A 55,493-nucleotide genomic window follows, 5' to 3' on the forward strand; every position below is an offset into this window, starting at 1 on the left:
GTCGCTGGTCAGCTATATCGCTCCCGGCAATGCTGCATCCGTTGCCGTTGCCAAACGGCTGGGCGCGCGTCTCGATCCCGCAGCACCCCGAACGGATCCTGCCGATCTCGTTTACCGTCACCTCGCGTCCTGAAACGCGGAACATGGTCCTGGGCGCACCGCGATTGGTTGCAGACGTCTCAGTTCTTACATGTTGATCAGTTAGGGAATTGGGCTCTGCAAGAGATGGGGATATCGGATGACGGGCGAGAAGCGGGAACACTGGGACGAGGTCTACCGCACGAAACCTTCCGACAGCGTCAGCTGGTATCAGCCGAGGCCTGGGCCTTCCTTGCGGGCGCTTGACGAGCTGCAACTGCCGGCCACGGCCTCGCTGATCGATGTGGGTGGCGGCGCATCGAGCCTTGTCGACCGTCTTGTCGAGCGCGGGTGGTCCGACCTCACCGTCCTCGACATCGCCGCGCCGGCACTCGAGGTCGCCAAGGCGCGGCTGCGGGATGAAGCCGCCCGCATCGCCTGGGTGGTTGCCGACGTCACTTCATGGCAACCCGACCGCCACTACGATGTGTGGCACGACCGCGCCGTTTTTCACTTCCTCACCGAGCCCGAGCAGCGGCTGGCCTATCGCCGCGCGCTCGAAACCGGCACGGCGCCGGGCAGCGCCGTGATCATCGCGACCTTCGCGCCGGACGGGCCGGAACGGTGCAGCGGCTTGCCGGTCCAGCGTTACGACGCGGTGGCGCTTGCGACTGAATTCTCGTCCACCTTCGCGCTTCAGCGTGACTGGCGGGAGGAACACACGACACCCGGCGGTGGCCGGCAGTCGTTCCAGTGGTGCGTTTTTCGCAGGCACTGACGTCTCGTCTACTGCTGCTTCGTTTCCCGAGAGAGGCAGTCGAGGATGAAATCCGCCCGGTCGGCGACCGCGATTTTCGGCAGCATGACGACGTCGTAGCCGAGCGTCGGATAGACGGCGGCAAGTCGATCATATTCGGCGACCGCCTCGTCGAAGCCGTGGCGCCGCTCGGGGTCGGTCGTATAGATTTCGGGCCATGGCGGTGTGAGAAAAATCCTCAGGTGATAGCGGTGGGTGGCGCTCAATTTTTCCAGGACCGGTTCTCCGGTGAGGTGCTGCAGCGCTGTCGCCGCATCGATCAGCCCACGATCGAAAAACGTCCAGCCCAGCTGCTCACGCGCCGCCGCGTGGTCGGCGATCGCCATCTCGATTGCGCGGCGGGCAAATGCCGCCATGTCGACCCAGGGCAGGGCTGCGCCGTCGCCCTCGAGTTCCTGTTTGACGATCCGTCGGCCGGGCTCTTCGACGACGGCATGACCGCGGACGGCAAGTTCCGCAAGCAGCGTCGATTTTCCGCCGCCGGAACATCCCGAAATCAAGACCGACCTGTTCATGATCAAGCTCCCGTCTCAGGCGGTCCGTCGGGCGCGCGCCAGGCCGTGGTCCACCAGTCGGTCGATGATTTCGGCGTAGGTGACGCCGCTTGCCGCCATCGCCTTGGAATACATGCTGATATCGGTAAAGCCGGGGATGGTGTTGATTTCATTGACGAGGAACTGCATGTCATCCTTCAGGAAGAAGTCGATGCGGGCCATGCCGTCGCAACCGACGGCCCGGAAGGCTCTTGCGGCCACGTCGCGCATGGCGGCCTCGACCTCCTGCGGCAGTTCGGCCGGCACTTTCAGCGCGGCACCTTTCTCGTCGATATATTTGGCATCGTAACTGTAGAAACCGTGGCTTTCCGCCGGCACGATCTCGCCCGGCCGAGAGACGAAGAGTTCTCCTGCCGCATCTTCCAGCACACTGAATTCGATCTCCCGGCCACGCACGAATTCTTCGGCGAGCAGCGTGCGATCGTGGCGGAAGGCCTCAGTAAGGGCGGGCGCGAATTCCTGGCTGGCATGGACCTTGGCGACGCCGACCGACGATCCCTGCCGCGCCGGCTTGATGAAGAGCGGCAGGCCGAGTTCACCTTCGAGGGCTGCCAGCGAAGGGGCCGCACCCTGATGGATCGTCACCGCACGCGCTACCGGCAGGCCCGCCGCCCTCAGCAGGCGCTTGGCGATGTCCTTGTCGAGCGCTGCGGCGGAGCCGAGGATGCCGCAGCCGGCAAGCGGCACGCGAGCCACCTCCGCCACGCCTTGCACTGAGCCGTCTTCGCCATGGGGGCCGTGCAGCACGGGAAAGAGGATGTCGATCCTTGCCAACTCATGCGGCGTGCCATGGGCCGGGATCGCCAGCATCCGGCCCCGTCCGCCCGGCACAAGGCAGATTTCGGTGCCCGATGAAGGCGTCGCCAATATGCCGTCTTCGAAATTGCTCAGCAGCCATTGTCCCGTGCGGGTGATGAAGATGGGGACGGCATCGTATTTTTCGGGCTTGAGCGCGCCCATGACATTGGTTGCCGAGAGCACGGAAACCTCATGCTCGGCCGAGCGGCCGCCGAAGAGCACGGCAATGCGTAGCCTGTGTGGGGAAGGGGTCATGAAAGTCTCCAAAACGATCTGGTGTTGAAAAGGGTCAGGCGTCGACCGATATGCCGCGATTGGCGAAGAAGCGGTCGAAGACGGCAAGCGGCAGCGTCACATCGGCCTGGCTCGCCGCGTCGTGGCCGGACGGGTTGTGAAAGCGGATTGTCTCGTCGCTGGCTGCCGTCACCAGCACCAGGTGTCCGCCCTTCGACGGCGGCTCGCGCTCAGGCCAGCGGATGCCCGAATGCACCGAGGCGATGAAGAACCGCCGCCTCGACAGAAGCTCGGGAATGGCCGACGTCTCGACGCCGGTCATCGTCTCCGCGCGAAGCGCGAATCGGTCGGCGGCGAAGCGAACGAAGGGTGCGTAGATCAACCCCTTGATCGAGGCGTCGATCTCGTTGACGACATAACCGCCATAGGCGGTGCAGGCGTGGGCAAGCTCGAGGGTGGGGTGGATCTCGCCGCGCGCGGCAAGAATCATCTTCAGGCAGGCCATGCCGCAGACATTCACCGCCCAGCGCGCATATTCCTCGATCGTCGCGGCCCCAGAATGGCGCCAGAGGGGATCGCTGAGCAGAGCCTGCGATCCCTCGGCAAGCACCGGCAACGTCATGCCGGGTGTTTCCCATTGGCTGAAATAAGGCACGCCGCTCTGCTGCATCCTGTGGATATCCCCCGTGACTCGTCTTATGAGATGGCCGGCAATCTTGGCTTTTTCGAGCCAATGCCCCGCTTGCGAATCCAAGGCTAAGGTGCAGTTTTCTTCAGGTCTACTTAATTAAAATAAGCATATAGGTTAGAAATTATGGCCGATTGATCAACCGGAGAAACGGGCTTGGATTTCTTCCGATTGCGCACGCTTCGCGAGCTCTCGCGCCGCGAGACGATGGCTGCGGTCGCCGACGCGCTCGGCATTTCCTCATCGGCCGTTTCCCAGCAGATCGCCCAACTGGAGGACGAAATCGGCATTGCGCTCGTCGAGCGGCGCGGGCGAGGGGTGACGCTGACACCGGCCGGACAGCGGCTCGTTGTGCATGCCGACCGGATATTCGGCATTGTCGAGGAAGCCAAGACCGATATTGCCGAGTTGCAGAATATCGTCGCCGGCGACCTGAGGATCGCCACCCAGCCGTCCGCGGCTTCCTCCTTCATTCCCGCCGCAATGTGCCAGCTCTCCATCGACCATCCGCATCTCGACATCGTCATGACGACGATGGGACCTGCCGAAGGCGTGGCAGCGCTCCGGGCCTGGCAGGCCGATATCGTCATTGCCGACGACATATCGTTCGATCCGCATACGCTGGAGGGCACGGCCGACACGCTGTTCCTCTGCCGCGACCAGCTCTTCGTGCTTCTGCCCGCTGGCCACAGGCTGGAGTGCGAGCCCGTCATCGAACTCGCACAGCTGAGGGATGAACATTGGGCTCTCGACGTCGCCTCCAGCGCCTATTGCAGGGCCATCCGCCAGGCCTGCCGCGACATCGGTTACGAGCCCGTCATCAACGGTTTCAGCGATAGTTTCGAAGTCGTGTTCGCGCTGGTCGAAGCCGGATGCTCGATTTCGGTGATGCCCGGACTGGCGCTTCGAGATTTTGGCGAAGGCCTGACCGTCAAGCCGCTGGTGCCATCCACCTACCGGGGCATCTATGCCATTACCCGGCGCGGTGAGGTGCGTAACCCGAAGATCGCGGCGGTGCTCGATCAACTGGTAAAGAGCGCGCCGGGGGATTTGAACAGATCCTGATTTTCGCGCGAATGCACTCTTGGCAGGAGCGATCATATCGGGCACTCTTGGTTTATGATTATGGCAACTCAAGCAGCAGGCGTTCGCGCACGCGACGCACGACTTACCACCACGGCCTCCTGATCGGAGCCGGTTGATACTGTCGTTTGCTTTCTCCTTATTTGCCTTGAGCCACCGTCCATGGACACCAGATCGCTTCCAAAGCCACATCGCGCTTTTTTCGTCCGGAGCGTCGCGCAGACGTCGTGCGCCGCAACTTCGCGCGCGCTTCGACTTAGCCGCGGCTGCCGGACGTCACCGGAGCACCGGCAGCCGTAGCTGCTCCTGAACCAAAGAGTACCTCTCATTTTTAGGACACGTCGCCGGCATAGCCGGCCGGCGCCAGGAGTGATGCATGCCTTATGATCCCAAGACGATCGAACCGAAGTGGCAGGCTTATTGGGCCGATCACCGTATTTTTCGAGCGGAGATCGATCCGGCCAGACCGAAATTCTACGCACTCGACATGTTCCCATATCCTTCGGGTGCGGGCCTGCATGTCGGCCATCCCCTCGGCTATACGGCCACGGATATAACGTGCCGCTACAAACGCATGCGCGGCTTCAACGTCCTGCATCCGATGGGATGGGACAGTTTCGGCCTGCCGGCGGAGCGCCACGCGATGCGGACTGGTGTGCATCCCGATATCACGACAAAGCGCAATATCGAGACGTTTCGCGGGCAGGTGCAGAGGCTGGGTTTTTCTTATGACTGGAGTCGCGAGTTTGCCACGACCGACCCCGCCTATGTGCGCTGGACGCAGTGGATCTTCCTGAAGCTGTTCGAGAAGGGCCTCGCCTATCAGGCGGAGGTCGCGGTCAACTGGTGCCCGGCCCAGAACTCAGTGCTTGCCGACGAGGAGGTCAAGGACGGGCGTTATGTCGAGACCGGCGATCCCGTCATTCGCCGCAGGATGCGCCAGTGGATGCTGCGCATCACGGCCTATGCCGATCGGCTGCTGCAGGGACTGGACGGCCTCGACTGGCCCGAAAACCTGAAAACCATGCAACGCAACTGGATCGGACGCTCCGAGGGCGCCGAAATCCGGTTTCCGCTCAAGCACGGCAAAGAGGTCATCACCGTCTTCACGACGCGCCCCGAGACCCTGTTCGGAGCAAGCTATATCGTCCTCGCGCCGGAGCATCCTGCCGTTGCCGCCATCATCGAGCCGGAAATGCGCGAGGCAGTGGCCGCCTATATAGCCGAGGCCGAAGGATTGGAAGAGACGGTGCGGGCCGATGCCGGGCGCGAGAAGACGGGCGTCTTCACCGGCGCTTATGCGACCAACCCTGTCAACGGAGCCCGGCTGCCGGTTTGGGTGGCCGATTACGTGCTGGCTGGCTACGGCACCGGCGCCCTGATGGCGGTGCCGGCTCATGACGCGCGCGACTACGCTTTTGCCCATGCGCACGAGCTGCCGATCATTCGCGTGATCGACAGCGAGGACGATATCGAAAAGGCGGCTTATGAGGGCGAGGGGGCGATGGCCAACTCCGGCTTCCTGGATGGCCTGGGCTCGCCGGAGGCGAGATCCGCCATCATCGCCTGGCTGCAGGCGAACGGCGCGGGCTGGCCGAAGGTCATACACCGCCTGCGCGACTGGCTGTTTTCCCGCCAGCGCTACTGGGGTGAGCCGATCCCGGTGTTGCATCTGGCGGATGGTTCGGTGATGCCGCTGCCCGAGGAATGCCTGCCGCTGCTGCCGCCTGAACTGGACGACTACGCTCCGACGCCGGATGGCGAACCGCCGCTTGCCCGTGCGCAGGCCTGGGTCGAAACGACCGTGCCGGGCACCGACATTCCGGCACGGAGGGAGACCAACACGATGCCGCAATGGGCGGGCTCCTGCTGGTATTATCTCAGATTCCTCGATCCGGAGAACACCAGCAAACCCGTCGGGCGCGAGGCCGAGCGCTATTGGATGCCGGTCGATCTCTATGTCGGCGGCGCCGAGCACGCGGTCCTGCATCTGCTCTATGCCCGCTTCTGGCATAAGGTGCTCTACGACATCGGCGTCGTTTCGACGGAAGAGCCGTTCCAGCGGCTGTTCAACCAAGGCATGATCCTTGCTCATTCCTACGGCGATGCGGCTGGCCGGTATTACGCGCCGTCGTCGGTCGTCGAAGAGGAGGGCAGATGGTTCGCTGGGTCGGTCGAAGTGCAGCGCGCCGTCGAGAAGATGTCGAAGTCGCGGCTGAACGTTGTCAATCCCGACGATGTTGTCGATCAGTTCGGGGCCGACGCCTTGCGCCTGTACGAGATGTTCATGGGACCTCTGGACGCGGCAAAACCCTGGCAGACCGCTGGCGTGATCGGCGTGCGTCGGTTTCTGGAGCGTGCCTGGCGCATTGTCTGCGACGAGAGCGATGGCCTCTCTCCAGTGGTGCTGGAGGCGGCCCCCAGCCCGCAGCTTCTGCGCTTGCGCCACCAGACGGTGAAGACCGTGACGGCGGATATCGAAGCAATTCGGTTCAATACCGCGGTTTCCCGGCTGATGGAACTGGCCAACGCACTGACGGCGGAAGCAGTGCGTCCGCGCGAAGTGGTGGAGACATTCGTGCTGTTGCTCGCACCCTTTGCGCCTCACATCGCGGAGGAGTTATGGAGCAAGCTTGGTCACGGGGAAACACTGACATGGGTTTCCTGGCCCACTTTCGATCCTGCAATGATCGAGATGGAGACCCGCGAATATGTCGTGCAGATCAACGGCAAGGTTCGCCACCGCTTCGAAGCCGCCGCCGATCTCGGCGAGGCGCTGCTTGCAGCGGCGCGATCCGAACCTTCCGTTATGGCCTTGCTCGACGGCAAAACGGTGGTCAAGGAAGTTCTGGTTCCGGGGCGACTGGTGAATTTCGTCGTCGAAGACCTGTGATGATCCAAAGCGGATCGTCGGATTTGAACCCGACGGTCCGTTCCTTCAACCGACTGCCTACCTGCCACTCTCCGGCCAGGTCGGCTGACTAATGCTCTGCAGCAGTTCCGGTTCGACGCCGTCGATGCGGGCGATGACGGCTTTGGCCATTTCGCGGCCGGCGTGGCGGACGTCCTCCTGGGCGGTGATGATCTCGGGGCGGATCCAGTTGAGGATCGGCACCGATTGTTTGGAGACCATGTCGAGATCGCGGCCGAGCGCCTTGCCGGCGGCTTCGATGCCGGCATTGACGGCGATTGCAGCACTGCCGGCCGAACAGACGATGCCATCCGGTGCGTTGGCCGAGCGCATCATCACCTCGACGACGTCGCGGATGTCGGCGAGCGGGGCGTCGGTGTTGATGCGCAGCGGCACTTCCTCGGCGCCATAATCATGCAGGCCGGTCTGGAAGCCGATGCGGATATGGGCGTAGTAAGTGAGTTTGCTCGGCGGCTGCAGCAGCGCGATGCGGCGCCGGCCGCGCTTGACCAGCTTTTCCACCGCCTTATGGGCGAAGGCCTCGTTGTCGAAATCGTGGAAGGGATGCGTCAGACCCGCATCGGTGCGCCCATGCGTGGCAAAGGGCATGCCGCGCTCGCTCAGCAGCCTTACGCGCGGATCGTCTGGCTCGATGCGTGAGATGATGACGCCGTCGGCCGAGCCGGTATCAAGGATATAGCGCACCGGCAGCATCGGGTCCTTGCTGTGCGAATGCGGCGTGATGACGATATGATAGGGCGTGCCGGATAGCACCTCGGAGATGCCGAAGACCATCTGGCTCGAGAAGCCCATGATCTCCTCGTCGATGCTGAGGACGAGGGCGATGACGTTGGTCTTGCCGGTACGGAGGCGCACACCCGCCCTGTTCGGCTGGTAGCCGAGCTGGCGGGCGACCATGCGCACGCGCTCCTTGGTTTCGGCCCCGATATCCGGCGCATCCTTCAGCGCACGCGACACCGTCGTCACGCCAAGGCCCGTCATGAAGGCGATCGTCTTCAACGTCGGGCGCTCGCGCGCTGCCGGCGTCGATGCCGCGTTCCCGAAATTTCCCTTGTTTTCCATCCCTTTAGGCCGTCCTGCGCGAATTGGTGTCGCTTATAGAGGCTTTTTCCAGCGTCGTAAGCCCGCCGCATGCCAAAATCGCACCTCCCTGAAGAATGCAATCTGTAACGATACAGTAGAAATGTCGAGTGCTTTTTGTTGTGTGCATTGCAACATTGTACGTATAGGTTGAATCGGCAATCCGTGCTCTGTTTTATTGCGATTGCGAAGAGACTGAATTGGAAGGCTAAATTTATTGTGTAAAATTATTACGCAAATTCAAATTGATAAAGTGGAAACGCATGTGCGGGAACGCCCGGCCTGGTATCGTTTCAAGGGGATGCAGTGCTCCTGATGTAAACAGGCAGAAGTAGCAATTCCGGTTATCACGGAAAAATTTGCCTGCGGGCAGTTGCGTGGAGAAATCGATTGATCTAAGTTTTTCCGGCAACGTTTCAGTGAGGGAGGAGAACTCATGAAAATCCGTATAATGGCGGCCGTGCTTGCCGCTTCGGTCGCGCTTCCGTTCAGCGCCGCCAACGCCACCGATCTCGAAGTCACGCACTGGTGGACATCGGGCGGCGAATCCGCTGCCGTCGCCGAGTTGGCAAAGGCATTCGACGCCACCGGCAACCACTGGGTCGACGGTGCTATCGCCGGTTCCGGCGGCACTGCCCGTCCGATCATGATCAGCCGCATCACCGGCGGTGATCCGATGGGAGCAACCCAGTTCAACCATGGCCGCCAGGCCGAGGAACTTGTCCAGGCCGGCCTGATGCGCGATCTGACCGATGTGGCGACCGCCGAGAAGTGGAAGGACATTATTCGTCCGTCGAGCCTGCTCGATTCCTGCACCATCGACGGCAAGATCTACTGCGCTCCCGTCAACATCCACTCCTGGCAGTGGCTGTGGCTTTCGAACGCCGCCTTCAAGAAGGCCGGCGTCGAGGTTCCGAAGAATTGGGACGAGTTCGTCGCTGCTGCTCCGGCTCTCGAAAAGGCCGGCATCATTCCGCTCGCCGTCGGCGGTCAGCCGTGGCAGGCAACTGGCGCCTTCGACGTGCTGATGGTTGCGGTCGCCGGCAAGGATACCTTCAACAAGGTCTTCAAGGACAAGGATGCGGAAGTTGCCGCCGGTCCCGAAATCGCCAAGGTCTTCAAGGCGGCCGACGACGCTCGGCGCATGGCCAAAGGCAGCAACGTCCAGGATTGGAACCAGGCCACCAACCTTGTCATCACAGGCAAGGCCGGCGGCCAGATCATGGGCGACTGGGCGCAGGGTGAGTTCGCGCTCGCCGGTCAAAAGGCCGGTACCGACTATACCTGCCTGCCGGGCCTCGGCGTGAACGAGATCATCTCGACTGGCGGCGACGCCTTCTACTTCCCGCTGCTGAAGGACGAAGAAAAGTCCAAGGCGCAGGCCGTGCTTGCCAAGACCCTGCTCGATCCCAAGACCCAGGTTGCCTTTAATCTGAAGAAGGGTTCGCTGCCGGTTCGCGGCGACGTCGATCTCGCCGCCGCCAATGATTGCATGAAGAAGGGTCTCGACATCCTGGCCAAGGGCAACGTGATCCAAGGCACCGACCAGCTGCTTTCGGCCGACAGCCAGAAGCAGAAGGAAGACCTCTTCTCCGAATTCTTCGCCAATCCGTCGATGACGCCGGAAGACGCTCAGAAGCGTTTCGCCGGGATCATCGCTTCTGCTGACTGATCAGCAGATTCGCTGCCCTTGCGGTCCGGCACCCATGGTGCCGGACCGTTCCGGACGGCAGGTGATGGTCCGGCGGGCGGCGGCGTATCTCTGGTATCTTCAGCAGGTTTCGGAGATGGAGACGACAGGCGGCGCCTTGCCGATCTGTCACTGGTCGCAGTTGCGATTTGAGGAGAAGTATTCATGACGGGTCAAGCGCGAGCAGGCCGGCCAAATAAGTTACTGCGCAATCTGAATGCCAAGATTGCGTCCATTCCGATGATCCTGACGGCGCTGGTGATCTTTGTCGGTGGGACGTTGTGGACGGTTTTTTATTCCTTCACCAATTCCAAGCTCCTTCCGCGGTTGAGCTTTGTCGGCTTCGATCAGTACGAGCGCCTGTGGGCTGCGCCGCGCTGGGTGACGGCGATCGAGAATCTGGCTGTCTACGGCATTCTCTCGCTGATCTTCAGCCTGGTCATCGGTTTCATGCTTGCCGCGCTGATGGACCAGAAGATCCGTTTCGAAAACACTTTCCGCACCATCTTTCTCTATCCCTTCGCGCTGTCCTTCATCGTGACGGGCCTCGTCTGGCAATGGGTTCTGAACCCCGATTTCGGCATCCAGGCTGTGGTGCGCTCGATGGGGTGGACAAGTTTCACTTTCAATCCGCTCTATACGCCTGAAATCGTCATCTACGGCATTCTGATCGCGGCGCTGTGGCAGGGGACGGGTCTCGTCATGTGCCTGATGCTTGCCGGCCTGCGTGGGATCGACGAGGACATCTGGAAAGCGGCGCGTGTGGACGGCATTCCGATGTGGAGGACCTATCTCTTCATCGTCATCCCGATGATGCGGCCGGTCTTCATCACGACGATCGTCATCATCGCCTCCGGCATCGTCAAGGTCTACGACCTCGTGGTCGCGCAGACATCGGGCGGACCGGGCATCTCCTCGGAAGTGCCGGCGAAATATGTCTACGATTACATGTTCCAGGCGCAGAACCTGGGGCAGGGCTTTGCTGCCTCGACCATGATGCTCGTCACAGTCGCGATCATTATCGTTCCGTGGGCCTATCTGGAATTCGGCGGAGGGCGCAAGCGTGGCTGATGTAGGAACTCTCAACACCACGTCTGCCGGCATCGACGCCGTCGCGCCGAAACTCGGCGAAGGCCCCAGCGGCCCCCGGCCGCGCCCTGCGGTGTCGGCGCGCAACATCATGCTCTATGGCACATTGACGATCGCAGCGCTCTACTATCTGCTGCCGCTCTATGTGATGGTCGTGACGTCGCTGAAGGGCATGCCGGAAATCCGTCTCGGCAACATCTTTTCGCCGCCAATGGAGATCACCTTCGAACCCTGGGTGAAAGCCTGGGCGCAGGCCTGCACCGGGCTCAACTGCGATGGCCTGTCGCGCGGCTTCTGGAATTCAGTTCGCATCACGGTGCCGTCGGTGATCATCTCGATCGCGATCGCCTCGGTGAACGGCTACGCGCTGGCAAACTGGCGCTTCAGAGGATCCGAGCTTTTTTTCTCGATCCTCATCGTCGGCGCATTCATTCCCTATCAGGTGATGATCTATCCGATCGTCATCATCCTGCGCGAAATCGGCATCTACGGCACGCTGACCGGCCTCATTGTCGTGCATTCGATCTTCGGCATGCCGATCCTGACGCTGCTTTTCCGCAACTATTTCGTGTCGCTGCCGGAGGAACTGTTCAAAGCGGCGCGTGTCGACGGGGCGGGCTTCTGGCAGATCTTCCTGCGGATCATGCTGCCGATGTCGCTGCCGATCTTCGTGGTCGCGATGATCCTGCAGGTGACCGGCATCTGGAACGACTTCCTGTTCGGCGTGGTCTTCACCCGGCCGGATACCTACCCGATGACCGTGCAGCTCAACAACATCGTCAATTCCGTCCAGGGCGTGAAGGAATACAACGTCAACATGGCGGCAACGATCCTCACCGGTCTCGTGCCGCTCATCGTCTACTTCGTGTCGGGGCGGCTTTTCGTCCGCGGCATCGCCGCCGGCGCAGTGAAGGGTTGATCTCATGAATATGAATGCAAGCGTCTCCATCAAGGATCTGTCCCTGAATTTCGGCGCGGTGAGCGTGCTGAAGGATCTCAATCTCGACATCAACGACGGCGAATTCCTGGTGCTGCTCGGCTCGTCCGGCTGCGGCAAGTCGACCTTGCTGAATTGCATCGCCGGCCTGCTCGACGCCTCGGAAGGGCAGATCTTCATCAAGGGCAAGAACGTTACCTGGGAAGAGCCGAAGGACCGCGGCATCGGCATGGTGTTCCAGTCTTATGCGCTCTATCCACAGATGACCGTCGAGAAGAACCTGTCATTCGGTCTTCGCGTCGCCAAGGTGCCGCAGGCCGAGATCGACAAGCGGGTGGCACGTGCTTCCGAAATCCTGCAGATTCAGCCGCTGCTGAAGCGCAAGCCGGCTGAGCTATCCGGCGGCCAGCGCCAGCGCGTGGCGATCGGCCGGGCACTGGTGCGCGACGTCGACGTCTTCCTGTTCGACGAGCCGCTGTCCAATCTCGACGCCAAGCTCCGCTCGGAGCTGCGCGTCGAGATCAAGCGCCTGCACCAGTCGCTGAAGAACACGATGATCTACGTGACCCACGACCAGATCGAGGCGCTGACGCTTGCCGACCGCATCGCCATCATGAAGAGCGGCATCATCCAGCAGCTCGACGATCCGACGACGATCTATAACAGGCCGCGCAATCTGTTCGTTGCCGGCTTCATCGGCTCGCCGTCGATGAATTTCCTGCACGGTGAGCTGGTCAAATCAGGCGAGGGCATTGCCTTTTTAGCCAACGGCGTCATTTTCTCGCTCGCTGACTACGACGCTGGCGAGACGCTGCAGCCCGGCCGCAAAGTGGTTCTCGGCGTTCGTCCTGAACACATCAAGGTTAACGAGAATACCGGCGGCGAAGAACATGACGCCACCGTCGATATCGAGGAGCCGATGGGCGCGGACAATCTGCTGTGGCTGAAACATGCCGGTCACACGATGTCTGTACGTGTCAACGGCGCACGCCGCTTCAACGTCGGAGCCAAGGTGAAGCTCAGCTTCGACATGACGGTTGCCTCGGTCTTCGATGCCGAAAGCGAGCTGCGTCTCTAGAGAACTCTGCGGGCGGGGCCGAAATGGCGCCGCCCTACCTCCAATCGGCCATCAGGCCAGCCAAATTCGGCCGTGGTCCGGCTTGTCCGGCGCCTCCCAGGAGCGGCCCGATCAGGATACTACTATGACATCCTTGCCGAAGAACGGTTTCAACATCGACCTTTCCGGTTCGTGGCAGCTCGCCTCTGTCGACGGCGAGATCCGTACTGCGATCATGCTGCCGGGCGACGTGCACACCGCGCTCCACCGTGCAGGGCTGATCCCCGATCCCTATTTCGGCCGCAATGAGGAAAAGGTGCAGTGGGTGGCCGAGCGCGAATGGGCCGTCGAGCGCAGCTTCACGCTTCCGGAGGTCGAAGGCGACTGGTATCTCGATATCGATTATCTCGACACGGTCGCCAGCGTCCACGTCAACGGCTTCCTGGCGCTCGAAGCCGACAACAGCTTCCGCCGCTACCGGCCTGACGTCTCCAGCATGCTGAAATCAGGCGACAACAGCATCCGCATCGTCTTTGCCTCCAACATTGCCGTCGGCGCTGCGCGACAGAAGCAGCAGCCCTTTTACATTCCCTACAGCACGGGCAATTCGCCGATCCCCGACGGCAACATGCTGCGCAAGCCGCAATGCCATTTCGGCTGGGACTGGAACATTGCCATTGCGCCGCTCGGCCTCTACGGGACGATCGCGCTGAAAAAGCTCGAAACGGCGCGCATCGAACACGTCGTCACCCGCCAGACCCACAATAATGACGGTTCGGTCGATCTCAAAGTGACGGCGACGCTGTTTTCCAAGGGGCCAGACATTGCCCAGGTCTATTTCGAGCTCGACGGCGAGCGCGTGCGCCTCGATGTCGGCGTCAACGGCGAGACCCATGTCAACCACCTCTTCCATATCGACAACCCGCGCCTCTGGTGGCCCTCCGGCAGCGGCGAGCAGGCGCTCTACAGGCTATCCGTCGAATTGCCGACGGATGAGGTTATCAAGCAGATCGGTCTTCGCACCATCGAGCTGATCACCACGCCGGATGCGTCAGGCAGCCGCTTCGCTTTCAAGGTCAACAGCCGCGAGGTCTTCTGCCGCGGCGCCAACTGGATCCCGGCCGACGCGCTGTTTTCGCTGTCTTCGCCTGAGAAGACCGAGGACCTGCTGCAATCGGCCAAAGCCGCCAATATGAATATGATCCGCGTCTGGGGCGGCGGCTTCTACGAGCAGGATCATTTCTATGATCTCTGCGACCGACTGGGCCTCATGGTCTGGCAGGACTTCATGTTCGCCTGCAACCTCTACCCCTCGACCGAGGACTTCCTCGACAATGTAACGATCGAGGTCGATTACCAGGTGCGCCGGCTCTCCTCGCATCCGTCGATCGTGCTCTGGTGCGGCGACAACGAGCTGGTGGGTGCGCTCACCTGGTTTGAGGAATCGAGGAAGGACCGCGACCGCTATCTCGTCTCCTATGATCGCCTCAACCGCACCATCGAGCAGGCGGTGAAGAAGGCGCTGCCCGGCGCGCTCTGGTGGCCGTCGAGCCCGGCGTCCGGCTATCTCGATTTCGGCGATGCCTGGCATGCGGACGGGTCCGGCGACATGCACTACTGGTCGGTCTGGCACGAGAACAAGTCGTTCGACAATTACCGCTCGGTGCGTCCGCGCTTCTGCTCGGAATTCGGCTTCCAGTCCTATACGTCGCTGCCTGTGATCAGGACCTATGCCGAGGAGAAGGACATGAACGTCGCTTCCCCCGTCATGGAGCTGCACCAGAAGAATGCCGGCGGCAACGAGCGCATCGCCGGCACGATGTTCCGCTATTTCCGCTTCCCCAAGGATTTTCCGAACTTCGTCTATCTCTCCCAGATCCAGCAGGGGCTGGCGATCAAGACGGCGGTGGAATACTGGCGGTCGCTCAAACCCCATTGCATGGGCACGATCTACTGGCAGCTCAACGACACCTGGCCAGTGGCCTCCTGGTCGAGCCTCGACTATGGCGGCCGCTGGAAAGCGATGCACTACCTCGTCAAGCGCTTCTTCCAGCCGGTCGCGGTCGCTGCCATTCCTTCCGATGACGGAAAGACGATCCGCTTCTCGCTTGTTAACGACACGCTTGCCAATGTCAGCGTCGATCTTTCGATCTCGCTGCTGACGACGAAGGGCGAACGCCGGCATCTGAAGGACGTGCAGGCCGTGTGTTCGCCGGATGCGGCCGTCACTGCCACGAGCATCGACGTCTCCGATATTCCAGAGGGAACGCTGCTTGCCTGGCACTTCACCGCGTCGAACGGTACGGGCGGCGAGGGGCATTACGTCAACGGCACCTACAAGGCGCTGGAGCTGGAGCCCGCGGGGCTTGCTGTCACCCACGAATATGTCGAGGAGAATGGCGCCGTCGACATCAACGTCACCGCTAGGGGACTTGCGCTTTTCGTGATGATCGAGACCGAGACGGACGGCAAATATTCCGACAACGCCTTCGATCTTGCGGCCGGCGAGAGCCGCCGGATCACCTTTACCCCGGCACGGCCGCTTGATCGTGGCGCGCTTCCGGAGTTCCGGTTCTACGACTTGTATTCCTGCCAGTCGGCAGATTGATCTTGCAAGAATGGGCACGAGGCCCAAGGAGAACATGATGACGAAACTTAGCTACCAGCTCTATAGCGCCCGCAACTTCCAGCCCTATTCGGCGATCTTCGAAAAGCTCGGCAAGGCTGGCTATGCCGAAGTCGAGGGCTTCGGCGGCATCTATGCCGATCTCGATGATGCCGGGCTGAAGAGCCTTCGCGCCGATCTCGACAAGAACGGCCTGGTCATGGCGACCGGCCATTTCAGCCCCGATTTCCTGGAGAAGGAAGTCGAGAAGTCGCTGAACATTGCCAAGACCCTGGGCATGGATTCGATCTATGCGCCGCATCTGGCGGCCGAGGAACGCCCGTCCGACGCCGCCGGTTGGGTCGCCTTTGGCAAGCGCCTGCAGGAGATCAGCAAGCCGTATAAGGCTGCCGGCTACGAATTCGGCTGGCACAATCACGATTTCGAATTCTTCAAGCTGCAGGACGGCTCGCGGCCGATCGAGCACATCTTCGAAGGCGCGCCCGACATTTCCTGGGAGGCCGATATCGCCTGGGTTATCCGTGGCGGCGCCGATCCCTTCGCCTGGGTCGAGAAGCTCGGACCGCGGATCACCGCCGTGCATGTCAAGGACATCGCGCCGGCGGGCGAAGCGGCGGATGAGAGCGGCTGGGCCGATGTCGGCCACGGCAAGGTCGAGTGGGCCAGGCTGATGACGGCGCTGCGCGCCACCAAGGCCAAGCACTACGTCGTCGAACACGATAACCCGAATGACATCGACCGCAACATCAGCCGCTCGATCGCATCCTTCCAGACCTACTGAGGCTTCATCATGACCAGGGAACTTGGCGTCGGCATCATCGGATGCGGCAATATCTCCACCACTTACTTCTCACTGGCACCGCTCTTCAAGGGGCTGAAGGTGCTGGCCTGCGCCGATATCAACGCGCAGGCGGCCGAGGCGCGCGCCAAGGAATATGGCGTCAAAGCGCAGACGATCGATGAGCTTCTCGTCAATGACGAGATCGACGTCGTCGTCAACCTGACGATCCCGGATGCGCATTTCCGGGTATCGAAGGCGATCCTCGAGGCCGGAAAACACGTGTATTCCGAAAAGCCGCTGGTGCTTTCGCTCGAGGAGGGTGAGGAGCTTCGTCGCATCGCCAAGGAAAAGAACCTTGCCGTCGGCTGTGCGCCCGACACTTTCCTCGGCGGCGCCCATCAGCTTGCCCGCAAGTTCATCGATGACGGCGGCATCGGCCGGGTGACCTCGGGCGCCTGTTACGTGATGAGCCCCGGTATGGAGATGTGGCATCCGAACCCGGACTTTTTCTTTCTGCCGGGCGGTGGCCCGATCCTCGATCTCGGCCCTTATTACATCGCCAACCTGATCAACCTGATCGGCCCGGTCAAACGTGTCGGCGGCATGACCTCGATGGCGTCGCCGACCCGCACCATCACCAGCCAGCCGCGCAACGGTGAGATCATCCCGGTCAAGACGCCGACGACGATCCAGGCGCTGCTCGAATTCGTCAACGGCGCCACGGTGACGCTGACGGCGAGCTGGGACGTCTGGTCGCACCGCCATGCCAATATGGAACTCTACGGCACCGACGGTTCGCTCTACGTGCCGGATCCGAACTTCTTCGGCGGCACCGTCGAGGCAAGCGGCCGCGACAAGGACATCAAGCCGCTCGACGCCTGGGAGCATCCATTCGGCAAGATCAATCAGGAAAGCCCGAACGGATCGCGCGCCAACTACCGCACCGCCGGCCTTGCCGACATGGCGATGTCACTGATCGAAGGCCGCGATGCGCGTTGCTCGCTCGACCGCACGCTGCACGGCGTCGACGTCATGACCTCGATCCTGAAATCTGGCGAAGAGGGCCGTTTCATCGACCTGACCACGACCTGCACGCAACCGGCCGCCCTCGGCATCGAGGAGGCGCAGGCGCTCTTGAAGTAGGCCTGCGAAACCTTATTGTCGGCGCGGGCGATAAGCCCGCGCCTTTTTGCTTCGATCATTTGTTACGCGCAATTCCCAGGGAAAATGCTGCACGCTTTTCCCGGAATTGCTTTTAAGGATTGGGATCATGAGCTGGCAACCAGCCGCAGACCGTTATTCGAAAATGAAATATAACCGCACGGGCCGTTCTGGCCTGAAGCTGCCGGCCGTCTCGCTCGGCCTTTGGCACAATTTCGGCGGCGACACGCCGCATGATCGCAAAATCGATATGTGCCGCACGGCCTTCGACCTCGGCATCAGCCATTTCGACCTCGCCAACAATTACGGCCCGCCTCCTGGCAGCGCCGAGACCGCCTTCGGCGAAATCATGCGCACCGAATTCGTCGGGCTTCGCGACGAACTGATCATCTCATCCAAGGCCGGCTACGACATGTGGCCCGGCCCTTATGGCGAATGGGGCAGCCGCAAATACCTGATCGCCTCCTGCGACCAGAGCCTGAAGCGCATGGGCCTCGATTATGTCGACATCTTCTATTCGCACCGCTTCGACCCGGAAACGCCATTGGAAGAGACCTGCGGCGCGCTCGACCATATCGTCCGTTCCGGCCGGGCACTCTATGTCGGCATCTCCTCCTATAATTCGCAGCGCTCGAGCGAAGCTGCAAAGATCCTCAAGGATCTCGGCACGCCGTGCCTGATTCACCAGCCGAGCTATTCGATGCTCAACCGCTGGGTAGAGGACGACAGGCTGCTCGATACGCTGGATGAGGTCGGCATGGGCTCGATCGTCTTCTCGCCACTCGCCCAGGGCATGCTGACGACGAAATATCTCGGCGGCATTCCCGAAGACAGCCGCGCGGCGCAGAACCACTTTCTCAAGCGCGACTACATCCGCCCCTCGATCATCGACAATATCCGCAAGCTCAACGAGATCGCCGAAAGGCGCGGCCAGACGCTGGCGCAGATGGCGATCGCCTGGGTACTGCGCGGCGGCCGCGTGACCTCGGCGCTGATCGGCGCAAGCCGCTCGTCGCAGATCGTCGATTGCGTCAAGGCGCTCGACAATCTCGAATTCAGTGTAGAGGAGCTTGCTGAGATCGACGTTTATGCCCGCGAGGCCGACATCAATCTCTGGGCCAAGTCCGCCGAACGCGAATAGTCATCTCAGGCCCGGAGGCAAGTTTTCCGGGCCTTTTACTGTTATAATCTGATGTACGTACAGCAAAAAAAGCACCGCCGTTCGGAGGAGACCCTGTCATGATCCGCAATCCCATCCTGCCCGGGTTCAATCCCGATCCGTCGATCTGCCGCGTCGGCGCTGATTATTACATTGCCACCTCGACCTTCGAATGGTTTCCCGGCGTGCAGATCCACCATTCGCGCGACCTGGTGAACTGGACGCTGGTGCGCCGGCCGCTGGAGCGCAGATCACAGCTCGACATGCGCGGCAATCCCGATAGCTGCGGCATCTGGGCGCCTTGCCTGTCCTATGCCGACGGGCAGTTCTGGCTGGTCTATACCGACGTCAAGCGCTACGACGGCAATTTCAAGGATGCGCCGAACTACATCGTCACGGCACCTACGATCGAGGCCGAATGGTCCGAGCCGGTCTATGTCAATTCCTCCGGCTTCGATCCCTCGCTCTTCCACGACGATGACGGCCGCAAGTGGTTCGTCAACATGCAGTGGAACCACCGTACCGAAAGCTATGGCGGCTCGCCGAAATCGCCGGCCTTCGACGGCATCCTGCTGCAGGAATGGGATCCGGCGGCAAAGGCGCTGAAGGGGCCGATCAACAATATTTTCGCCGGCAGCCCGCTCGGCCTCGTCGAGGGTCCGCATCTCTTCAAGCGCAACGGCTGGTATTACCTGACCACCGCAGAGGGCGGTACCGGCTACGACCATGCCGTCACCATGGCGCGGTCGCGAAAGATCGACGGACCCTATGAGATGCATCCGAACATGCATCTCATCACCTCCAAGGATCACCCGGGCGCGGTGCTGCAGCGGGCAGGGCACGGTCAATATGTCGAGACGCCCGAGGGCGAGGCCTATCACACCCATCTCTGCGGCCGGCCGCTACCGCCGAAACGGCGCTGCACGCTGGGGCGCGAGACATCCTTACAGAAATGCGTCTGGCGCGACGATGACTGGCTCTATCTTGAAAACGGCACCTCAGTGCCCGATGTCGATGTGCCGGGCCTCTTTGGCGCGGTGCCCGTGGAAAAGCCGATGCGCAGCGAATACAACTTCGACGGCGGCACATTGCCTGCCGATTTCCAGTGGCTACGCACGCCCGAGCCCGCGCGCATCTTCAACCTGACGGATCGTGTCGGCCATTTGCGCCTGATTGCGCGTGAGAGTATTGGCTCCTGGTTTGAACAGTCGCTGGTCGCCCGCCGTCAGGAACACCACAGTTTCCGCGCCGAAACCGTGATCGACTTCTCGCCCGACACCTATCAGCAGGTTGCGGGGCTGACGCATTACTACAACCGCCACAAATTCCACGCCGTCGCGGTGACGCTGCACGAAACACTCGGCCGCTGCGTGACGATCCTCTCCTGCAACGGCGACTACCCGAACGGACGCTTGAGCTTTCCCGTCGACAGCGGCGTGGCGATCGCCGCCGAGGGCCGCGTCCAGCTCGCCATGGAAATCCGCGAGAACGACCTGCAATTCTTCTGGCAGACCGAAGGCAAGGGCGCCTGGCAACCGATCGGCCCGGTCCTCGATGCCGGGGTGATCTCAGACGAGGGCGGACGCGGCGAACATGGCTCCTTCACCGGCGCTTTCACCGGCGTGTTTGCCTTCGATACGTCGGGCCGGGCGAAGGCCGCGGATTTTGACTGGTTCAATTACGACGAGCTGTGAGGGGCACCTAGTCGCTTTCATCCACGGTGGACTACAGAAAGAATGAGCTGGGAAACGAAAAAAGAAAGCCGGCGCAGGGCCGGCTAAGACGAACGCGGCTGAACAGGGGATACTGGCCGGTTCCAAGCACTTCGTAACTGAACAATAACTTTGACTACATGCCGAGGCAGCAAAAAAGGGGTGCAACGAGAACACCCGGAGACGGCTCCGCAAAGGGGTGGCGGCGGGGCGGATGCCGGTGCTGGCCTCGGCTCCCTTATCGGGCATGAAGATCACCGGATGATGACATCTGAAGCCGACGCTGCCTTTCTTTCGCCGGCCAACCGCTTCGGCGGGCCAACTGTGTTGGCAGCACGTGAATGCAGTGTTCATGCGCTAAAGGATGTTAAAGCGTTACAAAGGGACTATATAGCGGGCCGAAGTAACTTCCGAGAATCCGCAAGAGTCCCGCATGGCCCCCATCATTTCCGTTCAGAACCTCACCAAGACCTACTCCAATGGGTTCGAGGCCCTGAAGGGCATCAATCTCGACGTCGAAAAGGGTGAGATCCTGGCGCTGCTCGGGCCGAACGGCGCGGGCAAGACGACGCTGATCTCGATCATCTGCGGCATCGCCAATCCGAGCAGCGGTCGGGTGCTGGTCGCAGGCCACGACGTCGTGAAGGATTTCCGCGCCACCCGCGGGATGATCGGGCTGGTGCCGCAGGAGCTCACCACCGATCAGTTCGAGACGGTGTTCAATACAGTCAGCTTTTCGCGCGGGCTGCACGGCAAGAAAGCCAATCCTGCGCATATCGAGAAGGTGCTGCGCGCGCTGTCGCTCTGGGACAAGAAGGACAATATGCTGCGCCAGCTCTCCGGCGGGATGAAGCGACGGGTGCTGATCGCCAAGGCGCTCTCGCATGAGCCGGATATCCTTTTCCTCGACGAGCCGACCGCCGGCGTCGACGTGACGCTGCGCAAGGACATGTGGCATGTCGTCGAAGAGCTTAGGGCCTCTGGCGTCACGATCATCCTGACCACCCATTATATCGAAGAGGCCGAGGAAATCGCCGACCGCGTCGGCGTCATCAATGGCGGCAAGTTGCTGCTCGTCGAGGACAAGGCGGCGCTGATGGCCAAGCTCGGCCGCAAGCAGCTCATCCTCGATCTCACCGAACCGCTCAGCCGCCTGCCGGATTGTTTTGCCGGCAACGGGCTGACGCTGGAAGCAGACGGCAACCGGCTGACCTATGATTTCGACGCTGGCAACGAACAGGAAAGCATCGCGGCCCTGCTGACCCGGCTCGGTGAGAACAATATCCATTTCAAGGATCTCTCGACGCGGCAAAGCTCGCTCGAGGACATCTTTGTGGCGCTGGTGGGAGCGGAAAAATGAACATCGAGGCCGTCAAATCGATCTATTTCTTCGAGATGGCGCGCACGCGCCGCACGCTGCTGCAGAGCGTCATCTCGCCCGTGATCTCGACCTCGCTCTATTTCATCGTTTTCGGCGCCGCGGTCGGATCACGCATCCAGGAGGTAGAGGGTGTGTCCTACGGCGCCTTCATCACGCCCGGCCTGATCATGCTGACGCTGCTCGGACAGTGCATCAGCAACGGCTCTTTCGGCATCTATTTCCCGAAATTCACCGGCACGATCTACGAGGTGCTTTCCGCGCCGGTGGCGATGACGGAGATCCTGCTCGGTTATGTCGGGGCGGCGGCGACCAAGGGAATGATCATTGGCTTCATCATCCTCCTGACCGCCAATCTCTTCGTCGACGTCAGGATCGAGCATCCCTTCATGATGATCCTGTTCTTCCTATTGACGGCGATCACCTTCAGCCTGTTCGGCTTCATGATCGGCATCTGGGCCGGCAATTTCGAACAGTTGAACCTCATTCCCATGCTGGTTGTGCCCCCGCTGACCTTCCTCGGCGGCAGCTTCTATTCCGTCAGCATGCTGCCACCCTTCTGGCAGGCGGTCAGCCACCTCAACCCGGTGCTCTATCTCGTCAGCGGCTTCCGCTGGAGTTTTTACGGGATCGCCGACGTCAACCCGGCGATCAGCCTGGCGATGATCACGGTGTTCCTGGTGATCTGCCTGGGAACGCTCGCCTGGATCTTCAAGACCGGTTACCGGCTGCGCAACTGATCGTTTTCTGAAACACTCATCGGAAAACCCGATGACACCATCGGTTTCTTCCGTTTTTTTTCCGCTCTGATCCGAGGCATCTGCTGCATCAGCCGAGAAGGAGATGGCAGATGACGGATATCAGGATCGAAGGCGCGAGGATCATTATTGTTGGCGGCAGTTCCGGAATGGGGCTGGCGCTGGCGGCGCGGTTGCTCGGGGAAGGGGCGGCGGTGACGATCGCCGGACGCAGCGAAGATAAGCTTACGGCGGCCCGCCGCAATCTCGGTGACCATCCTGGATTGGCGACGGTTGCCGTCGATATATCGCGCGAGGAAGAGGTCGCGACGCTTTTCCGCAATAGTGGGCCGGTCGATCACATCGTCAGCACGGCGGCCGATATCGAAGGCGCCTATCAGCTGCTGCCTAAGATGGAGCTTACGGCGGCGCAAAGGGTGGTCGAAAGCAAAATCTACGGGCCGCTGCTGCTGGCAAAATATGGTGCCGCCCATTTGCCGCCGTCAGGATCGATCACCTATACGTCAGGTGTCGCGGCCTACCGGCCGGCGGCGCGTGGATCGGTGGTCGCAGCCGTCAATGCGGCGCTCGAAGGCATGGTCAGGGCGCTTGCTGTTGAACTGGCGCCGATCCGGATCAACGCGGTGTCGCCCGGATGGGTGGACACGCCGATCTGGAGCTTCGTCGCCGGCGAGGCCAAGCAGGCAACGCTTGATGCTATGGCACAGCGCCTGCCGGCCGGACGCGTTGGACGGCCCGATGATATTGCCGATGCGATCCGCTTCCTGATCGGCAATGGATTCACGACAGGCACTATCCTGCATGTCGAAGGCGGGCATCGGCTGGTCTGAGCGGCGAGAGTTCTTCGCTTGCCGATTGCAGCAGGAGGGTAAGCGCTGGCGGCTGCACGCGCATGCGCCGCCACATCATCACCAGTGAAGCGGCAGGTGGACTGCCCGGCCATGGCAGTTCGACGACGTCGCCCCGTGTTGCGGCCGGGCCGACCGCAAGGCGCGGCACGAGGCCATAACCGGTGCCGGATGCGACGAGCCGGACGATCGTCGCGATGCTGTCGGCTTCGGTGACGATTGATGGTGCTGCAATCTGCGCTTCGGCAAAGGCAGTGTCGAACAGGTGACGGTAGACGCAGCCGGTTTCGGTGGCGACGAAGGGGGCGCTGCTCAGTGTCGCGAGGCTCACCGGTGGTCGGGCTTGTGAATCGCCGCCGGCAATCAACACCAGCGGTTCGCTGCAGATGCGGCGCGTCAAGAAGCGCTCATCCTGCTGTCCGCGATCGAAGGTGAAGGCGACGTCGATCGAGCCCTGCTGCAATTGCGCAAGTAATTCGCCGCTGCCGCCGACCTTGAGCTTGAGGCCGACGTCTGGGTTCTTCCCGCGAAAGAGTGACAGCCACGGTGCCAGTCTTTCGGCGGCGATGGTTTCGAGCGTGCCCAATGTGACGGACTGCTCCGCGCTGCCGGCCGCGGCGCTGACGGCGGCATTCGCTTCGTCGTTCAGCGCCAATATCTCTTCGGCGTAAGCCTTGAGGACCGAACCTGCCGCTGTCGGGACGACGCCCTGCCGGGAGCGGAGGAAGAGTTCTGCGCCCAGTTCCTCTTCCAGCGCCTGTATCTGGTCGCTGAGGCTTGACTGAGCGAGATTGACCTCGGCAGCGGCGCGCGTGAGATTTTCGTGCCGGATCACCGCAAGGAATGTCTTCAATTGTCGTGGGTTCATGTCGAGCTCCGGTACGGCGCGCAGAGGCGCCTGGACTCAGGATATCAACAAAGCAGAAGGCGCTGCAACGCAGGAGCATGTGGCGGCACACCAGTTCCCGTCAAGCGCTGCTGACGAGAAGGGCGCCCGAGATGATGAGGAGGGTGCCGGCGACGAGCTTCATTACGTCGAGCTCGGAGGCTTCGCCGAGAAAGACGGCGCCTATCGCCAGCGTCACCAGTACGTTGCAGCTCCAGATCGGCGCGAGTTTTGAGACGGGGACACCGTAAGTGAAAAGCGCAAAGCTGATGAGGCCGGTGCCGACGGCAAAGCAGGCGCCTGCGGTGGCGGCAAAGCCGAGACCTTCGGCGGTCCAGGGGGCAGGGCGCCAGATCAGGGCGGCGATCAGGCCAGCCAACGCACAGGCGGCGCCGAAGGCGATCAGATAGACGGCGGAGCCGGTGGCTGATGTGGCGCTCTGCTTCTGGAAGATGGCGGTGATGCCCCAGAACAGGGCGGGCAGAACGCCGCCGATGACGATCAGCCAGAGTGAATTCATCGCGAAGCTCCTGTCGCACCCATGGGTCAAGGCCTCGCCTCGGGCGAAGGCCGGTCGAACATGCGGTGCCACCAGACTACAGCGCCGCGCGTCTTTTCAGACGCGCAAAGGACGCTGTAGCACTTTGAATTGTTGCATAATTCCTTATATCGATTCCGATTTAAGGAATTATGCGGCAGGAGTTTCTTTTTGCTCTTTGTGGTCTTGTTGTTCTTGCGCTCAAGCTGCCAGATCCGGTCGTCGCCGTAAAGCGGTGGAGCCGCAATTAGTCGCGCATGCGGAGTTCGTCGGTCTGCATCTGCAGCGAGCCCAGCGTTTCCAGGAAGCTCATACCGAGCAGGCTCTGGTCGAGCCGGCCATCCTCGGAGACGCTGGCTGCGACATTGTTGCGGACGATCGGGCCGATCGCTACCTGGTCGAGCGTGACGGGTGCTGCGCGGCCGCGGCCGTTGGCGGTCATGACCGTCATGGAATAGGTGAGGCGGGAGAGGTCGATGCCGATCCGTTCGGCATCTTCGCGCGACAGCGCCACCATGCTGGCGCCGGTATCGACGAGCATCTCAATCGTCTGGCCGTTGACCGCGACATCGGCTTGGAAATGGCCGTTCAGCAGCTTGTGCAGGATGATCTCCTGGCCGCCCTCGCTTGTGGTGACGACGACGGCGCGGCCGGGAACGAGGCCGGCGAGCAGCCTGTTGCCGACGCCGAGCGCTTCCTGGCGATAGAGGTAGACGGTCACGAGCGCCAGGATGATGACCAGCCAGATCATCATCTGACGCATCGTTTCGCTGACGCTGCGCCGGCTCGCCCAAATGCCGGCCGACAGCATCAGAGCGATCGGCAGCAGATAGACGACGCGGCCGAAGTCGTCGCTCTGCAGGCCAAGGATGCGGCTGCTGTCATTGTTGACGATCAGCACGGCAAGGCCGATGCCGATCACGACGAGGAAGACGGTCAAACGGATCATAAAGGCCGCTCCGGCCCACCGGCGAGGTTCGTTTTCATATGGTTCGACAGTGTGGCGGCACCTGCAAGCCTTGCCGGCAGCAGCTCCATGATCCGCCTTCGCTCAGTGTCGGAATAGCTCGTCCAGCTGCCGATTTCCTGAAGAGTCCGGCCGCAGCCGGCGCAAAATCCGGTGCTGGGCTCCAAGGAGCAGAGGTGAATGCAGGGTGTTTGCATGAAGGATATATCGGAGTTTCAAAGAGCCGTGGCAAGGGCGCAAAGAGTGGCGATCTCGCAAATTTGCTGCGTCGCGCCCAGCGTATCGCCGGTGTGGCCGGCAAGCTTGCGGCGGATGAAAGCGGTGAAGGCAAACCCTGCGATGCCGGTGGCGAGCAGGCTTGCAACCAGCGGCCGCAGGCCGAATGCAGGCCAGATCAGAAGCGCTGCGACGAGGCCGGCTGAGGCGAGCGCAAACTGCATCGCCGCCTCGTCCGGCTGGCCGGTCGAGGCGGCCACGCCATCGGCCTTTGCCGGTGCCAACCGCTGCCAGTGCCAGGCGATGGCGCCGCGGCTGAGAGCCGCGACGGCGGGAATGGCGAGGGCTGCAGTGACCGGCGAGGAATGGCGGACGATCACAGCAAGCGCGGCTGCGCGGATCGCCAAGGAGAGGATCAGCGCTATCGCGCCATAAGTGCCGATCCGGCTGTCTTTCATGATGAGGAGGCTCTGTTCGCGGCTCTTGCCGCCGCCGATGCCGTCGGCCGTATCGGCCAGACCGTCCTCGTGCAGCGCGCCGGTGACGAGGACCTGGATGGAAAGCGCGATCAAGGCTGCCATCAGCGGGTCCGCACGCAGCCCCAAAAGCAGGAGGAGGGCGAGTGCGGGTATGAAACCGATGACGATGCCGGCAAAGGGAAAGGCGCGCACCAGCCGACCGAGCCTGCCGTCATAGCCTTTGAACAGCGATGGCGGCATGGGAATGCGGCTGAGGAAGGCGACGGCGCGGGCGGTATCGACCGCATAGTCCTTGATCTTCATTCTGCTTCGTTCTGCCAGAGGTTTCGGCTTGTGGTCTCGGCTTATGGTCGCGGCGGCGCTTTTGGAGTTGTTCGCCTCGTCCGCCCGCTTTAAGAGAGTTGCCATCCGCAAAGAAGCTGATTTGCGGGAAAAAAACAAGAATACCCGGATTCATAGGAAAACCGCACAGATGAGCGTTTCAGGCCTGCCGTTCGACGATTTCCGTACCCTGCTCCGTGACCTGCCGGGGCCGGATGCCCGCGCGCTGGTGGCGGCGCGCGAACGTGACGCGCAGCTGACCAAGCCGCCGGGCGCGCTCGGGCGGCTCGAGGAAATCGCCTTCTGGCTTGCTGCCTGGACGGGCCGCACACCTGCCGTCAACCGGCCGCTGGTGGCGATCTTTGCCGGCAATCACGGCGTCACCAGGCAGGGCATCACGCCCTTTCCGCCAACGGTGACGCAACAGATGGTCGAGAACTTTGCAGCGGGCGGTGCTGCCATCAACCAGATCTGCGTCGCCTATGATCTCGGGCTGAAAGTCTTCGATCTGGCGCTCGATTATCCCACCGGCGACATCACCGAAGAAGCCGCGCTTTCCGAGCGCGATTGCGCCGCGACTATGGCCTTCGGCATGGAGGCGATCGCCGGCGGCACCGACCTGCTTTGCATCGGCGAGATGGGCATCGGCAATACGACGATTGCGGCGGCGATCAACTATGCGCTTTATGGCGGCTCCGCGCGCGACTGGGTGGGGCCGGGCACTGGTTCGGAAGGCGAGATGCTGGAGCGCAAGATCGCGGCGGTGGAAAAGGCGGTGGCGCTGCATGCTGACCATCTCGACGATCCGCTCGAGATCATGCGCCGGCTTGGCGGCCGCGAGATCGCGGCGATGGCCGGCGCCATCCTTGCTGCGCGCATGGAACGCATCCCGGTGCTGATCGACGGTTATGTCGCGACCGCAGCGGCGGCCATCCTCAAAGCCGCCAATCCGTCGGCACTCGATCATTGCCTGATCGGCCATGTCTCCGGCGAGCCCGGACATCTTCGCGCAATCGAGATGCTCGGCAAGACGCCGCTTCTGGCGCTCGGCATGCGGCTCGGCGAAGGCACCGGTGCGGCGCTTGCCGCCGGTATCGTCAAGGCGGCCGCCGCCTGTCATTCCGGCATGGCGACCTTCGCCCAGGCAGGTGTGTCGAACAAGCATTAAGGTCGCGGTCGGCGCTGTGCGATCCGCACGCGTTCGCTTGCACGCCTCAAGTGGATTCGGTATTTGCGTATTCGCTCATTGATGGGGAGGCTCCCCGGTTTGATGCAACGGGAAGAGGAGAGGGCATCTTGACGAAGCCTGCGGTGACGAAAGAGACCGGACTTCGGCATTTCATCGCCGCCGCCAGCTATTCCTGGGCGGGTTTCCTGCGGGTGCTGAAAGAGGCAGCCTTCCGCCAGGAACTTGGCTTCTTCGTCGTTTCGATCGCGGCGCTGGCGCTGGTGGGAGCCACTGCGGGCGAGATCGTCGTCGCGGTGCTTCTGTTTCTCGGGCTCTTTTCGATGGAGGCGATGAATACCGCCGTCGAAGAGGTGATCGACCGGATTTCGCCGGAGATTTCGATCGTCGGCAAACATGCCAAGGATCTCGGCTCCTTCGCGGTGACCTGCATGATCGCCGCCTGCTGCCTTTATCTCGGCTTCGTCCTCGGCAAGCACCTGTTCTTTAGTTGATCAGGCAAAACTCTTGCGCTTGCGCGCGACCGCCTGGGCCTCCTCGACGGCCGGCAGGCTCTGGAGCACGCGCTTGGCGGGCAGGATGGCGATAACTTCGGTGCCCTCGCGCAGCTTCGATTTCAGCAGGAACTGTCCGTCATGCTTGGCAAGGATCGCCTGGACGATCGGCAGGCCGAGGCCGGTGCCCTGTTCGGCACTCTTGATGGCGATCGAGCCCTGGCCGAAGGCCGACAGGACGACGGGAATCTCTTCTTCCGGAATGCCGGGGCCATTGTCCTTGATCGAGATGTACTGGCCGCCGCCGGCGGTCCAGCCGACCTTGACGTGGATCTCGCCGCCCTGCGGCGTGAACTTGACGGCATTGGAGAGAAGGTTGAGCACCACCTGGCGCATCGACTTTTCGTCGGCCCAGATGGCCGGCAGCTGCCGCTCGAACTGGTCCGAAATGGCAATGTTCTTGGCGCGGGCGCGCAGCTGGACCATGCCGATGCAATCTTCGGTGATATCGAGAAGCGAGATCGCCTCCTCGCTCAGCTCGTATTTGCCGGCCTCGATGCGCGACAGGTCGAGGATCTCGTTGATGAGATCGAGCAGATGCTGGCCGGAGCGGTGGATATCGCCGGCATATTCCTTGTAGGTCGGATTGGCGAGCGGCCCCATGACTTCGGCCGACATCACCTCGGAAAAGCCGAGGATGGCGTTGAGCGGGGTTCTGAGTTCGTGCGACATGGAGGCAAGGAAGCGTGACTTGGCGAGGTTTGCCTCTTCGGCGCGGCGGCGAGCCTCGTCCGACATCGATTTCGCCACTTCCAGCTCGGCGATCAGGTCGTCCTTCTCCGATTGGTAGGAAAGGATCCTGAGGTTCGACTTGAAGAGCCGGTCGCTGATATAATTGAAGAAGACGAGGGTGGTGGTGAAGAGCCCCGTCAGGCTGATTTCGAGGAGGTCGCGCGACAGGCCGCTCTTGGCGGCAAGCGCCAGGACCGCCGGCGAGAAGGCGGCGAGCACGGCGGGCGTCAGCATGAAGTTCGACATCGCCGTGACGGAGAGCGCGATCAGCAGCGTGGCGCCCTTATAAAGAATGAAGCTCGACGGCTCGCAGGTGTCGCAGCCCTGCAATGCGAAGACGGCCCAGCAGCAGCCAATCAGGAACTGGCCGGAGAGCAGCAGGCGGCGCCATTTGCGGGCGCTCTCGGAGGTGATCTCCTGCCGGCGCGCGCGCCTTGCAAGCAGGATATTGCCGGCGTGACAGGTGAGTGTCAGCAGCGCCCAGAAGATCAATTGCGTATCTTCAGTGAAATAGACGCCAAGCGTGGTGATGATGACGACGAAGAGCGGCATGATCGTCGCGCCCTGCAGCACCGACGCCACATACATGTCGAGCACGTCACGATCGAAGGAGGAATTGGACGCATGACCGGACTGAAGACGTTCGCGCGTCTGCCGCACGGCCTTGGAAACGGCCTTGTTGCGGTGGCTGCGCGACCTGTCGACGATGATCTTGTCGGTCGATGTGCTTACGCCGGTACTCATGTGCACGTTGAAACTTCATCCCAGGGTGGATAAGAGCTTAACCGGCAATTCTTAAGAAGATGTTTGCCATCTTTGCCAAGGATTTGTTTTTTAAGGAGGCAAAAGCGTGACACGGGGCCTGCGCCTGATTCGCGACGGCGTGACTGCTTTTGCCCTGCTGGCGCTCGTGGCGCTGATCGCCGCCAAGCTCAACGATGCAGCAAAAATCGAGCATGCAGGCGCCTTCCATGCTGCCGACGGGGATAGTCTGGTCTTGGGAGACGAACGTTTGCGCCTCGAAGGCATCGATGCGCCGGAACTCAACCAGAGCTGTGAGCGGGCGGGGAAAGCCTGGGCCTGCGGGCGCGCGGCGCGCGAGGCGCTGCAGGAGATGGTGCTGGTATCGGGAACGCTTTGTCAGGGCAGCCGGCGCGACCGCTACGAAAGGCTGCTCGTCGTCTGCCGGAGCGGGGCAGGCGGCGACATCAATGCCGCCATGGTGCGCCGGGGCATGGCGATTTCCTATGGCGATTATGGCAAGGAGGAGGCCGAGGCGAAGGCTCAGAAGGCGGGCCTCTGGGCCGGGACTTTCGAGCGGCCGCGCGATGTGCGCGATCATGCGCGCCAGAGTTCCAGCTTTGATGGCACCCTGCGCTTCATCGGGCAGATCGTCGGATGGGAATAAAGCCATGGGCGACGAAGCCATGCTAGAGAGGCTGCGGCGGGAGATCACCTGCTGTCGCATCTGTCGCGACGCACCGGCGAAAGGCCTCGAATACCGGCTGCCGCACGAGCCGCGGCCGGTGGCGGTGATCTCATCGAGCGCGCGCATCCTGATCGCTGGGCAGGCGCCCGGGCTTCGGGTGCACGAGAGCGGTCTGCCGTTCGACGATGCATCGGGCGACCGGCTGCGATCATGGCTCGGCGTTGACACGGCAAGCTTCTATGACCGCGACCGATTCGCCATCGTGCCGATGGGCTTCTGCTTTCCCGGCTACGACGACAAGGGCGCGGATCTGCCGCCGCGGCGCGAATGCGCGCCGTTCTGGCGGCAAAGAGTGATCTCGGCCATGCCGCAGATCGAACTGGTGCTGGTCATCGGCCAATATGCGCAGGCCTGGCATATGGCCGGCGAAAGGCAGGACAATATGACCGAGACGGTGCGAGCATGGCGTGACTGTCTTCTGTCCGACCGATCGCCGGCGGTTCTGCCGCTGCCGCATCCGAGCTGGCGCAATAGCGGCTGGCTGAAGCGCAATCCCTGGTTCGAGAAAGAATTGCTCCCGGTCCTGCAGGAACGGACGAAAATGCTGCTTTCCTGAAACAAAATTCTTTTCGTTGCGCGGAATCGAGTTATACAAAGAAAATAATTCGAAAGGACTGTTGTGCGCATGGATCGCCTCGACCGAAAAATACTGCGTCTTCTGCAAGAAGATTCGACGCTTGCCGTTGCCGATCTCGCCAAGAAAGTGGGGCTTTCGACGACGCCGTGCTGGCGGCGCATCCAGAAGATGGAAGAAGACGGCGTCATCAAGCGCCGAGTCGCCATTCTCGATCCGGAGAAGGTCAACACCAAGGTCACCGTCTTCGTGTCGATTCGCACTGCCACCCATTCGATTGAATGGCTGCGTCGCTTTTCCGAGGTGGTCGCCGAATTCCCCGAAGTGGTCGAATTCTACCGGATGAGCGGCGACGTCGACTATCTCCTGCGTGTCGTCGTGCCCGATATCGCCGCCTATGACGCTTTTTATAAGCGGATGATCGCCAAGATCGAGATTCGCGACGTTTCCTCCGCCTTTGCGATGGAGCAGATCAAGTATTCGACGCAGCTGCCGCTCGACTACATGATTCTCGACAATGCCAAGTCCAACGAGGATTGAGGTCAAGCGTGCGGCCATGACCGCACGCGATCATGCAAAATGCAACGAGGACTGGGACCAGGCGTGAGTCTGACCGGGGATATGCCCGTTGGAGGCGAGGTGTGACACACTGGCCGCACACTGGAATGCCGGTTCGGCAAGACCGAGTTCTGGCATATGCGGTCGGCGTTTGCAAAAAAGCCTCAAAAATAGCGAAAAAACGCTCAAATCTCCCCTAATTCCTGGAAAAATGAATAGCCTGGTAAGGATTCCGGGGTTATGGTCGATGAAACCAATGGGCGATATGTCATAATTTTGTCTCATTGGTATCGAATTCAGGACACCATGTTCTAAACCGCCACCTTGTTTGTGCTTGTTAGCCGGCGGTAGAGTTTATGCGCTTCGCCAGTATGTTCGACGGGGGTCGGGCGGTGGAGAATTTGACAAAGGGGTGTAGCGTTTGCGGCTTGCGATGGAAGATTTCCGTCGCGGAGCCGTTTGGCGTGTCTTTCGTCTAAATATCTGAAATTGTTGTATAAAAATCACGTTGTCGGGGAAAGTATCCGGTGAGAACCCATCTGGCGTGTATCGAGAATTGCTTGATAGGGCCTTGTATGTGATGACGGTTTGGCGGTTCGATCGATCCGCACGCCGAGATGGCTGTTCAAACTGGGCCGGCTTCAAATCGACTACCCGATCTGAAGCCAGCCCCGATCGACAAAGGAATGGATTGGTAAATGAACATCAGAATGGTTTTGCTTGCATCAGCAGCAGCATTTGCTGCATCGACGCCGGTTCTTGCAGCTGACGCTATTGTTGCTGCTGAGCCGGAACCGGTTGAATATGTTCGCGTCTGCGACGCTTACGGCACCGGCTACTTCTACATCCCGGGCACCGAAACCTGCCTCAAGATCGAAGGCTACATCCGTTTCCAGGTCAACGTTGGCGAAGATGTCGGCGGCGATTCGGACTGGGATGCCGTCACCCGCGGTCAGGTTCAGTTCACGGCCAAGAGCGACACCGAGTATGGTCCGCTGACCGGCGTCATCGTCATGCAGTTCAATGCTGACAATGCCACCGATCAGGACGCCATCCTCGACTCCGCTTACCTCGACGTCGCGGGCTTCCGCGCCGGTCTGTTCTACAGCTGGTGGGACGATGGTCTCTCTGGCGAAACCGACGACATCGGTTCGGTCGTAACGCTGCATAACTCCATCCGCTATCAGTATGAAAGCGGCACCTTCTACGCCGGCCTCAGCGTCGACGAACTGGAAGACGGCGTTTACCAGGGTGACGTGGATCCCGTCACCGGCCTCCTTGTTCCGAACGATGGTCCGAACAATGTCGGCGTTGCCTTCGGCGTTGGCGGCACTGCCGGCGCATTCAGCTACCAGGTCACTGGCGGCTGGGACGTCGACAACGAAGACGGCGCTATCCGTGCAATGGGTACGGTTGACATCGGTCCCGGTACGCTCGGCCTCGCTGCTGTGTACTCTTCCGGCCCGAACTCCTACTACTCGACGGCTGAATGGGCAGTTGCTGCCGAATACGCCATCAAGGCAACCGACAAGCTGAAAATCACCCCGGGTGTTCAGTACTACGCCAACTACATCGGCGGTGCCAGCGCGGGTGACACCGTTCCTAGCGATTACGACGGTGCCGGTGATGCATGGAAGGTCGGTCTGACGGTTGATTACCAGATCGTCGACAACTTCTACGCCAAGGCTTCGGTTCAGTACCTCGATCCGGAAGATGCTGACGACTCCACGACGGGCTACTTCCGTCTGCAGCGTTCGTTCTAATCCACTTGGTGGATATGCTCCCGGTCTTCGGACCGGGAGCACTTAAATTAGTTTCTGATCCGAGTGACCTCCGATCAGCTACGGGGACGGGTCCGGTCTTCCCTGCCGGACCGTCCTTGCAGTGTTTTTGACGCGCAGTCTTCAAGGCAGTCAATGACGATGCCTTCAGGTGAGCCGAACCGGTGCGGTGTGTATTGCACTCAGCATCCCGCCAGCCTCGTTCTAGAGGCACCCTGTTTTTCCATTTTTCCAACGAGCTGGATCCACCGATAGAATTGTCGTGTGGACGGCTGTTTGTCTATTCTCCCCTTCGGCATCTGTTTGTTTTGTCGCAACAGGTCGCGAAAAGAAAATCCAATGCCGACAATGTGATCACAGCTTTTTGGGAGAGAGGATACAACCCTTGCTGGGGGCCGGCATTCATTCCTACTCGCGGATAGCTTGTTCTTATGGACGATCTCAACGACTACTATTATTTCGCCGCTGTCGTCTCCAGCGGCGGTTTCGCTTCTGCAAGTCGCGATCTCAAAATACCACGTTCGAAGCTCAGCAGGCGGGTCAGCCGGCTTGAGGAAGGGCTTGGCGCGAGGCTCATAGAACGCTCGACCCGCCACTTCCGGGTGACTGAAATCGGCCAGGCTTTCTACGAAAGATGCCAGACCATCCTGCAGGAGGCCGATCGTGCCAAATCGATCGTCAGCGAGGCTCAGTCCGACCCGCAAGGTGTGGTGCGGATGGGCTGCCCGCTGGGTCTCGTCGACATCTCGGTCGGGGGGATCCTGCCCGAATTCCTGGAACGTTATCCGAAGATCAAGCTGCAGATCATCGGGTCCGACCGGCGTGCCGATCTCATCAACGAACGGATCGACCTCGAGGTGAGGGCGACCAACGAGCCGGAGACGCAGACGAGCCTGACGATGCGCAAGCTCGATCGTATCAGGCGTATCCTGGTCGCAAGTCCGTCGCTCGTCGAGCGTACCGGCAACTTGAATTGCGTGGACGAACTCGCCGAGCTGCCGACGCTGGCAATGACGTCATGGGTGTCGTTCCACACCTGGGAACTGGTCGGTCCGAATGACGCCAAGCAGGTGATTCGGCATCAGCCGCGGCTCACCTGCCGCAGTATGACCGCCATCCTCGACGCAGCCCGTGCCGGCCTCGGCTTCGGGCTTCTGCTCGAAAGTGCCTGCGAGGCCGATCTCCAGGCCGGCAAGCTGGTGCGGGTGCTGCCGGAATGGCAGTCGGAGGAGAGCCAGTTCTACATCGTCTTCACGACGGCCAAGGGCATGCCGCCGGCGGTACGGGTCCTGATCGATTTCCTAGTCGAAAAATCCAAACAGCATTGACTCACAGCGCCAGGCATCTTTATTCGAGCCGGCATCCCGCCTTATCTCAACCGTGCCAACAGCTTTTCGCCGGCCAGTTCCCTGACGGTATCCTTGCCGATCCAGCGGGCGGTTTTATCAGGGCTTTCCGCCAGGATCTTTGCGAGTGCCAGGGCCGGCGCATGGCAGGCGAGATTGCGCTTGCCGATGCTGCGCAGCGCCCAATTCACCGCCTTGCGCACGAAGTTTCGCGGGTCGCCGGCATGGGCCTCGATCAGCGGCATCCAGGCAAGGAGGGTCGCGTCGGACTCCATTTTCCGATGGACGGCGGCACCTGATATCATGGCGAAGGCGGTGCGCCTGATAAATTCGCGCTCGTCGGCGGCGAAGTCTGAGATGAGTTCATCCAGCCGGGCTTCGACGAAGAGATCGGCGGCGCAATCGACGATCTCCCAGGAGTTGAAATCATCGGCCCAATTTCGGGCTTCTTCCGTCGTCAACCGCTTCGGCTCGGCTGTGCAGAGGGCGAGCAGGCGGGCTTCGCGGATATCGCTTCGCCAGAGCTGCATTGCCCTGAGGTGATCCTTCTTCGCCAGTCTGGCGACCGCGCGGATATCGGGATTGGAGATGCCGAGGGCGCCGCCGGTGACGATGCCGAAGCGCGCCATGCCGGCGACATTCTCCTCCGAACGCAGCGTTTCGAGATGCGCGATCAGTTCGGCCGCATCGGAGGAGGGGCCGATCATTTCTCGAGGCGGGCGAGCAGCGAGGATGTGTCCCAGCGATTGCCGCCCATTGCCTGCACGTCGCCGTAGAACTGATCGACGACGGCGGTGACCGGCAGCTTGGCGCCGTTGCGGCGGGCTTCGGTGAGCACGATGCCGAGATCCTTGCGCATCCAGTCGACCGCGAAGCCGAAATCATACTTGCCTGCGTTCATGGTTTTGTGGCGGTTTTCCATCTGCCAGGAGCCGGCTGCCCCCTTGGAAATCACCTCGACGACCTTTTCGATATCGAGGCCGGCGCGCTTGCCGAAATGCAGCGCTTCGGCAAGTCCCTGGACGAGGCCGGCGATGCAGATCTGGTTGACCATCTTGGTCAGCTGGCCCGAGCCTGCCGGCCCCATCAGGCCAACCATGCGGGCATAGGCGTCGATGACAGGCCTAGCGCGTTCGAAGACGGCCTCGTCGCCGCCGCACATGACGGTCAGGGCGCCGTTTTCGGCGCCGGCCTGGCCGCCGGAGACGGGAGCGTCGATGAAATCGACACCTTTTTCCTTTGCCGCGGCATAAAGTTCGCGGGCGACCTCAGCGCTGGCGGTGGTGTTGTCGATCAGCACCGAACCTGGCTTCATGCCGTGCAGGGCGCCGTTCTCACCCGATGTCACCGAGCGGAGATCTTCGTCATTGCCGACGCAGACGAAGACGAAATCGGCCCCAGTGGCGGCCTCGGCCGGGGTGGGGGCGGCGTGGCCTGAAAATTTCTCGGCCCAGGCGGCAGCTTTTTCGGCCGTGCGGTTGTAGACGGTGACATCGTGGCCGCCTTTCGTCTTCAGATGCCCCGCCATGGGAAAACCCATGACGCCGAGACCGATGAACGCGACTTTTGCCATATGTCCTATCCTTTTCCTCAAGTGCAGGCTCCGAGGATTAACCGAAACGGCGGGAGCAGAAAAGCCCGCGAACGGACTTCCTTGCGATCAATGAATATGAGGCTGGCCACTGTTCGGCCGAGTCCTAAGTTGGCGAGAAGATATTATGTTCCGGAGGTGACATGGGGGAAATTCCGACGATCAAGCCGCGGCGCAAAGGCCGCAGCGGAATGCAGGCGATGCTCATTCCATCGCAGCAGATGGTCGCAGCGCAGATTCGATCGGCACCGGAAGGTGTCCTCACCGAAGTCGGCACTCTCCGCCGCCGTCTCGCCGCTCAATACGGGGCGGACGCCTGTTGCCCGGTGACCGTGCAGCGGCATTTGCGTGCGATCGCCGAGCTGTCCTACGGCGCGCTGGAGAAGGGCGAGCCGGTTTCGACGGTCACGCCCCATTGGCGCATGGTCGATCCCGCAAGCCTGCTTGCGAAGCGTCTTGCCGGCGGCCCCACCTTCATTCGCGAGCGGCTGGCTGCCGAAGGTCGGGAGTGAGCCGGGATAATAGGCAGCATAAGGGGCGCGCGAAAAAATTCCGCTTGAGGTCGATTTCCGGGCTGCAAAATCTCAGCAAAGGCGGAATCTTGCAAATAAAATTGTCGATATAAATTATAGATTTCATCATCATGGCATTCATCACTGACTGGGTCGACCAGCCGAAAACAGGCCCGACACCATCAAAAAAGGGGAAAGTCATGATTTCACGTCGACAAACGCTCGGGCTTTTCGCAGCAGCCGCGGCCACGGCAATCCTCCCGGCTATCAGGCCGGCACGCGCTGCCGCCAGCGAGTTCCGCATCGGCTGGCAGAAGAACGGCGTGCTGGCGCTCGCCAAGCGGCGCGGCGCGCTTGAGAAGCGGCTTGCCGATCGCGGCATTACCGTCAGCTGGTCAGAATTCACCTCCGGCCCGCCGCTTCTCGAAGCGCTGGGCGCCGGTGCTCTCGATTTCGGCGCGACTGGCGACGTGCCGCCGCTCTTTGCCCAGGCGGCCGGCGGGCAGCTCTATTATGTCGGTCTCTACAAGGGCAGCCCGGCAGGCTCGGCCATCCTCGTGCGCAAGGATTCGTCGATCAAGACGCTTGAAGACCTCAAAGGTAAGAAGGTCGCTTTCAAGCGCGGCTCCAGCGCGCACAATGTAACCGTCAAGGTTCTGCGCCAGGCAGGCCTGAAGCCCGAAGATGTCGAGCAGCTCGATCTTTCGCCGCCGGATGCCGCCGCTGCGTTCAAGAATGGCAGCATCGACGCGTGGTCGATCTGGGATCCTTATCTGGCGATTGCCGAAGCCGATCCGGAGACACGTATCCTGACGACCGCCGAAGGTATCGTCGACTCCTACAGTTTCTTCCTCGCCAATCGCGATTTCACCGATGCGAACGGGCAAGTGGTCGTCGACGTGATCGATGAGCTTGCCAAGGTCGGCACGTCGGCCCAGAGCAATCTCGACGAGACGGTGAAGGAGCTTTCCGAGATTACCGGCGTTCCGGTTGACGTAACGCGCGTGACCTTGACGCGAAAGGGCGCCGATCTCGGCAGCGTTTCGACCATCACCGATGCCGCCGCCGCCTATCAGCAAGCCCTCGCCGACGAGTTCCACGGGCTCGGCATCCTGCCGAAGAAGCTCGTGACCGGCGATATCGTCTGGCGTCCCAAGGCAAGCTGATTTTCCAGCCAGGCCAAGATTTCCGCTCGGCGGCATGGAGAGGGCCTCCATGCCGCCGAGCCGGAAAAATATTCCCCAAAACGGATTAGAATAGCAAATTGATATTGTCGATCTAATTGGTGGTCTATGTCACTATCCTCACGATCGAGAGACACCGAAAGGCATCTGCCTACTGCCAATCCGATCGACAGGGATATTTCAGATGCTCGCGCATAGACAGACAGCCGGCCTTCTTGCCGCCTCCGCCGCCACTACGATCCTCCCAAGCATCTGTGCGGCGGCGGCTCTGCGCAAGGCAGACGGTCTGCGTGTCGCCGCTTGCAGAGAGCCATCTCGACCACGCGAGTTGATTTTCGAATTCCGCAGCTAAAGGACCGTCTTCCAATGACCACCATCTCCCATAAAGGCACATCCGAGCCCATCAATTTCCTCTGGTTCATTCCGACATCGGGCGACGGCACTTATCTCGGCTCCTCCGAGCTCAACCGTGCGCCCGAGATCGGCTATCTCACGCAGATCGCCCAAGCCGTCGACCGGCTCGGCTATTCCGGCGTGCTGCTGCCGACCGGGGTTGCTTGCGAAGAATCCTTCGTGACGGCAGCAGCCCTTGCCGCCAAGACCGAGAAGCTGCAGTTCCTGGTGGCGATCCGTCCCGGCACGGCATCGCCTGCCTATTACGCGCGTCTTGCGACGACGCTCGACCGGATCTCCAACGGCCGCCTGCTGCTCAACATCGTCGTCGGCGGTAGCCCTGCGGAGCTTGCCGGCGATGGCATCCATCTCGAGCATGACGAGCGCTACGCCCATGCGGAAGAGTTTTTCACCGTGTTCGAGGAACTGCTGGAAAAGGGAACGGCAAGCTTCGACGGCAAATACATCAAGGCGACCAATGCGCGCCTCGGCTTTCCCTCGGTGCAGAACCCGCGCCCGCCGCTCTATTTCGGCGGCTCGTCGGATGCCGGCATCGATTTCTCCGTCGGACGCGTCGACAAGTACCTGACCTGGGGCGAGCCGCCGGCACAGGTTGCCGAGAAAATTACCAAGGTGCGCAAGGCCGCAGGCGAGCGCGGCCGAGAGGTGAGCTTCGGCATTCGCCTGCACTTCATCGTGCGCGAAACCGATGATGAGGCATGGGAGGCTGCTGAGCGGCTGATCCGCCATCTCGACGACGATACGATCCGCGAGGCGCAGGAGCGCTTCGTTCACGAGTCCGATTCGGTTGGCCAGAAGCGCATGGCCGCCCTTCACGGCGGCCGGCGCGACAAGCTCGAAGTCTCGCCGAACCTCTGGGCCGGCGTCGGCCTGGTGCGCGCCGGTGCGGGCACGGCGCTGGTCGGCTCGCCGAAGACGGTGGCCGCGCGCCTTCGCGAGTATCAGGAGATCGGCATCGATACGGTGATCGGCTCCGGCTATCCGCATCTGGAAGAGGCCTATCGCGTCGCCGAACTGCTTTTCCCCGAACTCGGCATCACCCGCGAGCAGCAGCGTCTGGGCTTCAACACCGAGTTCGGCCGCAAGCAGGTCTTCGCAGGCGGCAGCCATGGCGGCAATCTGAAAGTCGTCTCCGGCTCCTGAGCTCGAACAGAGCGTGACACCGTCGCAAGTCGCTTACGGCTTGCGACACCCTGCTTTCGATAAGCGCGAGGACAAAGCATGTCGACTTTCGATACTCCGTTCGTACGGTCGGTCGCTTCCGAAAAGGCCGGGAAGGCGGGTCTGCGCCTGCCGCTGCCCGGCCTGGAGAAGCTGACGCCTTACCTGGTGCCGGTGGCGATCGTGGCGTTCTGGCAGCTTGCCTCCTCTGTCGGCTGGATCTCGTCGCGCATCATGCCGTCGCCAGCCGATGTCGGCCTCGCCTTCTGGTCGACGACGGTTTCCGGCCAGTTGCCGAATGACGTGCTGGTGAGCGCCGGCCGCGCCTTTGCCGGCCTTCTCGTCGGCGGCTCGATCGGCTTCCTGCTCGGCATTGCCAATGGCGTATCACGCATTTCCGAGCAATTGACCGATACGACGCTGCAGATGCTGCGCACCATTCCGCATCTGGCGATGATCCCGCTCGTCATCCTGTGGTTCGGGATCGGTGAGGAATCGAAGCTGTTTCTGACCTCGCTCGGGGTGCTCTTCCCGGTTTATCTCAACACCTATCACGGGGTGCGCAATGTCGATCGCGATCTGATCGAGATGGGCAAGGTCTATGGCATGGGCAACTGGACGCTTTTCCGCAAGGTGATCTTTCCAGGTGCGCTGCCGTCGATCTTCGTCGGTCTCAGATATGCGCTCGGCATCATGTGGCTGACGCTGATCGTATCGGAATCGATTGCCGCATCCTCGGGCATCGGCCATATGGCCAACAATGCCCGCGAATTCATGATGACTGACGTCGTCGTGCTCGCCCTCGTCATTTATGCCGTGCTCGGCAAGCTTGCCGATGTCATCGCCCGGGTTCTGGAGAGGCGGTTGCTCGCCTGGAACCCGGTCTATCAGAAATAGGAGAGATGCCATGACATCGATCGCGCATGAGCGTTTTCACGCCGTCGCCGAAGAGCCAGCTTATGCGCGTGAAAACGCGCCCGCGGTGGGCCGCAGTGCGCCTGCGGCGATCAGCCTGACGGGGCTTGAAAAGAGTTTTGGGGCCAACCGCGTGCTGCGCGGCATCAACCTGCATATTCCGGCCGGCCAGTTCGTCGCCGTAATCGGCAAGAGCGGTTGCGGCAAGAGCACGCTGCTGCGCATCCTGATGGGCCTCGACGAGCCGAGTGCCGGCGAGCTGCATTTCGAGGATGCCGACGGGGCGCAGGCGAGCCCGAACGCGCGCATCGTCTTTCAAGAGCCGCGGCTGCTGCCCTGGCTCAGTGTCGCAGACAATGTCGTCGTCGGGCTCGGCGACGGCATCGACAGTCGGGCGGCGGCAAAGGCGGCCGATGCTGTGCTTGCCGAAGTCCAGCTTAGCGAAAAGACCAGAGAATGGCCGGCGCGGCTTTCCGGCGGGCAGCGGCAGCGCGTGGCGCTTGCGCGGGCGCTGGTCAGCCGGCCGGGCGTGCTGGCACTCGACGAACCGCTCGGCGCACTCGATGCGCTGACGCGCATCAGCATGCAAGAACTCATCAACCGTGTCTGGCGCGAACTCGGCTTCACCGCAGTGCTCGTCACCCATGATGTCAGCGAGGCGGTGCATCTCGCCGACCGGGTCATCGTGCTCGACGAGGGGCGGATCGCACTCGATCTTGCCATTCCCTATCCGCGTCCGCGCCGGCACGGCCATCCTGGCCTCGCCGAGCTGGAAGGCCGGCTGCTTGCCGCGATTCTCGGCACCGACGGCGGCCATTGATCCCAGCGCTAGTCGCGATGCTGCATGACCTCGGCATAGGCGAGGCGTATCGGTGCGAGCATGCATGACCACTGGCGAAAATGCATAGCCGCTTGGGTATGTGAAGTTCACCCTATCTCTGCCAGCGCTGCCATGCGCACTAAATTCAGCAATACTATTTTCCTCAAGTTGTTTTACGTTCAGCTTGACTCATTCATACCTCCATGGCTATACGTTAATCCATAGCCAACGAGGTATGGATTGTAGATGTCGGACACCCAGGACGTGCTCTTCAGAACGCTCGCCGATCCGACCCGGAGGGCTCTTTTCGAACGGCTGTGCCGCGAAGGAGAGAAGACGGTCGGGGCTCTGACGGCTCGGGCCGGGGTCTCGCAACCGGTCGTCTCGAAACATCTCGGAATCCTGAAGCAGGCCGGATTGGTGCGCGACCGTCGCGAAGGTCGCCAGACCCACTATAGCGCCCAGCTCGGTGCGCTGGCGCCGCTGGTCGACTGGACAAGTGAGATGGCGGGCTTTTGGCAAAATCGGTTCGACCAGCTGGAAGATCTATTGAAAAGGATGGACCAATGACCGAAATTTCAAACGAAACCCGTTCCGTCATCGTCGAACGAGAGATCCCTTTTCCGCCGGAAAAGATCTGGCGCGCGCTCACGCAGCCGCATCTGATTGCGGACTGGCTAATGAAGAACGACTTCGTGCCGGTCGTGGATCACCGTTTCAAGCTGAGCGCGGATTGGGGCTCGGTCGACTGCCAGGTCCTGGAAGTCGAGCCGAACAAAACCCTGTCTTACACCTGGGCTGCCTATGATCTCGAAAGTGTCGTCACCTGGACTCTCACACCCAAGGGCGCGGGCACGCAGTTGCGCATGGAGCAGTCGGGCTTCCGGCCGGATCAGCGGCAGGCTTACGGGGGCGCCAAAAACGGTTGGCAGCAGTTCTTCGCAAAGCTGGAGCAGGTGCTGACGCGCATCGAGTGAGACCGCTGCCAAAACGGATCACGCCATCCGCTTCGCTCGTTTTCGCAGGAGGTTCCCTTGAATTGGAATAACTGGCTTCGGCAGATCCACCGTTGGCTGTCCATTGCCTTTACGCTGGCCGTCATAATTAATATCATCGCGATGGTGCAGGAGAAATCGTCGGTCTGGGTGGGCCTCATGGCGCTGCTGCCGCTGACCTTGCTGCTGCTCACCGGTCTCTACCTGTTCGCGCTGCCATATGCCACAAAGTGGCGCGGCGCGGGACGCAGGGGAGGGTAGGAGTGAAGGCAATGTCCGGGAAGACACTCAAGACTGCGGCAAAGGTCACGAAGAAGACAGCCGCCAAGCCTGATACCGCGGAGCCGACCCTTCTCTCGGGCGGCAACCCTCAGATCGCCAAGGGTTACGGCGACGCTCCCGTGCAAGCCTACATCGCCGCCATGCCCGGCTGGAAAAGCGACGTCGGGCATCGCCTCGACGCGCTCATCACCCGCACGGTGCCCGGGGTGTACAAGGCCGTGAAATGGAACTCGCCCCTTTACGGCATGGAAGGGCAGGGCTGGTTTCTCGGTGTCCATTGCTTCGCAAAATACATCAAGGTTGCTTTCTTCCGCGGCACGTCGCTCAGTCCCGTTCCGCCCGGCGAGTCCAAACAAAAGGAAGTGCGTTACTTCCACATTCATGAGGAAGACCGACTCGACGAGGCCCAGCTCGCCGCCTGGGTGGAACAGGCAAGCCAATTGCCCGGCGAACGAATGTGAGCGGACGCGTAGATTTAAGCGTTAGAGCGTCCTTTGTGCGTCCGAAAAGACGCACTGCGCGCTTAGGCCATCAGCATTTAAGGGATGAAGGGGAGATATCGATGAAGAAAGCCACGGCAACCCCGAAGAAGAGCGGCTCCAGCGAAGAGAAAGACGGAGACTCTCCTTCTCGTTTGATCGATGCGAGAATCGAGGAGTTGAGCGATTGGCGCGGCGAGATGCTCGCCCGCGTCCGAACTTTCATCAGACAGGCCGAGCCCGACGTGGTCGAGGAATGGAAGTGGAGAGGCGTTCCGGTGTGGGAGCACGCCGGGATCATCTGCACCGGCGAGACCTACAAGAGCGTGGTGAAACTGACCTTCGCCAAGGGCGCCTCGCTGGAGGACCCTTCAGGCCTCTTCAACTCCAGCCTTGACGGCAATACCAGGCGCGCCATCGATTTCCATGAGGGCGACGAGATTGACGAGCAGGCGTTGAAGGCGCTCATTCGCGGTGCTGTCGCACTCAACACTTCAAAGCGGGCCGCCGCTCGTCCTGCCGGCTCGCGGAAGAAACCAAGCAGCGCTTGAGGCTTGGCCTATTTCGCCTGAAACATTCGCGTCAAATTTGATTCATGCGAGGCGATTTGGTTTTGCGTGACATGCGATCAGTGGATCGGGCTTTCCTCGCGTTCGAGGAAGAGTTCCAGATTGTTGAGGCCGATCTCCGTGCCCTGAAGGCGGGCGCCGTTATCGGCGTAGCCGTCGAGGAAGACCACCTGTTCGGTGAAGACCATTTTGGTGCCGCCGGGTTCGGCTTCGAAGGCGACGGTTGTGAGCGAGGCAGAGATGCGGCTTTCCCCGAGCTTCATCTCATAGGCATAGATGATCCGGGTATTGAGCACGATGTCGATGTAATGGGCATCATAGGCGTGCAGAAGGCCGTCGGTATCGGCGACGTAGTTCCTTTCCGCGCCACCGGGGCGGAAATCGAGCCCGTAGTCCAGCGGCACCCACTCGCCGTGGCAGGCGAACCATTGGCGCTTGGCTTCCGGCGCCGACCAGGCGCGGAAGGCGCGGGCGACCGGCGCCTTCAGGTGACGCTCGATGACGAGAGTGGCGTGTTCGGCGGATCGTGTCGTCATTCGGGAAGGGTCTCCGTTTCATTGGCGAGAAAGTGATCCAGCCTGTCGAAGGTAGTCGTCCAGCGGATCTTCCGCTGCTCCACCCAGCGCTCGACGGCGGCAAGCGCATCCTGCTGCAGGCGGTAGGTTCGCACCCGGCCGGATTTTTGGGAGAGCACGAGGCCGCTCTCCTCCAGCACCTGCAGATGTTTCATCACCGTCGGCAAGGCAACCGCGAGCGGCGCGGCCAGCTCGGTGACGGAAGCCGGGCCCCGGCCGAGGCGATCGATCATGCCGCGGCGGCTGCGATCGGAAAGTGCATGGAACATGCGGTCGAGATCCGCCTGGCCGTCCATCATTCCGTCGCATCCCGGAAGCGAGCCGGCAACCGTTCTTTGTAGGGATAGAATTTGAAGTAGGGGCGGGCCTCTTCCAGCACCCTTGCAAAGGACGGGCGCGCCAGCAGCCGGTCGTAATAGGCGCGAAGACTCGGCTGTTCCGCTGAAAACGGGATCAGTGTCTCGGCATAGAAGAGGGCAGGGGCGGCGGCGCAATCGGCCATGGTGAAGCCCTCGCCTGATATCCATTGCTTGTCGGCGAGCTGTTTTTCGATCATCGCATAGGCGGTGGCGAGTGTCGCCTTGGCGGCTGCTACCTCGATCTCGTCTGCCGTGCCGTCGGGGCGCCGACGATTGCTGACGATGGTCTGCATCGGCGCCTGGACATAGTGGTCGAAAAAGCGGTCCCAGAGGCGAACCTGCAGCGCCCGGTCGATCTCCGGCGGCAGCAGGCGAACGGGGCCGGGATAATATTGCTCGAGATATTCGATGATGATCGATGTCTCGGGAATGGTGCTGTCGCGCGCCTCGTCCCGCAACAGCGGCATCTTGCCGATCGGCCAGAAGCGAAAGAGATCGGCGCGCGAGCTTTCGTCTGAAAGATCGACGATGCGATTCTCGAAGACAGTGCCGTTTTCATAAAGCGCGATCAGCACTTTATGGCAGAAGGATGCGAGCGGATGCCCATGGAGCACGAGCGACATGCGGCGACCTTTCCTATCGTTGCGGTAAACTTTACCGATCGACTAACTATCAGGTCATAACACATTACGCAATAGATACTTCGCCAACCGTGCAACCATCCGTCAGCCGATATATCAGGTGTTGGCGTCAGCCATTATACCGGGCGATCACCAAATGGCCTGGTGTCGGCTGGCCGTCTTCCATGCGCACGTTGATATCCGATATTTCGACGAGTTCGAAACCGGTGGCCGTCAGACGTTCTCTGAGATAGGCGTCGGCATGAGCGAAGCGCTGGTGCGGGCCGACCATGTAGGCGCGGCCGGCGAGAATTTCCTCAGGCAGGGTTTCCGAGGAGAAGATGAACAATCCGCCCGGCATCAGGTTCTCGGCGGCACCGAAGAACAGCGGTTCGAGCGCGCCGAGATAGGGCAGCACGTCGGTGGCGGCGATGATGTCGAAGGCTTCCTCGTCGTTGTCGTCGAGGAAATCCTCGACCTCGGCGACGAAGAGCGTCTCGTAGAGATCCTTCTCATGGGCGATCTCGACCATCTTCTCCGATATGTCGATCCCGGTCATGTCAGCGCAGAGGTCGCGCAGCGCGCCGCCGGTGAGGCCCGTGCCGCAGCCGAGATCGAGCAACCGCTTGAACGGTCCGAGCTTTAAAGCCTGCAGGCGTTGGCGCACCAGCATCGGCACGTGATAGCCGAGTTGCTCGACGAGCACGTCCTCGAAAACCTCGGCATGCTGGTCGAACAAGGTCTCGACATAGGCGTCGGGCGCCTTGACCGGCGTTTCGCCGCGGCCCATCGCGGCGATGCGTACGGCCGCACCGCCGTGATCGTCGGGATCGAGTGCCAGGACTTCCTCATAGGCTGCAACGGCCGCATCGACATCTCCGGCCTTTTCCAGCTCCAGCGCGCGGTTGTAGGCCTCGCCAAGGGCATCTTCGTCGATCTTCTTTGCCATCGCAGTCCATCGTCCTTTTGTTTCAGGCATGCGTCTAAGACGGCTTTCGATGTTTTGCAATGGCGCGCTTGCAGGCGCAGAATGGCCGAAAAGAAGACCCAGGGAGGAAAGACCATGAAAACGGAGCCAGAAAGGACATTATCGGCGACGGAAGGCGAGGCCGGCCGGGCATTGCTGCTACCTACGACACCAAACGAGGTCACCAATACGCTCAGCCATTATTACCGCGGTGAACTCGGGCGGATGACGAGCTGGCGCGACCGCATCGACCGAACGTCCAACTGGGCAATCACCGTGGTTGCAGCACTCCTTTCGGTGTCGCTGTCGACGCCGACCTCGCATCACGGGGTGCTGTTGTTCGGGATGATGCTGGTGACGCTGCTTCTGATGATCGAGGCGCGGCGCTACCGCTTCTTCGATATCTATCGCGCGCGCATTCGCCAGATCGAGCGCTGCTATTTCGCACAGATTCTGGCGCCCGACGCCAATGCCGGCAGCGAATGGGCGGTGGTGGTCGCCCGCAGCCTGCGCAAGCCGCGCTTTCTGCTCAGCTATCAAGAGGCGATGCACCGCCGGCTCAAACGCAATTATGGCTGGATGTATTTCATCCTGCTGCTCGCCTGGTGCCTGAAGATCTCGACGCCGAAACTGCAGACGGAGGGGATGCCGGCGCTGCAGGCGCAGTCGTGGGCCTATGTCATCGACAATGCCGTGCTCGGGCCGGTTCCCGGCCTTGCGGTCATTGCAGCCGTCGTCGCCTTCTATCTCGGCATGCTCGGTTTCGCCCTGCGTCCGGATCGCGACGAAGGCGAATTCGGCCATGGCGAAGCCCATGTCTGATGCGGTGAGCATGATGTTACGCGAAAAAGCCGTTCACTCTTTTCGGCATCATGCTCCAGAGCCGATCAGTGCAGGATGAACTCGCCCTTCAGTGCCCGCCATTCGGTTGCTGAGATCAGCTGGCGGTGGATGTAGCGCACCGAATGCAGCGGCCCGTCGAGCTTCTCTTCCCAGAATTTCAGGAAGCCGCGCATTTCGGGAAAATCAGGGGCGAGGTCGTAATCCTGCCAGACATAGGTCTGTAGGATCACCGGGTGGTCCGGCAGGCGGTAGAGGATCTGGGCGGTCGTCAGACCATAGCCCTTCAGTTGTTTTTCCATGTCCTTATGCATCGTATTCCGCTTCTTCTTGTTCCCACTCGCGCGCTTATTAGCGCTGCATGATATGGAAACATGCGAGTGGTTAACGGAAGCTTTACAGATACTTCGTAAAAGGGCAATTTATTTTTAATATCAATGGTTTGGCAGCATCGTCCCGAGAGTGCTGCCAAAGGCTCAGCGCTTGAGATGCCGGGTCAGGCGGCGCTCGAACCAGGCCCAGAGATGGCGCAAGGCCTCGACGATGGTGAGGTAGAAGATCGCCGCCCAGAGATAGGTCTGGTAGTCGAAAGTGCGGGAGAAGGCGTAGCGGGTTTCACCCATCAGGTCGAGCACGGTGATGATGGCGACGACCGCCGAGCCCTTGATCAGCAGGATGATCTCGTTGCCATAAGGCCGAAGTGCGACGATGAGAGCCTGCGGCATGATGATCTTGCGGAAGGCGATGAACTTGTGGATGCCAAGTGCTGCGGCCGCCTCGTGCTGGCCATGCGGCACACTTTCGACGGCGCCGCGCAGGATTTCCGCCTGGTAGGCCGCGGTGTTGATGGTCATGGCAAAGAGGCCGCAATACCAGGCATCGCGGAAGAACCACCAGATGCCGACGGCCTCAAGCTGCGGCCGGAATATGCCGAGGCCGTAATAGACCAGGAACAGCTGGGCAAGCAGCGGCGTGCCGCGGAAGAAATAGATGTAGCCGTAGGCCAGCGCATTCAGCACCCGGTTCCTTGACATGCGCGCCATGGCAAGCGGCAGGGACAGGATGGCGCCGCAGATAACGGAAATGAAGACGAGGCTCAGCGTTATCCAGAGGCCATGGAGATAACGCGGCCCGTAGCGGGTGAATTTTTCCGGATCCCAGCCATTGATGACGGAGATCACCAGGAGCACCCCAAGCAGAGCCCAGAGAGCGACGAGGATATAGCCGGCCATGCGCGCCGGCGTCATCGGCTTCATCACCTTGCGGGGGGCGGGCTGCGGCGGAATCAGCGTTTCGGCGTAACTCATCGGCGGACCTCCGAACGCTTGGCCCAACGCTCGACATAGACGAGCAGAAAGGAGGAGAGGATGGCGAGCACCAGATAGAGGCAACAGGCCAGACCATAAAAGAAGAAGGGTTCCTTGGTCACGCGCACGGCGACACTCGTCTGGCGCAGGATATCGGCAAGGCTGATGATCGAGACATAGGAGGTATCCTTCAGCAGCACCATCCAGAGGTTCGTCAGGCCCGGCAGCGCGATGCGCACGAGTTGCGGCAGGATGATCAGGCGCAGCGTGCGGCCGCGATGCAGCCCAAGCGCGTCTCCCGCCTCATATTGTCCTTTGGGAATGGCGTGGAAGGCCGAGAGCAGCACTTCCGAACAGTAGGCGGAGAAGACGACCGAAAGCGCGATGACGCCGGCGAGGAAGGCGTTGATCTCGATCGGCGGTCCGTCATAACCGACGAAGGTCAGCAGAGACTGGATCAGCATCTGCATGCCGTAATAGATGATGAAGAGCGTCAAAAGCTCCGGCAGGCCGCGGAAGATCGTGGTGTAGATACCAGCCGCCAGCCGCAGCGGCTTTTCCTCCGACTGCTGGCCGAGCGCCACCAGGAAGCCGATGGCGAGGCCGATCGGTAGGGTGACGATCGCCACCGAAATGGTGACCTGCAGGCCAAGCGCAATCTCGTCGCCCCAGCCGGTATCGCCACAGGCAAGGATCGTCGACTGACCTAACCACGTGAAGATGCCAACGGGTCCGCACAGCGGATCGAATATGTGCACAATCCAGCTCCAGAAGGAGCTCAGCGCGGAAAATAATCCGCCCATGCGAGAATTCCCCTCACGGCTTTTGCCGTTTTAATCTTGCAATCCTTGTCAAACAAAAATGGCGGAAGAGCAAGCCTTCCGCCATTACCTTCGTCGGCCAGATAACGAATTTCTTATTGGCCGTAAACGTCGAAGTCGAAGTACTTGTCCTGGATCTTCTTGTATTCACCGCTGGCGCGGATCGCGGCGATCGCCGTGTTCAGCTTTTCCCTGAGCGGATCGCCCTGGCGGATAGCAATGCCTGCGCCGTTGCCATTGATTTCCTTGTCGACCGGCAGGGTCGTCAGGATCTTGCAGCAAGCGCCGGCGTCGGACTTTACCCATTCGGAGAGAACGACGACGTCGTCGATGACGGCGTCAACACGGCCGCTGGCAACGTCGAGCTTGTATTCGTCAGCGGTCGGATAGAGCTTGAGCTCGGTGTCGGCGAGATGCTTCTCGGCATAGTTGGCGTGTGTCGTGGAGGTCTGCGCGCCGATCACCTTGCCCTTGAGGCCGGCGACGTCCGATATCGTCGAATCCTTCGGCACGGCAATGGCCGGCGGGGTGTTGTAGTACTTGTTTGAGAAGTCGACGAGCTTCAGACGCTCCGGCGTGATCGACATGGAGGAGACGATCATGTCGAACTTCTTGGCGTTGAGCGCCGGGATGATGCCATCCCAGTCGGTGCTGACGAAGGTGCATTCAGCCTTCATCTCGGCGCAGAGCGCCTTGGTGATGTCGATGTCGAAGCCTTGGATGGTGCCGCTGGCATCGACGAATTCGAAGGGCGGATAGGTCGAATCGGTGCCGATCACATATTTCTCGCCATCGGCCATGGCCGATCCGGCAAAAAGGGACATCGCCGCGATCGAGGCTGCCGCGAAAATACGGGTAGAATTAAGCATGAGGATCCTCTCTGTTGGTGGCCGTCGCTCCTTATTTCTGTTGGGCTGACGGCCGCAGTTCAACGGTGCTGAGACCGCCTTGCGGCGATAATCAGACTTTTTTTCATGGAATTGCAACACAAATCCCATCGCAATTGTGCGGTGCAAATAGCAGGCGAGATGAACGCCGGCAGACTGCAACATTCACGCGAGGTTAATCCCCAACTTCTTAGAACCGGAACAAATCGGCGGCTCGGCAATTGCCATTCCGCCGTTTCGCCTCAATGCGAGGCTAGGGGCGGAACCAGGGCCTGGCGGCCTCAAGAAGCTCAAACAGGATCGAGGAAACCCGATGGGCATGAAATCAAGATTGTTCGCAAGCGCGGCTTTTCCGTTGCTTTCTTTTTCGCTGGCTTTGCAGCCGGCAGCGGCGATGGCGGCCGTGCGCGACGTCGCGACGCAGGCTTCGCCCGTGCGGCAGGCCGAGCAGGGCAGCTTCCAGGTGGCGCAGGATGCGCCTTCCGAAGAGGAGTTGCTGAAGAAGAAGCGCAAGCAGAAGGAGGAAGCCCCGGCCGAACAGGCGCCCGCCGCCGAGAAGCCGGCGCAGCAGGAAGCGCCCGCGGAAAAGCCGAAGGCTGAGCGCAAGGAAGCTCCGGCACCTGAACCCAAGGCAGAGCCTGAGGCGCCCAAGGCCGAAGCAGCGCCGAAAGAAGAGCCTGCTCAGCAGCCGGAAAGCAAGCCCGCGCGGAAAGCCAAATCGGAAGCGCAGCCCGAGGCAAAGCCCGAGGCCGAGCAGCCGGTAACCCAGGAAAAGCCGAAAAAGCCGAAGAAGACGGAGGCGCAGCAGGCCGAACCCGAACAGCAGCCGGCAGCAAAGGAAGCTCAGCCGGAAGCGGAGCAAGCACAGCCCGAAGCCAAGCCGGAAGGTGGCAAACGGGATAAAGGACAGGACAAGGCCCAGGGCAGGGATAAAGGCAAGGGTAAGGCCGAGAAAGAAGCTCAGCCTGCCGCTCCCGAAGCCGTGACACCGACTGCAGAAACGGCCAAGCCCGAAGCCACGCCTGAGGCAAAACCCGCCGCCGAGGCGCCGGCCGAGAAAAAGCCGACAAAGGGTGAGACTGCAGCACCAGCAGACAAAGCACCCACAGACAAAGCAACCGAAGGCAAGGCAACCGAAGGCAAGGCGACGGAGGACAAGGCGGCGGCACCGGAAGCCGCACCCGTCGAAAAGCCCAAGGACGGCACGGCGGCAAAGCCCGCCGGTGAGCAGCCCGCCGGCGCACAGCCGGCCGTGCCCGCAACTGACACTGCCCAGCCGCTGCCGGATGCCAGCGGCGGCCAGCAGGTTGAGCAGGCTATTCCGGCGCCGGAAAAGGCTTCGCCCGAGGAACTGGAGCGCCGCAAGAAGATCGCCGCAGATCCGGCCAAGAGCAGCGAGACCGTCGTGCTGCCGGTGGAGAACGGCGCGGCCGTGCTCGACAGCGACAAGGATGCCGACCGCAGCAAGGGCCGGGAAGGCCGCCGCGACCGCGACAGGCAGCGCGCCGACAGCCAGGAGGTGAAGGTGCCGACCTCCGATGCCGATGCACAGGCCGCCACCGGCGGCAAGGCGCCGGCGCCAGTCAAACTCGAGGCGGTGACGCGCGAGAAGGGCAGGAAGCTCGATGAGCGGCCACGATTCGTCCGTCCCGACGGCGCGCGCTTCGACGACCGCGGCGACGACAGCCGTGTGATCATCCAATACGACAACAGGACGATCGTGCGCGGCGACGATGACAGGCGCTTCCTGCGCGACGGCGAACGACCGAGCTACGAAGAGCTCTCCGGCGACCGCTACCGCGAGACGATCACGCGGCCGGAAGGCTATCGCATCGTGACGATCCGCAACCGCTACGGCGACATCATCCAGCGCTCGCGCGTCGATGCCGGCGGACGCGAGAACGTGCTCTATTATTCGCAGGATCTCTATGACGATCCGGACCGCGACTATTTCGAGGATCCGGGCGCCGACCTGCCGCCGATGCGGCTGCGTGTGCCGCTCAGCGACTACATCATCGACACCCGCAGCGACCCGAACCGGGACTATTACGAGTTCCTGAGCGAGCCGCCCGTCGAGCCGGTCGAGCGCGTCTATTCGCTGGATGAGGTGAAGTATTCGGCCCGTATCCGCGACAAGGTGCGTCGCATCGATCTCGACACGATCACCTTCGCGACCGGCAGCGCCGATATCCCGATGACCCAGGCGCGCACGTTGCGCAAGGTCGCCGACGCGATCAGCCAGGTGCTCGAGAAAGATCCGAGCGAAACCTTCCTGATCGAGGGTCATACTGATGCTGTCGGCTCAGACCAGAGCAACCTGATCCTCTCCGACCAGCGGGCGGAATCGGTCGCCAACGTGCTCTCCGACGTCTACGGCATCGCGCCGGAGAACCTCGCGACGCAGGGCTATGGTGAGAACTATCTCAAGGTCAACACGTCAGCGCCCGAACAGGAAAACCGCCGCGTCACCATCCGCCGCGTCACGGCACTGGTCCGCCCGGTCGCTGCCAACAAGTGATGATGTGGATGCCCCTCTCCATTCTTGGGGAGGGGCATTCCGTTCTTGCTTCTGCTTTCCAAGCGGCTTGAAGGATGGTTGAGACGTGCGGCTTCTTCTCCCCAGCGGGGCGGTGCCGGCAGGAGAGCGGATTGTCGTCGATCATCGGAGGCATTGCGACGCCTTTAGCGCCTATGCGGGGCTGCCGACGCCACGTATCTTTGAATTCATACGGCGCAAATCGCGATGGCCGCATGCCCTTTTGGTGGATTGCCGGATAAGCTCACTGTGCTTTCTTAGCCGACCGTATCTCCGGTACTTTTAAGGAAAAAGTGCATTTTTTGGGTATCAATTGGAACGCTAATCCTGTCATCCGGGCCAACGCGCGATGACGCGTGGATCTGGGCAGTAAAGGCCGCTGACCCGACCTTGCCAATCGCCAGTGTGTATGGACCGAGAGGCTCGATATCGGCGACATGAAGGCTCACAGTTGGAACGTTGGGATCCCCAACCATAGTATGTTCCGGTCGGATTCCGAGAACCACTGACTGTTCCACTGCCGCCGAAAGGCTCTCGGCTCTTTGTGTAGGAACCGGAATGTCGACCCCACCTTCGGCTTGGAAGGCAATTTCACCGGAGTTTTGCACAAGTCGCCCCTCGATGAAATTCATGCTTGGCGAGCCGATGAAGGCAGCGACAAAGAGGTTCTTCGGGGATTCATAAAGGGTGATCGGGTCAGCGGCCTGCTCGATCCGCCCTTGATTCATAACCACGACCCGATCTGCCATCGTCATCGCCTCTACCTGATCGTGTGTAACGTACACGATCGTGGTTTTGAGCCTGCGGTGTAAGAGCTTGATTTCTGTCCGCATTTCAATGCGCAATTTAGCGTCGAGGTTGGACAGTGGTTCGTCGAACAGGAACACATCCGGCTGGCGAACGATCGCTCGACCAATCGCCACACGTTGGCGTTGGCCACCTGAGAGCGCGTTCGGCTTGCGTTTCAAATAGGCACCGAGATTGAGAATGCGCGCCGCATTTGCAACGGCGGCATCGATGTCCTGCTTCGGAGTTCCGCGCACCTTCATGCCGTAGCCGATGTTTTCGGCGACTGTCATATGCGGATAGAGCGCGTAATTCTGAAACACCATCGAGCAATTGCGCAGACCCGGGCGCAGCGCAGTAACGTCCCGCTCGCCGATACGGATTTCCCCTGACGTCGTCTGTTCCAGCCCCGCGATCATCCGCAGGGTGGTTGTCTTCCCGCAGCCGGAAGGCCCGACAAGAACCACGAATTCCTTGTCGGCAATTGCCAAATCGAGCGAAGGAATGACCTCAACGCTACCAAAGGATTTGGTGACCTGATCCAAACGCACCTGGGACATGCTGTAACCTTTTCATGAGAATTCCATCGCCTGGCCCCAGCGCATCGGCCCGAAAATCGGAATCGATTTTCGGAAAGCACGATGCGAGAAAGAGTTAGAGCGTCCTTCGTCCGAAAGGACGCACGGCGCTCTAAGCGGCGATGGTTTGCTTCTTCTTTCAACGATGTCTGATCTCATCCCGGCACCGCCGGGATGAGATGTTGAGGATGGGCTTACTTCGCAGGCAGGCCCATCGACGAACGATAGGCTGCCAGTTGCTTGTCGCGGCCGAACTCGTCCGTCAGCTTGTTCCATCCGGCAGCCACGGTATCCAGCGCCTGCTGCGGCGTCACCTCTCCAGCCAATGCCTTGGAAAGCTCGATTTCGAGAATTTCCGTATAGGAGAAATAGCCCGGCAGGCGCATGTCGAGCGCCGTGTTCTTGGCGGTCACCGCGTCCTTCTGGCTTCCAAGATATTCCTTGGCCTCACGCTCGGAAAAGATCTTCGACCACAACGCCGTATTTGTCGTGTGCGAAAGACGGTAAGGATTGACGCCTGTGCCGCCGGTGATGGCCGCTTGACCGGAAACCGCCGGGCTCGTCAGGAACTGGATATAGTTCCAAGCTGCCTCCTGGTTCTTGGAAGACGACGGAACAGCCGCCTGCCAACCGCCGAAGGCCATGAAGGAAGTCTGGACGACCTCTGGCTGCTTGTCCCACTTCTTGGTCTTGTAGTTCCAGATCTCGTCGGAGCCCGGCAGCGATGCCGAACCGACGCTGCCAGCAACCTTCGACTGCTTCGGGTCGGCGGCGATGACGCCGGTATCGCCCCAGCCGATCGATTCCGCGACCTGGCCACCGGCAAAGGCCGCGTTCACTTCGCCGAACGAGAAGTTCAGCGCATTTGGCGGTGCGAGCTTGGAGGCGCGAATATATTCCTCCAGGCCGCGCACCCAGCCCGGATTGTTGACCTGTGCATCCATCGTATCCGGATCGAAGAACATGCCGCCGGGATTGTCGGGATGGCTGGTGTATCCCGCCACGTGACTGAACAGGAACCAGAATTGCTGGCCGCCACGGCGGAAGGCTTCCGCCGTGCCCCAAAGGCCCTTGTCCGGCTGCTGGAAGAATTCAGCGATGTCGAGATACTGCTTCCATGTCTTGGGCGGGGCCAGATCATAGCCATACTTCGCCTTGAAGGCGCTCTGGTTTTCCGCGTTTTCAAACAGATCAATGCGGTAGGTATA

At 61.2% G+C, this 55,493-nt stretch carries 57 protein-coding genes (2 of these 57 cut by a window edge); 35 read left to right on the forward strand and 22 right to left on the reverse strand.

The window, feature by feature from the left end; translation table 11 throughout:
• Window positions 1-133, forward strand: partial view of a GNAT family N-acetyltransferase gene (locus tag FFM53_RS23990; RefSeq protein WP_138329157.1) — the 3' portion only. The gene continues 377 nt to the left of window position 1, outside the view; the window shows 133 of its 510 coding nt (coding positions 378-510); the start codon falls outside the window, past its left edge; it ends in the stop codon at window positions 131-133.
• 105 nt (window positions 134-238) lie between these two features.
• Window positions 239-856, forward strand: a complete 618-nt coding sequence (locus FFM53_RS23995; RefSeq protein WP_138390977.1) for a class I SAM-dependent methyltransferase — start codon at window positions 239-241, stop codon at window positions 854-856.
• 8 nt (window positions 857-864) lie between these two features.
• Here the strand turns inward: FFM53_RS23995 and FFM53_RS24000 are convergent, their stop codons facing one another.
• Genes FFM53_RS24000 through FFM53_RS24010 form a run of 3 tightly spaced genes read right to left on the reverse strand, consistent with a single transcriptional unit; the run spans window position 865 to window position 3,151 of the window.
• Window positions 865-1,410: an AAA family ATPase gene (locus FFM53_RS24000; RefSeq protein ID WP_138390978.1), complete on the reverse strand. Its 546-nt coding sequence runs from the start codon at window positions 1,408-1,410 to the stop codon at window positions 865-867.
• Between the two features lie 15 nt (window positions 1,411-1,425).
• The gene (locus FFM53_RS24005; protein ID WP_138390979.1) at window positions 1,426-2,502 is read right to left on the reverse strand and encodes a D-alanine--D-alanine ligase family protein; all 1,077 of its coding nucleotides are present in this window, start codon (window positions 2,500-2,502) and stop codon (window positions 1,426-1,428) included.
• A 34-nt stretch (window positions 2,503-2,536) separates the two neighbouring features.
• Complete coding sequence (locus FFM53_RS24010) at window positions 2,537-3,151, reverse strand: C39 family peptidase (protein WP_138329161.1); 615 nt, start codon at window positions 3,149-3,151, stop codon at window positions 2,537-2,539.
• Window positions 3,152-3,325: 174 nt separating this feature from the next.
• On the opposite strand from FFM53_RS24010, the gene FFM53_RS24015 reads away from it, so the two are divergent.
• Window positions 3,326-4,234, forward strand: coding sequence for a LysR family transcriptional regulator (locus tag FFM53_RS24015; RefSeq protein WP_138390980.1), 909 nt, complete (start codon window positions 3,326-3,328; stop codon window positions 4,232-4,234).
• A 394-nt stretch (window positions 4,235-4,628) separates the two neighbouring features.
• Complete coding sequence (gene leuS / locus FFM53_RS24020; protein ID WP_138390981.1) at window positions 4,629-7,145, forward strand: leucine--tRNA ligase; 2,517 nt, start codon at window positions 4,629-4,631, stop codon at window positions 7,143-7,145.
• 57 nt (window positions 7,146-7,202) lie between these two features.
• Here leuS and FFM53_RS24025 read toward each other — a convergent pair whose 3' ends face one another.
• The gene (locus tag FFM53_RS24025; RefSeq protein WP_012757809.1) at window positions 7,203-8,246 is read right to left on the reverse strand and encodes a LacI family transcriptional regulator; all 1,044 of its coding nucleotides are present in this window, start codon (window positions 8,244-8,246) and stop codon (window positions 7,203-7,205) included.
• 454 nt (window positions 8,247-8,700) lie between these two features.
• Between FFM53_RS24025 and FFM53_RS24030 the strand changes: the two genes are divergently transcribed.
• The 12 genes from FFM53_RS24030 (at window position 8,701) to FFM53_RS24085 (ending at window position 23,442) form a co-directional block, all read left to right on the forward strand.
• Window positions 8,701-9,936, forward strand: coding sequence for an ABC transporter substrate-binding protein (locus tag FFM53_RS24030; protein ID WP_138329163.1), 1,236 nt, complete (start codon window positions 8,701-8,703; stop codon window positions 9,934-9,936).
• Window positions 9,937-10,119: 183 nt separating this feature from the next.
• Entirely contained in the window at window positions 10,120-11,025 is a 906-nt protein-coding gene (locus FFM53_RS24035; RefSeq protein WP_029870732.1) for a carbohydrate ABC transporter permease, read from the forward strand.
• Complete coding sequence (locus FFM53_RS24040; RefSeq protein ID WP_138390982.1) at window positions 11,018-11,962, forward strand: carbohydrate ABC transporter permease; 945 nt, start codon at window positions 11,018-11,020, stop codon at window positions 11,960-11,962. The genes FFM53_RS24035 and FFM53_RS24040 overlap by 8 nt, the downstream gene beginning before the upstream one ends.
• Window positions 11,963-11,966: 4 nt before the next feature.
• On the forward strand, window positions 11,967-13,058 hold the full coding sequence (locus FFM53_RS24045; protein ID WP_173862949.1) for an ABC transporter ATP-binding protein: 1,092 nt from the start codon (window positions 11,967-11,969) through the stop codon (window positions 13,056-13,058).
• Window positions 13,059-13,182: 124 nt separating this feature from the next.
• A complete protein-coding gene (locus tag FFM53_RS24050; protein WP_138390983.1) occupies window positions 13,183-15,645 on the forward strand; it encodes a beta-mannosidase in 2,463 nt (820 codons plus the stop codon).
• Between the two features lie 37 nt (window positions 15,646-15,682).
• Window positions 15,683-16,444, forward strand: a complete 762-nt coding sequence (locus FFM53_RS24055) for a sugar phosphate isomerase/epimerase family protein (protein ID WP_138329166.1) — start codon at window positions 15,683-15,685, stop codon at window positions 16,442-16,444.
• Between the two features lie 9 nt (window positions 16,445-16,453).
• The gene (locus FFM53_RS24060) at window positions 16,454-17,587 is read left to right on the forward strand and encodes a Gfo/Idh/MocA family protein (protein WP_017988583.1); all 1,134 of its coding nucleotides are present in this window, start codon (window positions 16,454-16,456) and stop codon (window positions 17,585-17,587) included.
• Between the two features lie 127 nt (window positions 17,588-17,714).
• Complete coding sequence (gene mgrA / locus FFM53_RS24065) at window positions 17,715-18,746, forward strand: L-glyceraldehyde 3-phosphate reductase (RefSeq protein WP_138390984.1); 1,032 nt, start codon at window positions 17,715-17,717, stop codon at window positions 18,744-18,746.
• 98 nt (window positions 18,747-18,844) lie between these two features.
• Window positions 18,845-20,458 carry a glycoside hydrolase family 43 protein gene (locus tag FFM53_RS24070; RefSeq protein ID WP_138390985.1) on the forward strand — a complete coding sequence of 538 codons (1,614 nt, stop codon included), beginning with the start codon at window positions 18,845-18,847 and terminating at the stop codon, window positions 20,456-20,458.
• A gap of 451 nt (window positions 20,459-20,909) precedes the next feature.
• Complete coding sequence (locus tag FFM53_RS24075) at window positions 20,910-21,836, forward strand: ABC transporter ATP-binding protein (RefSeq protein ID WP_138390986.1); 927 nt, start codon at window positions 20,910-20,912, stop codon at window positions 21,834-21,836.
• On the forward strand, window positions 21,833-22,594 hold the full coding sequence (locus FFM53_RS24080) for an ABC transporter permease (RefSeq protein WP_027667579.1): 762 nt from the start codon (window positions 21,833-21,835) through the stop codon (window positions 22,592-22,594). The genes FFM53_RS24075 and FFM53_RS24080 overlap by 4 nt, the downstream gene beginning before the upstream one ends.
• Before the next feature lie 110 nt (window positions 22,595-22,704).
• Entirely contained in the window at window positions 22,705-23,442 is a 738-nt protein-coding gene (locus FFM53_RS24085; RefSeq protein WP_138390987.1) for an SDR family oxidoreductase, read from the forward strand.
• On the opposite strand, the gene FFM53_RS24090 is transcribed toward FFM53_RS24085, so the two are convergent.
• From FFM53_RS24090 to FFM53_RS24110, 5 genes are all read right to left on the reverse strand, one after another.
• Window positions 23,405-24,328, reverse strand: a complete 924-nt coding sequence (locus FFM53_RS24090) for a LysR family transcriptional regulator (RefSeq protein ID WP_138390988.1) — start codon at window positions 24,326-24,328, stop codon at window positions 23,405-23,407. The two genes, FFM53_RS24085 and FFM53_RS24090, sit on opposite strands and share 38 nt — an antisense overlap.
• Before the next feature lie 100 nt (window positions 24,329-24,428).
• Complete coding sequence (locus tag FFM53_RS24095; protein ID WP_138390989.1) at window positions 24,429-24,866, reverse strand: EamA family transporter; 438 nt, start codon at window positions 24,864-24,866, stop codon at window positions 24,429-24,431.
• A gap of 265 nt (window positions 24,867-25,131) precedes the next feature.
• The gene (locus FFM53_RS24100; protein WP_138390990.1) at window positions 25,132-25,833 is read right to left on the reverse strand and encodes a TIGR02281 family clan AA aspartic protease; all 702 of its coding nucleotides are present in this window, start codon (window positions 25,831-25,833) and stop codon (window positions 25,132-25,134) included.
• Window positions 25,830-26,048, reverse strand: coding sequence for a DUF1289 domain-containing protein (locus FFM53_RS24105; protein WP_138329176.1), 219 nt, complete (start codon window positions 26,046-26,048; stop codon window positions 25,830-25,832). The genes FFM53_RS24100 and FFM53_RS24105 overlap by 4 nt, the downstream gene beginning before the upstream one ends.
• Window positions 26,049-26,066: 18 nt before the next feature.
• On the reverse strand, window positions 26,067-26,849 hold the full coding sequence (locus tag FFM53_RS24110) for an adenosylcobinamide-GDP ribazoletransferase (protein WP_138329177.1): 783 nt from the start codon (window positions 26,847-26,849) through the stop codon (window positions 26,067-26,069).
• 169 nt (window positions 26,850-27,018) lie between these two features.
• Here FFM53_RS24110 and cobT point away from each other — a divergent pair, with 169 nt between their 5' ends.
• On the forward strand, window positions 27,019-28,035 hold the full coding sequence (gene cobT, locus FFM53_RS24115) for a nicotinate-nucleotide--dimethylbenzimidazole phosphoribosyltransferase (RefSeq protein ID WP_012757790.1): 1,017 nt from the start codon (window positions 27,019-27,021) through the stop codon (window positions 28,033-28,035).
• Window positions 28,036-28,163: 128 nt separating this feature from the next.
• Entirely contained in the window at window positions 28,164-28,547 is a 384-nt protein-coding gene (locus FFM53_RS24120; protein ID WP_131709238.1) for a diacylglycerol kinase, read from the forward strand.
• Here the strand turns inward: FFM53_RS24120 and FFM53_RS24125 are convergent, their stop codons facing one another.
• Entirely contained in the window at window positions 28,548-30,083 is a 1,536-nt protein-coding gene (locus FFM53_RS24125) for a sensor histidine kinase (protein ID WP_138391010.1), read from the reverse strand.
• 106 nt (window positions 30,084-30,189) lie between these two features.
• Here FFM53_RS24125 and FFM53_RS24130 point away from each other — a divergent pair, with 106 nt between their 5' ends.
• From FFM53_RS24130 to FFM53_RS24150, 5 genes are all read left to right on the forward strand, one after another.
• Window positions 30,190-30,747, forward strand: a complete 558-nt coding sequence (locus FFM53_RS24130) for a thermonuclease family protein (protein WP_138390991.1) — start codon at window positions 30,190-30,192, stop codon at window positions 30,745-30,747.
• 4 nt (window positions 30,748-30,751) lie between these two features.
• Window positions 30,752-31,384: a uracil-DNA glycosylase family protein gene (locus FFM53_RS24135; protein ID WP_138390992.1), complete on the forward strand. Its 633-nt coding sequence runs from the start codon at window positions 30,752-30,754 to the stop codon at window positions 31,382-31,384.
• Window positions 31,385-31,453: 69 nt separating this feature from the next.
• Window positions 31,454-31,942 (forward strand): Lrp/AsnC family transcriptional regulator, encoded by a 489-nt coding sequence (locus FFM53_RS24140; protein ID WP_003540387.1) that lies wholly within the window; start codon window positions 31,454-31,456, stop codon window positions 31,940-31,942.
• A 716-nt stretch (window positions 31,943-32,658) separates the two neighbouring features.
• On the forward strand, window positions 32,659-33,723 hold the full coding sequence (locus FFM53_RS24145) for a porin (RefSeq protein ID WP_138390993.1): 1,065 nt from the start codon (window positions 32,659-32,661) through the stop codon (window positions 33,721-33,723).
• Between the two features lie 449 nt (window positions 33,724-34,172).
• On the forward strand, window positions 34,173-35,069 hold the full coding sequence (locus tag FFM53_RS24150; RefSeq protein WP_138390994.1) for a LysR substrate-binding domain-containing protein: 897 nt from the start codon (window positions 34,173-34,175) through the stop codon (window positions 35,067-35,069).
• Between the two features lie 41 nt (window positions 35,070-35,110).
• Here FFM53_RS24150 and FFM53_RS24155 read toward each other — a convergent pair whose 3' ends face one another.
• Entirely contained in the window at window positions 35,111-35,794 is a 684-nt protein-coding gene (locus FFM53_RS24155) for a DNA alkylation repair protein (protein ID WP_138390995.1), read from the reverse strand.
• Window positions 35,791-36,660, reverse strand: coding sequence for an NAD(P)-dependent oxidoreductase (locus FFM53_RS24160; RefSeq protein ID WP_138390996.1), 870 nt, complete (start codon window positions 36,658-36,660; stop codon window positions 35,791-35,793). Before FFM53_RS24160 ends, FFM53_RS24155 begins: the two co-directional genes overlap by 4 nt.
• Before the next feature lie 161 nt (window positions 36,661-36,821).
• On the opposite strand from FFM53_RS24160, the gene FFM53_RS24165 reads away from it, so the two are divergent.
• From FFM53_RS24165 to FFM53_RS24210, 10 genes are all read left to right on the forward strand, one after another.
• On the forward strand, window positions 36,822-37,190 hold the full coding sequence (locus tag FFM53_RS24165; protein ID WP_138390997.1) for a hypothetical protein: 369 nt from the start codon (window positions 36,822-36,824) through the stop codon (window positions 37,188-37,190).
• Between the two features lie 200 nt (window positions 37,191-37,390).
• Window positions 37,391-38,356: an aliphatic sulfonate ABC transporter substrate-binding protein gene (locus FFM53_RS24170; RefSeq protein WP_138390998.1), complete on the forward strand. Its 966-nt coding sequence runs from the start codon at window positions 37,391-37,393 to the stop codon at window positions 38,354-38,356.
• Between the two features lie 384 nt (window positions 38,357-38,740).
• Window positions 38,741-39,931, forward strand: coding sequence for an FMNH2-dependent alkanesulfonate monooxygenase (ssuD, locus tag FFM53_RS24175; RefSeq protein ID WP_138390999.1), 1,191 nt, complete (start codon window positions 38,741-38,743; stop codon window positions 39,929-39,931).
• A 78-nt stretch (window positions 39,932-40,009) separates the two neighbouring features.
• Entirely contained in the window at window positions 40,010-40,846 is an 837-nt protein-coding gene (ssuC, locus tag FFM53_RS24180) for an aliphatic sulfonate ABC transporter permease SsuC (protein WP_138391000.1), read from the forward strand.
• Window positions 40,847-40,856: 10 nt separating this feature from the next.
• Window positions 40,857-41,684 (forward strand): ATP-binding cassette domain-containing protein, encoded by an 828-nt coding sequence (locus FFM53_RS24185; RefSeq protein WP_138391001.1) that lies wholly within the window; start codon window positions 40,857-40,859, stop codon window positions 41,682-41,684.
• A 246-nt stretch (window positions 41,685-41,930) separates the two neighbouring features.
• Window positions 41,931-42,254 carry an ArsR/SmtB family transcription factor gene (locus tag FFM53_RS24190; protein ID WP_138391002.1) on the forward strand — a complete coding sequence of 108 codons (324 nt, stop codon included), beginning with the start codon at window positions 41,931-41,933 and terminating at the stop codon, window positions 42,252-42,254.
• Window positions 42,251-42,661, forward strand: a complete 411-nt coding sequence (locus FFM53_RS24195) for an SRPBCC family protein (protein WP_138391003.1) — start codon at window positions 42,251-42,253, stop codon at window positions 42,659-42,661. Before FFM53_RS24190 ends, FFM53_RS24195 begins: the two co-directional genes overlap by 4 nt.
• A gap of 57 nt (window positions 42,662-42,718) precedes the next feature.
• On the forward strand, window positions 42,719-42,940 hold the full coding sequence (locus tag FFM53_RS24200) for a hypothetical protein (RefSeq protein WP_138329191.1): 222 nt from the start codon (window positions 42,719-42,721) through the stop codon (window positions 42,938-42,940).
• 11 nt (window positions 42,941-42,951) lie between these two features.
• Window positions 42,952-43,422 (forward strand): DUF1801 domain-containing protein, encoded by a 471-nt coding sequence (locus tag FFM53_RS24205; protein ID WP_138329192.1) that lies wholly within the window; start codon window positions 42,952-42,954, stop codon window positions 43,420-43,422.
• 101 nt (window positions 43,423-43,523) lie between these two features.
• On the forward strand, window positions 43,524-43,991 hold the full coding sequence (locus FFM53_RS24210; RefSeq protein WP_138329193.1) for a DUF1801 domain-containing protein: 468 nt from the start codon (window positions 43,524-43,526) through the stop codon (window positions 43,989-43,991).
• A gap of 77 nt (window positions 43,992-44,068) precedes the next feature.
• On the opposite strand, the gene FFM53_RS24215 is transcribed toward FFM53_RS24210, so the two are convergent.
• The 4 genes from FFM53_RS24215 to FFM53_RS24230 form a co-directional block, all read right to left on the reverse strand.
• Window positions 44,069-44,545: an SRPBCC family protein gene (locus tag FFM53_RS24215; RefSeq protein ID WP_138329194.1), complete on the reverse strand. Its 477-nt coding sequence runs from the start codon at window positions 44,543-44,545 to the stop codon at window positions 44,069-44,071.
• Window positions 44,542-44,883: an ArsR/SmtB family transcription factor gene (locus FFM53_RS24220; protein ID WP_138329195.1), complete on the reverse strand. Its 342-nt coding sequence runs from the start codon at window positions 44,881-44,883 to the stop codon at window positions 44,542-44,544. The genes FFM53_RS24215 and FFM53_RS24220 overlap by 4 nt, the downstream gene beginning before the upstream one ends.
• Window positions 44,880-45,566: a glutathione S-transferase family protein gene (locus FFM53_RS24225; RefSeq protein ID WP_138391004.1), complete on the reverse strand. Its 687-nt coding sequence runs from the start codon at window positions 45,564-45,566 to the stop codon at window positions 44,880-44,882. Before FFM53_RS24225 ends, FFM53_RS24220 begins: the two co-directional genes overlap by 4 nt.
• Window positions 45,567-45,693: 127 nt before the next feature.
• On the reverse strand, window positions 45,694-46,512 hold the full coding sequence (locus tag FFM53_RS24230) for a class I SAM-dependent DNA methyltransferase (RefSeq protein ID WP_138391005.1): 819 nt from the start codon (window positions 46,510-46,512) through the stop codon (window positions 45,694-45,696).
• Window positions 46,513-46,626: 114 nt separating this feature from the next.
• Between FFM53_RS24230 and FFM53_RS24235 the strand changes: the two genes are divergently transcribed.
• Window positions 46,627-47,352 carry a DUF2270 domain-containing protein gene (locus FFM53_RS24235; RefSeq protein WP_138391006.1) on the forward strand — a complete coding sequence of 242 codons (726 nt, stop codon included), beginning with the start codon at window positions 46,627-46,629 and terminating at the stop codon, window positions 47,350-47,352.
• A gap of 65 nt (window positions 47,353-47,417) precedes the next feature.
• Here FFM53_RS24235 and FFM53_RS24240 read toward each other — a convergent pair whose 3' ends face one another.
• From FFM53_RS24240 to FFM53_RS24255, 4 genes are all read right to left on the reverse strand, one after another.
• The gene (locus FFM53_RS24240; RefSeq protein ID WP_062942183.1) at window positions 47,418-47,684 is read right to left on the reverse strand and encodes an usg protein; all 267 of its coding nucleotides are present in this window, start codon (window positions 47,682-47,684) and stop codon (window positions 47,418-47,420) included.
• Window positions 47,685-47,846: 162 nt separating this feature from the next.
• The gene (locus FFM53_RS24245; RefSeq protein ID WP_138329199.1) at window positions 47,847-48,677 is read right to left on the reverse strand and encodes an ABC transporter permease; all 831 of its coding nucleotides are present in this window, start codon (window positions 48,675-48,677) and stop codon (window positions 47,847-47,849) included.
• Entirely contained in the window at window positions 48,674-49,480 is an 807-nt protein-coding gene (locus FFM53_RS24250) for an ABC transporter permease (protein WP_138329200.1), read from the reverse strand. The genes FFM53_RS24245 and FFM53_RS24250 overlap by 4 nt, the downstream gene beginning before the upstream one ends.
• Window positions 49,481-49,593: 113 nt before the next feature.
• Window positions 49,594-50,367, reverse strand: coding sequence for a transporter substrate-binding domain-containing protein (locus FFM53_RS24255; RefSeq protein ID WP_003560025.1), 774 nt, complete (start codon window positions 50,365-50,367; stop codon window positions 49,594-49,596).
• A 331-nt stretch (window positions 50,368-50,698) separates the two neighbouring features.
• On the opposite strand from FFM53_RS24255, the gene FFM53_RS24260 reads away from it, so the two are divergent.
• Entirely contained in the window at window positions 50,699-52,903 is a 2,205-nt protein-coding gene (locus FFM53_RS24260; protein ID WP_138391007.1) for an OmpA family protein, read from the forward strand.
• 275 nt (window positions 52,904-53,178) lie between these two features.
• Here FFM53_RS24260 and FFM53_RS24265 read toward each other — a convergent pair whose 3' ends face one another.
• Both FFM53_RS24265 and FFM53_RS24270 read right to left on the reverse strand, forming a co-directional pair.
• A complete protein-coding gene (locus FFM53_RS24265; protein ID WP_138329202.1) occupies window positions 53,179-54,267 on the reverse strand; it encodes an ABC transporter ATP-binding protein in 1,089 nt (362 codons plus the stop codon).
• 212 nt (window positions 54,268-54,479) lie between these two features.
• Window positions 54,480-55,493, reverse strand: the 3' portion of a protein-coding gene (locus FFM53_RS24270) for an extracellular solute-binding protein (RefSeq protein ID WP_138329203.1). 441 nt of this gene lie beyond the right edge of the window; only the last 1,014 of its 1,455 coding nucleotides appear in the window; the start codon falls outside the window, past its right edge; it ends in the stop codon at window positions 54,480-54,482.

Source organism: Rhizobium indicum, from assembly GCF_005862305.2.
Classification (GTDB): domain Bacteria; phylum Pseudomonadota; class Alphaproteobacteria; order Rhizobiales; family Rhizobiaceae; genus Rhizobium; species Rhizobium indicum.

Excerpts from the sequence above, each read along its gene's own strand:
- FFM53_RS24155 (WP_138390995.1), bottom strand. The coding sequence starts at position 35,794 with ATGATCGGCCCCTCCTCCGATGCGGCCGAACTGATCGCGCATCTCGAA.
- FFM53_RS24105 (WP_138329176.1), bottom strand. The coding sequence starts at position 26,048 with ATGCAAACACCCTGCATTCACCTCTGCTCCTTGGAGCCCAGCACCGGA.
- FFM53_RS24035 (WP_029870732.1), top strand. The coding sequence starts at position 10,120 with ATGACGGGTCAAGCGCGAGCAGGCCGGCCAAATAAGTTACTGCGCAAT.
- FFM53_RS24265 (WP_138329202.1), bottom strand. The coding sequence starts at position 54,267 with ATGTCCCAGGTGCGTTTGGATCAGGTCACCAAATCCTTTGGTAGCGTT.
- FFM53_RS24245 (WP_138329199.1), bottom strand. The coding sequence starts at position 48,677 with ATGAGTTACGCCGAAACGCTGATTCCGCCGCAGCCCGCCCCCCGCAAG.
- FFM53_RS24190 (WP_138391002.1), top strand. The coding sequence starts at position 41,931 with ATGTCGGACACCCAGGACGTGCTCTTCAGAACGCTCGCCGATCCGACC.
- FFM53_RS24030 (WP_138329163.1), top strand. The coding sequence starts at position 8,701 with ATGAAAATCCGTATAATGGCGGCCGTGCTTGCCGCTTCGGTCGCGCTT.
- FFM53_RS24050 (WP_138390983.1), top strand. The coding sequence starts at position 13,183 with ATGACATCCTTGCCGAAGAACGGTTTCAACATCGACCTTTCCGGTTCG.
- FFM53_RS24230 (WP_138391005.1), bottom strand. The coding sequence starts at position 46,512 with ATGGCAAAGAAGATCGACGAAGATGCCCTTGGCGAGGCCTACAACCGC.
- FFM53_RS24250 (WP_138329200.1), bottom strand. The coding sequence starts at position 49,480 with ATGGGCGGATTATTTTCCGCGCTGAGCTCCTTCTGGAGCTGGATTGTG.
- FFM53_RS24045 (WP_173862949.1), top strand. The coding sequence starts at position 11,967 with ATGAATATGAATGCAAGCGTCTCCATCAAGGATCTGTCCCTGAATTTC.
- FFM53_RS24185 (WP_138391001.1), top strand. The coding sequence starts at position 40,857 with ATGACATCGATCGCGCATGAGCGTTTTCACGCCGTCGCCGAAGAGCCA.
- FFM53_RS24215 (WP_138329194.1), bottom strand. The coding sequence starts at position 44,545 with ATGACGACACGATCCGCCGAACACGCCACTCTCGTCATCGAGCGTCAC.
- ssuD (WP_138390999.1), top strand. The coding sequence starts at position 38,741 with ATGACCACCATCTCCCATAAAGGCACATCCGAGCCCATCAATTTCCTC.
- FFM53_RS24080 (WP_027667579.1), top strand. The coding sequence starts at position 21,833 with ATGAACATCGAGGCCGTCAAATCGATCTATTTCTTCGAGATGGCGCGC.
- FFM53_RS24220 (WP_138329195.1), bottom strand. The coding sequence starts at position 44,883 with ATGATGGACGGCCAGGCGGATCTCGACCGCATGTTCCATGCACTTTCC.
- FFM53_RS24060 (WP_017988583.1), top strand. The coding sequence starts at position 16,454 with ATGACCAGGGAACTTGGCGTCGGCATCATCGGATGCGGCAATATCTCC.
- mgrA (WP_138390984.1), top strand. The coding sequence starts at position 17,715 with ATGAGCTGGCAACCAGCCGCAGACCGTTATTCGAAAATGAAATATAAC.
- FFM53_RS24000 (WP_138390978.1), bottom strand. The coding sequence starts at position 1,410 with ATGAACAGGTCGGTCTTGATTTCGGGATGTTCCGGCGGCGGAAAATCG.
- FFM53_RS24095 (WP_138390989.1), bottom strand. The coding sequence starts at position 24,866 with ATGAATTCACTCTGGCTGATCGTCATCGGCGGCGTTCTGCCCGCCCTG.
- FFM53_RS24160 (WP_138390996.1), bottom strand. The coding sequence starts at position 36,660 with ATGGCAAAAGTCGCGTTCATCGGTCTCGGCGTCATGGGTTTTCCCATG.
- FFM53_RS24070 (WP_138390985.1), top strand. The coding sequence starts at position 18,845 with ATGATCCGCAATCCCATCCTGCCCGGGTTCAATCCCGATCCGTCGATC.
- FFM53_RS24240 (WP_062942183.1), bottom strand. The coding sequence starts at position 47,684 with ATGCATAAGGACATGGAAAAACAACTGAAGGGCTATGGTCTGACGACC.
- FFM53_RS24225 (WP_138391004.1), bottom strand. The coding sequence starts at position 45,566 with ATGTCGCTCGTGCTCCATGGGCATCCGCTCGCATCCTTCTGCCATAAA.
- FFM53_RS24090 (WP_138390988.1), bottom strand. The coding sequence starts at position 24,328 with ATGAACCCACGACAATTGAAGACATTCCTTGCGGTGATCCGGCACGAA.
- FFM53_RS24255 (WP_003560025.1), bottom strand. The coding sequence starts at position 50,367 with ATGCTTAATTCTACCCGTATTTTCGCGGCAGCCTCGATCGCGGCGATG.
- FFM53_RS24150 (WP_138390994.1), top strand. The coding sequence starts at position 34,173 with ATGGACGATCTCAACGACTACTATTATTTCGCCGCTGTCGTCTCCAGC.
- leuS (WP_138390981.1), top strand. The coding sequence starts at position 4,629 with ATGCCTTATGATCCCAAGACGATCGAACCGAAGTGGCAGGCTTATTGG.
- FFM53_RS24010 (WP_138329161.1), bottom strand. The coding sequence starts at position 3,151 with ATGCAGCAGAGCGGCGTGCCTTATTTCAGCCAATGGGAAACACCCGGC.
- FFM53_RS24140 (WP_003540387.1), top strand. The coding sequence starts at position 31,454 with ATGGATCGCCTCGACCGAAAAATACTGCGTCTTCTGCAAGAAGATTCG.
- FFM53_RS24165 (WP_138390997.1), top strand. The coding sequence starts at position 36,822 with ATGGGGGAAATTCCGACGATCAAGCCGCGGCGCAAAGGCCGCAGCGGA.
- FFM53_RS24145 (WP_138390993.1), top strand. The coding sequence starts at position 32,659 with ATGAACATCAGAATGGTTTTGCTTGCATCAGCAGCAGCATTTGCTGCA.
- FFM53_RS24195 (WP_138391003.1), top strand. The coding sequence starts at position 42,251 with ATGACCGAAATTTCAAACGAAACCCGTTCCGTCATCGTCGAACGAGAG.
- FFM53_RS24125 (WP_138391010.1), bottom strand. The coding sequence starts at position 30,083 with ATGAGTACCGGCGTAAGCACATCGACCGACAAGATCATCGTCGACAGG.
- FFM53_RS23995 (WP_138390977.1), top strand. The coding sequence starts at position 239 with ATGACGGGCGAGAAGCGGGAACACTGGGACGAGGTCTACCGCACGAAA.
- FFM53_RS24235 (WP_138391006.1), top strand. The coding sequence starts at position 46,627 with ATGAAAACGGAGCCAGAAAGGACATTATCGGCGACGGAAGGCGAGGCC.
- cobT (WP_012757790.1), top strand. The coding sequence starts at position 27,019 with ATGAGCGTTTCAGGCCTGCCGTTCGACGATTTCCGTACCCTGCTCCGT.
- FFM53_RS24135 (WP_138390992.1), top strand. The coding sequence starts at position 30,752 with ATGGGCGACGAAGCCATGCTAGAGAGGCTGCGGCGGGAGATCACCTGC.
- FFM53_RS24205 (WP_138329192.1), top strand. The coding sequence starts at position 42,952 with ATGTCCGGGAAGACACTCAAGACTGCGGCAAAGGTCACGAAGAAGACA.
- FFM53_RS24170 (WP_138390998.1), top strand. The coding sequence starts at position 37,391 with ATGATTTCACGTCGACAAACGCTCGGGCTTTTCGCAGCAGCCGCGGCC.
- FFM53_RS24110 (WP_138329177.1), bottom strand. The coding sequence starts at position 26,849 with ATGAAGATCAAGGACTATGCGGTCGATACCGCCCGCGCCGTCGCCTTC.
- FFM53_RS24100 (WP_138390990.1), bottom strand. The coding sequence starts at position 25,833 with ATGATCCGTTTGACCGTCTTCCTCGTCGTGATCGGCATCGGCCTTGCC.
- FFM53_RS24075 (WP_138390986.1), top strand. The coding sequence starts at position 20,910 with ATGGCCCCCATCATTTCCGTTCAGAACCTCACCAAGACCTACTCCAAT.
- FFM53_RS24210 (WP_138329193.1), top strand. The coding sequence starts at position 43,524 with ATGAAGAAAGCCACGGCAACCCCGAAGAAGAGCGGCTCCAGCGAAGAG.
- ssuC (WP_138391000.1), top strand. The coding sequence starts at position 40,010 with ATGTCGACTTTCGATACTCCGTTCGTACGGTCGGTCGCTTCCGAAAAG.
- FFM53_RS24085 (WP_138390987.1), top strand. The coding sequence starts at position 22,705 with ATGACGGATATCAGGATCGAAGGCGCGAGGATCATTATTGTTGGCGGC.
- FFM53_RS24055 (WP_138329166.1), top strand. The coding sequence starts at position 15,683 with ATGACGAAACTTAGCTACCAGCTCTATAGCGCCCGCAACTTCCAGCCC.
- FFM53_RS24025 (WP_012757809.1), bottom strand. The coding sequence starts at position 8,246 with ATGGAAAACAAGGGAAATTTCGGGAACGCGGCATCGACGCCGGCAGCG.
- FFM53_RS24005 (WP_138390979.1), bottom strand. The coding sequence starts at position 2,502 with ATGACCCCTTCCCCACACAGGCTACGCATTGCCGTGCTCTTCGGCGGC.
- FFM53_RS24260 (WP_138391007.1), top strand. The coding sequence starts at position 50,699 with ATGGGCATGAAATCAAGATTGTTCGCAAGCGCGGCTTTTCCGTTGCTT.